The 49810-nt window shown below is 62.8% G+C and carries 44 protein-coding genes and 1 tRNA gene; 15 read left to right on the top strand and 30 right to left on the bottom strand.

Going from position 1 to position 49810, the window contains the following annotated elements:
• Positions 1-232: 232 nt before the first annotated feature.
• Complete coding sequence (locus tag G3N95_RS37490; RefSeq protein WP_012402019.1) at positions 233-838, bottom strand: MarC family protein; 606 nt, start codon at positions 836-838, stop codon at positions 233-235.
• Between the two features lie 12 nt (positions 839-850).
• On the bottom strand, positions 851-2587 hold the full coding sequence (locus tag G3N95_RS37495; protein ID WP_205975129.1) for a proline--tRNA ligase: 1737 nt from the start codon (positions 2585-2587) through the stop codon (positions 851-853).
• Between the two features lie 280 nt (positions 2588-2867).
• Between G3N95_RS37495 and G3N95_RS37500 the strand changes: the two genes are divergently transcribed.
• The gene (locus G3N95_RS37500; protein ID WP_205975130.1) at positions 2868-3563 is read left to right on the top strand and encodes an RNA pyrophosphohydrolase; all 696 of its coding nucleotides are present in this window, start codon (positions 2868-2870) and stop codon (positions 3561-3563) included.
• A 75-nt stretch (positions 3564-3638) separates the two neighbouring features.
• Entirely contained in the window at positions 3639-4223 is a 585-nt protein-coding gene (locus G3N95_RS37505; RefSeq protein ID WP_205975131.1) for a CNP1-like family protein, read from the top strand.
• Between the two features lie 90 nt (positions 4224-4313).
• Here G3N95_RS37505 and proB read toward each other — a convergent pair whose 3' ends face one another.
• The 4 genes from proB to rplU all read right to left on the bottom strand — a co-directional run bounded on the left by proB (position 4314) and on the right by rplU (position 7446).
• Positions 4314-5432 carry a glutamate 5-kinase gene (proB, locus tag G3N95_RS37510; protein ID WP_205975132.1) on the bottom strand — a complete coding sequence of 373 codons (1119 nt, stop codon included), beginning with the start codon at positions 5430-5432 and terminating at the stop codon, positions 4314-4316.
• Positions 5433-5509: 77 nt separating this feature from the next.
• Positions 5510-6625, bottom strand: a complete 1116-nt coding sequence (cgtA, locus tag G3N95_RS37515) for an Obg family GTPase CgtA (RefSeq protein WP_205975133.1) — start codon at positions 6623-6625, stop codon at positions 5510-5512.
• A 224-nt stretch (positions 6626-6849) separates the two neighbouring features.
• A complete protein-coding gene (rpmA, locus tag G3N95_RS37520; protein ID WP_205975134.1) occupies positions 6850-7110 on the bottom strand; it encodes a 50S ribosomal protein L27 in 261 nt (86 codons plus the stop codon).
• 24 nt (positions 7111-7134) lie between these two features.
• Positions 7135-7446 carry a 50S ribosomal protein L21 gene (gene rplU / locus G3N95_RS37525; RefSeq protein WP_007747161.1) on the bottom strand — a complete coding sequence of 104 codons (312 nt, stop codon included), beginning with the start codon at positions 7444-7446 and terminating at the stop codon, positions 7135-7137.
• Positions 7447-7684: 238 nt separating this feature from the next.
• Here rplU and G3N95_RS37530 point away from each other — a divergent pair, with 238 nt between their 5' ends.
• The 9 genes from G3N95_RS37530 to G3N95_RS37570 all read left to right on the top strand — a co-directional run bounded on the left by G3N95_RS37530 (position 7685) and on the right by G3N95_RS37570 (position 15637).
• Entirely contained in the window at positions 7685-8677 is a 993-nt protein-coding gene (locus G3N95_RS37530; RefSeq protein WP_205975135.1) for a polyprenyl synthetase family protein, read from the top strand.
• Positions 8678-8728: 51 nt separating this feature from the next.
• Positions 8729-8805 (top strand) — tRNA-Pro (locus G3N95_RS37535).
• Between the two features lie 189 nt (positions 8806-8994).
• Positions 8995-10299, top strand: a complete 1305-nt coding sequence (locus G3N95_RS37540) for an HlyC/CorC family transporter (protein WP_205975136.1) — start codon at positions 8995-8997, stop codon at positions 10297-10299.
• Positions 10300-10394: 95 nt separating this feature from the next.
• Positions 10395-11648, top strand: coding sequence for an ATPase, T2SS/T4P/T4SS family (locus tag G3N95_RS37545; protein WP_205975137.1), 1254 nt, complete (start codon positions 10395-10397; stop codon positions 11646-11648).
• A complete protein-coding gene (locus G3N95_RS37550) occupies positions 11645-12865 on the top strand; it encodes a type II secretion system F family protein (RefSeq protein WP_205975138.1) in 1221 nt (406 codons plus the stop codon). The genes G3N95_RS37545 and G3N95_RS37550 overlap by 4 nt, the downstream gene beginning before the upstream one ends.
• Before the next feature lie 31 nt (positions 12866-12896).
• On the top strand, positions 12897-13826 hold the full coding sequence (locus G3N95_RS37555) for an A24 family peptidase (protein WP_205975139.1): 930 nt from the start codon (positions 12897-12899) through the stop codon (positions 13824-13826).
• 3 nt (positions 13827-13829) lie between these two features.
• The gene (coaE, locus tag G3N95_RS37560; protein WP_205975140.1) at positions 13830-14432 is read left to right on the top strand and encodes a dephospho-CoA kinase; all 603 of its coding nucleotides are present in this window, start codon (positions 13830-13832) and stop codon (positions 14430-14432) included.
• A gap of 195 nt (positions 14433-14627) precedes the next feature.
• Entirely contained in the window at positions 14628-15383 is a 756-nt protein-coding gene (zapD, locus tag G3N95_RS37565; protein WP_205975141.1) for a cell division protein ZapD, read from the top strand.
• 59 nt (positions 15384-15442) lie between these two features.
• On the top strand, positions 15443-15637 hold the full coding sequence (locus G3N95_RS37570; protein WP_205975142.1) for a DNA gyrase inhibitor YacG: 195 nt from the start codon (positions 15443-15445) through the stop codon (positions 15635-15637).
• 66 nt (positions 15638-15703) lie between these two features.
• Here G3N95_RS37570 and G3N95_RS37575 read toward each other — a convergent pair whose 3' ends face one another.
• The 4 genes from G3N95_RS37575 to secA all read right to left on the bottom strand — a co-directional run bounded on the left by G3N95_RS37575 (position 15704) and on the right by secA (position 21243).
• Positions 15704-16147 (bottom strand): NUDIX domain-containing protein, encoded by a 444-nt coding sequence (locus G3N95_RS37575; protein WP_205975143.1) that lies wholly within the window; start codon positions 16145-16147, stop codon positions 15704-15706.
• Complete coding sequence (locus G3N95_RS37580; protein ID WP_205975144.1) at positions 16144-17013, bottom strand: ATP-binding protein; 870 nt, start codon at positions 17011-17013, stop codon at positions 16144-16146. The genes G3N95_RS37575 and G3N95_RS37580 overlap by 4 nt, the downstream gene beginning before the upstream one ends.
• 28 nt (positions 17014-17041) lie before the next feature.
• Positions 17042-18283 carry a bifunctional glutamate N-acetyltransferase/amino-acid acetyltransferase ArgJ gene (argJ, locus tag G3N95_RS37585; protein ID WP_205975145.1) on the bottom strand — a complete coding sequence of 414 codons (1242 nt, stop codon included), beginning with the start codon at positions 18281-18283 and terminating at the stop codon, positions 17042-17044.
• 149 nt (positions 18284-18432) lie between these two features.
• Positions 18433-21243 carry a preprotein translocase subunit SecA gene (secA, locus tag G3N95_RS37590; RefSeq protein WP_205975146.1) on the bottom strand — a complete coding sequence of 937 codons (2811 nt, stop codon included), beginning with the start codon at positions 21241-21243 and terminating at the stop codon, positions 18433-18435.
• 306 nt (positions 21244-21549) lie between these two features.
• Here secA and G3N95_RS37595 point away from each other — a divergent pair, with 306 nt between their 5' ends.
• Entirely contained in the window at positions 21550-22041 is a 492-nt protein-coding gene (locus tag G3N95_RS37595; RefSeq protein ID WP_205975147.1) for a DciA family protein, read from the top strand.
• A gap of 87 nt (positions 22042-22128) precedes the next feature.
• Here the strand turns inward: G3N95_RS37595 and lpxC are convergent, their stop codons facing one another.
• The 18 genes from lpxC to coq7 form a co-directional block, all read right to left on the bottom strand.
• Positions 22129-23046: a UDP-3-O-acyl-N-acetylglucosamine deacetylase gene (gene lpxC, locus G3N95_RS37600; protein WP_205975148.1), complete on the bottom strand. Its 918-nt coding sequence runs from the start codon at positions 23044-23046 to the stop codon at positions 22129-22131.
• Between the two features lie 270 nt (positions 23047-23316).
• The gene (locus G3N95_RS37605) at positions 23317-23826 is read right to left on the bottom strand and encodes a peroxiredoxin (protein WP_205975149.1); all 510 of its coding nucleotides are present in this window, start codon (positions 23824-23826) and stop codon (positions 23317-23319) included.
• 237 nt (positions 23827-24063) lie between these two features.
• Positions 24064-25257 (bottom strand): cell division protein FtsZ, encoded by a 1194-nt coding sequence (ftsZ, locus tag G3N95_RS37610; RefSeq protein WP_205975150.1) that lies wholly within the window; start codon positions 25255-25257, stop codon positions 24064-24066.
• Between the two features lie 122 nt (positions 25258-25379).
• A complete protein-coding gene (ftsA, locus tag G3N95_RS37615; protein ID WP_007747080.1) occupies positions 25380-26612 on the bottom strand; it encodes a cell division protein FtsA in 1233 nt (410 codons plus the stop codon).
• A gap of 27 nt (positions 26613-26639) precedes the next feature.
• Entirely contained in the window at positions 26640-27392 is a 753-nt protein-coding gene (locus G3N95_RS37620) for a cell division protein FtsQ/DivIB (protein ID WP_205975151.1), read from the bottom strand.
• A 15-nt stretch (positions 27393-27407) separates the two neighbouring features.
• Entirely contained in the window at positions 27408-28349 is a 942-nt protein-coding gene (locus G3N95_RS37625) for a D-alanine--D-alanine ligase (protein WP_205975152.1), read from the bottom strand.
• A complete protein-coding gene (gene murC / locus G3N95_RS37630) occupies positions 28346-29740 on the bottom strand; it encodes a UDP-N-acetylmuramate--L-alanine ligase (RefSeq protein WP_205975153.1) in 1395 nt (464 codons plus the stop codon). Before murC ends, G3N95_RS37625 begins: the two co-directional genes overlap by 4 nt.
• On the bottom strand, positions 29737-30855 hold the full coding sequence (gene murG, locus G3N95_RS37635; RefSeq protein ID WP_205975154.1) for an undecaprenyldiphospho-muramoylpentapeptide beta-N-acetylglucosaminyltransferase: 1119 nt from the start codon (positions 30853-30855) through the stop codon (positions 29737-29739). The genes murC and murG overlap by 4 nt, the downstream gene beginning before the upstream one ends.
• The gene (ftsW, locus tag G3N95_RS37640; RefSeq protein ID WP_205975155.1) at positions 30852-32135 is read right to left on the bottom strand and encodes a putative lipid II flippase FtsW; all 1284 of its coding nucleotides are present in this window, start codon (positions 32133-32135) and stop codon (positions 30852-30854) included. The genes murG and ftsW overlap by 4 nt, the downstream gene beginning before the upstream one ends.
• Entirely contained in the window at positions 32132-33646 is a 1515-nt protein-coding gene (gene murD, locus G3N95_RS37645) for a UDP-N-acetylmuramoyl-L-alanine--D-glutamate ligase (RefSeq protein WP_205975156.1), read from the bottom strand. Before murD ends, ftsW begins: the two co-directional genes overlap by 4 nt.
• 60 nt (positions 33647-33706) lie before the next feature.
• Complete coding sequence (gene mraY, locus G3N95_RS37650; RefSeq protein ID WP_205975157.1) at positions 33707-34876, bottom strand: phospho-N-acetylmuramoyl-pentapeptide-transferase; 1170 nt, start codon at positions 34874-34876, stop codon at positions 33707-33709.
• 17 nt (positions 34877-34893) lie between these two features.
• The gene (gene murF, locus G3N95_RS37655) at positions 34894-36306 is read right to left on the bottom strand and encodes a UDP-N-acetylmuramoyl-tripeptide--D-alanyl-D-alanine ligase (protein ID WP_205975158.1); all 1413 of its coding nucleotides are present in this window, start codon (positions 36304-36306) and stop codon (positions 34894-34896) included.
• The gene (locus tag G3N95_RS37660; protein WP_205975159.1) at positions 36303-37841 is read right to left on the bottom strand and encodes a UDP-N-acetylmuramoyl-L-alanyl-D-glutamate--2,6-diaminopimelate ligase; all 1539 of its coding nucleotides are present in this window, start codon (positions 37839-37841) and stop codon (positions 36303-36305) included. The genes murF and G3N95_RS37660 overlap by 4 nt, the downstream gene beginning before the upstream one ends.
• On the bottom strand, positions 37838-39712 hold the full coding sequence (locus tag G3N95_RS37665) for a penicillin-binding protein 2 (protein ID WP_205975160.1): 1875 nt from the start codon (positions 39710-39712) through the stop codon (positions 37838-37840). The genes G3N95_RS37660 and G3N95_RS37665 overlap by 4 nt, the downstream gene beginning before the upstream one ends.
• Positions 39709-40059, bottom strand: coding sequence for a cell division protein FtsL (gene ftsL, locus G3N95_RS37670; protein ID WP_205975161.1), 351 nt, complete (start codon positions 40057-40059; stop codon positions 39709-39711). Before ftsL ends, G3N95_RS37665 begins: the two co-directional genes overlap by 4 nt.
• Entirely contained in the window at positions 40056-41009 is a 954-nt protein-coding gene (rsmH, locus tag G3N95_RS37675; RefSeq protein WP_205975162.1) for a 16S rRNA (cytosine(1402)-N(4))-methyltransferase RsmH, read from the bottom strand. Before rsmH ends, ftsL begins: the two co-directional genes overlap by 4 nt.
• Before the next feature lie 15 nt (positions 41010-41024).
• Positions 41025-41453 carry a division/cell wall cluster transcriptional repressor MraZ gene (mraZ, locus tag G3N95_RS37680; RefSeq protein ID WP_041763615.1) on the bottom strand — a complete coding sequence of 143 codons (429 nt, stop codon included), beginning with the start codon at positions 41451-41453 and terminating at the stop codon, positions 41025-41027.
• Between the two features lie 399 nt (positions 41454-41852).
• On the bottom strand, positions 41853-42482 hold the full coding sequence (gene coq7, locus G3N95_RS37685) for a 2-polyprenyl-3-methyl-6-methoxy-1,4-benzoquinone monooxygenase (protein ID WP_205975163.1): 630 nt from the start codon (positions 42480-42482) through the stop codon (positions 41853-41855).
• Between coq7 and G3N95_RS37690 the strand changes: the two genes are divergently transcribed.
• Both G3N95_RS37690 and G3N95_RS37695 read left to right on the top strand, forming a co-directional pair.
• A complete protein-coding gene (locus G3N95_RS37690; RefSeq protein ID WP_205975168.1) occupies positions 42415-42600 on the top strand; it encodes a hypothetical protein in 186 nt (61 codons plus the stop codon). The two genes, coq7 and G3N95_RS37690, sit on opposite strands and share 68 nt — an antisense overlap.
• 173 nt (positions 42601-42773) lie before the next feature.
• A complete protein-coding gene (locus G3N95_RS37695) occupies positions 42774-43982 on the top strand; it encodes a porin (RefSeq protein WP_205975164.1) in 1209 nt (402 codons plus the stop codon).
• Positions 43983-44190: 208 nt separating this feature from the next.
• Here G3N95_RS37695 and G3N95_RS37700 read toward each other — a convergent pair whose 3' ends face one another.
• Positions 44191-45864, bottom strand: coding sequence for a long-chain fatty acid--CoA ligase (locus G3N95_RS37700; RefSeq protein WP_205975165.1), 1674 nt, complete (start codon positions 45862-45864; stop codon positions 44191-44193).
• Positions 45865-46033: 169 nt separating this feature from the next.
• A complete protein-coding gene (locus G3N95_RS37705) occupies positions 46034-48112 on the bottom strand; it encodes a molybdopterin oxidoreductase family protein (protein ID WP_205975166.1) in 2079 nt (692 codons plus the stop codon).
• Positions 48113-48283: 171 nt separating this feature from the next.
• Between G3N95_RS37705 and G3N95_RS37710 the strand changes: the two genes are divergently transcribed.
• On the top strand, positions 48284-49477 hold the full coding sequence (locus tag G3N95_RS37710) for a M20 aminoacylase family protein (RefSeq protein WP_205975167.1): 1194 nt from the start codon (positions 48284-48286) through the stop codon (positions 49475-49477).
• Positions 49478-49810 lie beyond the last annotated feature (333 nt).

The raw sequence follows: 49810 nt of genomic DNA on the forward strand, positions 1-49810 counted from the left end.
CACTGCATACTCGATCCATTCGTACGGCAGATGCTGGCCCAGCCGGTCCCATTCGAGCGGCGGCTGTGATTCAACAAGCAGGCGCAGATCATCGACCAGCATGGCGATGAAAGTTAACATCGCCGCGCCCCGTTTACAACCGGTTTGCGCCAAAAACAAAATGCCGTTCAGTCGCTTAACTGAACGGCATTAGACCTGCGGGTCGCTTTTTTATTGGCCGGATAGCAAGGCATCACTTTTCAAGCTGATGCACGAAAGTGCGAATCCCGCCGAGCATCATCTCCACCGAAATCGCGACGAGCACGAGACCCATCAGTCGCTCGAAGGCCATCACCGTGCGCTCGCCGAGCCACTGCTGGATACGCTCCGCCATCACCAGCACGAGCGCGCACACGATCATCGTCACCGTCAGCGCCGCGACCCATTCGAGCATCTTGTTCGGCGCCTGCGACGTCAGCAGCATCACCGTGGCCAGCGCGGACGGACCGGCGAGCGCGGGAATCGCGAGCGGCACGATCAACGGTTCCGCAGCGCGCGTGTCGGCGCCGAACGGGCCGTCGGGATGCGGAAAGATCATCCGCAGCGCGATCAGGAACAGTACGATCCCGCCGCCGATACGCAATGACAGATCGGTCAGGCTCATCATCCGCAGAAAGCGGTCGCCGACGAGCATGAAGATCAGCAGGATCACGAAGGCGATGGCGACTTCGCGCAGAATCACGCGAATGCGCCGGTGAGGTGCAACACCCCGCAAGCAGTTGATGAAGAGCGGGATGTTGCCGAGTGGATCAGTGATGAGGATCAGCAGGATGGTCGCGGACAGGAAGTTGTACTCCACCGTCCGCTCCCATCAGCGCGCGAGCGCTGCGTTGATCTTGTCGATCACAGCTTGCGCCGCGCCTTCGACGGGCAACAGCGTGGCTTCCGTATCGCGGCGGCCCTGATACTCGATCTTGCCGTCCTTCAGACCACGATCGCCGATCACGAGACGATGCGGCACGCCGATCAGTTCCCAATCGGCGAACATCACGCCCGGACGCTCGCCGCGATCGTCGAGGATCACGTCGATGCCCGCCGCCGTCAGCTCGTCGTGCAGCTTGTCAGCCTGCTCGCGCACGGCGTCGCTGCGGTCATAGCCCATCGGACACAGCACGACTTCGAACGGCGCGATCGATTCCGGCCAGATGATGCCTTTCTCGTCGAAGTTCTGCTCGATGGCGGCACCGAGGATACGCGTGATGCCGATGCCGTAGCAGCCCATCTGCATCGGTTGCGGCTTGCCCGACTCGTCGAGGAAGGTCGCGTTCATCGCTTCCGAATACTTGGTGCCGAGCTGGAACACGTGGCCGACTTCGATGCCGCGGCAGATGTCGATCACGCCCTTGCCGTCCGGCGACGGATCGCCTTTCTTCACGTTGCGGATGTCTGCAACGACGGGCTCGGGCAGATCGCGGCCCCAGTTGACGCCGGTGGTGTGGAAGTCGACTTCGTTCGTGCCGACCACGAAGTCGCTCATGTTCGCGACCGTGCGGTCAGCGATCACCTTGATCGGCTTCTTCGTGTTCAGCGGTCCGAGGTAGCCCGGCGGCGTGCCGAACCACTCGACGATTTCCTCTTCCGTCGCGAAACGGAATTCGCCGAGACCCGGCAGCTTGTTGACCTTGATCTCGTTTAGATCGTGGTCGCCGCGCAGCATCAGCAGCCAGATGGTCGGCTCGGCGCCTTCGTTTTCCGTCGCGAGGATGATCGACTTGATCGTCTTTTCGAGCGGGATGTTCAGGTGCTCAGCGACCGCTTCGCACTTCGCCTTGCCCGGCGTCGACGTCTTCTTGAGTTCTTCCTTCGGCGCGGCGCGTTCGGCGATCAGCGGCAGCGCTTCGGCCGCTTCGACGTTCGATGCAAACTCCGACGTCGGGCAGTACGCGATGTCGTCCTCGCCCGTATCGGCGATCACGTGAAACTCGTGCGAGCCGCTGCCGCCGATCGAGCCGTTATCCGCGGCGACCGCGCGGAAGTCGAGGCCGAGGCGCGTGAAAATGCGCACGTACGCGTCGTACATCTTGCGATACGACTCGCGCAGGCCGTCCATGTCCTTATCGAACGAGTACGCGTCCTTCATGATGAACTCGCGGCCGCGCATCACGCCGAAACGCGGACGGATTTCGTCGCGGAACTTGGTCTGCACCTGATAGAAGTTCACGGGCAGCTGGCGGTAGCTCTTGATCTGGCCGCGCGCGATGTCCGTGACGACTTCTTCGTGCGTCGGTCCGATCACGAAGTCGCTTTGCTTGCGATCCTTGAAGCGCAGCAGTTCGGGACCGTATTTTTCCCAGCGGCCCGATTCCTGCCACAGCTCCGCCGGCTGCACTGCCGGCATCAGCAGTTCGATCGCGCCTGCCCGGTTCATTTCCTCGCGCACGATCGCTTCCACCTTGCGGATCGAACGCAGGCCAATTGGCAGGTAGTTGTAGATGCCGCCAGCCACGCGCCGGATCATGCCGGCACGCACCATGAGCTTATGACTGACGATTTCCGCGTCGGCGGGCGCTTCCTTCAGGGTGCCAATAAAGAAACGGGAGGCTTTCATTCAGAATTTTCCAAAAGCGGCGGACCAAAGTGGCCGCCCGAAAGGGTAAGACGATGGGTTCGCGCACCTGAGCGCCCGGCGATGCCGGCGCACATCGAATAGCGATTGTCGCATGCGCGGGACACTTGTCCGACGACGCTCCAAACGCGCCGGAAAGTGGCGTTCGCGGTGACGGACGCGGGTTGTTACGAACAATCGCGCCAATCTGGTGCGGGGCGGTGCGTCAGACCCGTTATCTGTTTATAATCAAAGCAATTTTAAAGGATTCGAAGGTGGTTGTATGCTGGATCGTGAAGGCTTTCGCCCGAACGTCGGCATCATCCTCTTGAACGCTCACAACGAGGTGTTTTGGGGCAAGCGTCTACGTGAACATTCCTGGCAGTTTCCGCAAGGGGGCATCAAGTATGGTGAGACCCCTGTGCAGGCGATGTATCGGGAGTTGCACGAAGAAACCGGCCTGCTTCCGGAGCACGTCAAGGTTATCGGTCGCACGCGCGACTGGTTGCGTTATGAGGTGCCTGACAAGTTCATCAAGCGTGAGGTCCGCGGCCATTACCGCGGCCAGAAGCAGATCTGGTTCCTGCTCCGGATGGTTGGACGCGATTGCGACATATGTCTGCGCGCAACCGATCACCCTGAGTTCGATGCCTGGCGCTGGAACGAGTACTGGGTGCCGCTCGACTGTGTGATCGAGTTCAAGCGGGATGTGTATCAGCTGGCGTTAACGGAGTTGTCCCGCTTCTTGCGGCGGCCTCAGCCGCGTACGGAACGGCCCGGTGGACATCATCACGGGCAGCGCTATCCGCGGATGGCGTCGTCGGTGAATGCGCCGCCTGGGGCGTCGATGACGTCGTCCGTGACGGTGACTACCGTCACGACGACAATTGCAGTCGAGTCGACGCTGCGTGCGACAATCGAGTCGGACTGTTCGTCGACGGAAGACCCGGCCGTTCAGGCTCCGGGGCTGCGCGACTGACGCATAGCGGCTGTCCACGCCGCATCTGCCGGTGCGGCGTGAGACACGCTGCGCCGGCGTTTCGAGGAAATCACATTGAAAGTATCTGCTTTCGCCGTGGCGTGTGTCGCCGCGGGCGTTCTGCTGGCTGGCTGTTCGAGCACCAAGAGTTCGACCAATACGTCCGCACCTGACGGACCCAAGAGCGACTTTCAGTATCTGTTCGACCGGCCGTCGACGTGGACCGAGAAGAAAGTCGATGCGCTCCCGGCGATGCCGCAACCGGCCAATCTGCTGCCGTTCACGGTTTCGCAAAATACGCCGCTTCAGTTCTCCGTCGATGCCAAATCGCTGACCGTCGACAGCGACGGCGTGGTGCGCTACACGGTCGTGATCACGAGCCCGAGCGGCGCGCGCAACGTGAACTACGAAGGTATCCGCTGCGAAGACTACTCGTGGAAGCTGTACGCGGGTCTCAACGCGGACCACGACGGCTGGGACCGCACGGTCGAGAACGAGTGGACGCGCATCGAGAACGGCGATCTGAACGCGTATCACGCGACGCTTTATCAGGATTACTTCTGTACGAGCAAGTTGCCCGTCGGCAAGGCGGATGTCATCCTGAACAACATCAAGTACAAGCGCTCCAGCAGCACGCTGATTCGCGGATCCGGCGGCTGAACCGAAGCACCGCTCGATGCCGATGCAACAAAAAAGCCGTCCTATCGAAAGATGGGACGGCTTTTTGATTCTTGAGAGTGAGAGTTTTCGCTAGACGAGCACCAGGTTGTCCCGGTGGATCAGCTCGGGCTCGAGCATGTAACCTAATACGGATTCGATCTCGCCACTCGGACGACGCTGGATCAACTTCGTCTCTGCACTGCTGTAGTTCGTCAGCCCACGAGCGACCTCGCGCCCCGACGCGTTCAGACACGCGATGACCTCGCCGCGCGCAAACGCGCCCTGCACGCCGACCACACCAATCGGCAGCAGGCTCTTCCCGCCTTCCGTGAGCTTTTCGACGGCGCCGTCGTCGATCACCACATGCCCGCGCACCTGCAGGTGATCCGCCATCCACTGCTTGCGTGCAGCCATGCGTGCGGTGCGCGCGATCAGTTGCGTGCCGATCGCCTCGCCCGATGCAAGCCGCGCCAGCACATCCGCTTCCCTGCCGCTCGCGATCACGGTGTTCGCACCGCTGTGCGCCGCGCGCTTCGCCGCGAGGATTTTCGTGAGCATGCCGCCGCGGCCGATGCTCGAACCTGCCCCGCCCGCCATCGCCTCGAGTTCCGGCGTGCCTGCATCGGCCTGCTGAACGAGCGTCGCGGCCGGATCCTTGCGCGGATCGGCGGTGAACAGACCTTGCTGGTCGGTGAGGATGATCAGCGCATCGCCTTCGATCAGATTCGCGACCAGCGCACCTAACGTATCGTTGTCGCCGAACTTGATTTCATCGGTAACGACGGTGTCGTTCTCGTTGATGATCGGGACGACACCGAGACGCAGCAGCGTCAGCAGCGTGGAACGCGCGTTCAGATAGCGTTCGCGATCGGCCAGATCGGCGTGCGTCAGCAAAATCTGCGCGGTACGGATGGAATACTCGGCGAAGCGGCTCTCGTAGACCTGCGCGAGCCCCATCTGCCCGACGGCCGCGGCCGCCTGCAGTTCGTCGATTTCACGCGGGCGCCTGGTCCAGCCAAGACGCTGCATGCCTTCGGCAATGGCGCCCGAACTGACAAGCACGACTTCCTTGCCCTGCTCGCGCAGCGCGGCGATCTGCGCGGCCCAGCGGCCGATTGCCGTGTGATCGAGTCCTCGCCCGTCGTTGGTGACAAGGCTGGAACCGACTTTCACTACCAATCGCCTGGAATCTGCGATAACGGAACGCATTGTGCGCGGTCTCCAAGATGATTCGTAAGGCCGGCGCATGCTGGGAAGTGCGCCGGCATCCAGGTTACGGCTCTTGCTTACTCCTGCGGCCCGACGGGCGCGTTCGCGTCACCGCCTTGCTGTTGCTCGCGAAAACGCACGTCGGCGGCCAGATCTTCGGCTTCCGCCGCGCGCTGCGCATCCGAGTGCTCCGCGAGGTGGTCGTACACCGCGTAGCACAGGTTCTCGCAGCCCTGACCCGTGAGCGCCGAGATTTCGAACACCGGGCCGTCCCATTCGAAGTTCTTCAGGAACGCGGCCACGCGCGCCTCGCGCTCGTCTTCGGGCACCATGTCGAGCTTGTTCAGCACGAGCCAGCGCGGTTTGCTGAACAGTTCTTCGTCGTACTTGCGCAGTTCGTTGACGATCGCCTTGGCTTCCGCAACGGGATCGACGGTTTCGTCGAACGGCGCGAGGTCGACGATATGCAGCAACAGACCCGTGCGCTGCAGGTGGCGCAGGAACTGATGACCGAGGCCAGCGCCCTCTGCCGCGCCTTCGATCAACCCGGGAATGTCGGCAATCACAAAGCTGCGGCTCGGCCCGACGCGCACCACGCCGAGATTCGGCGCGAGCGTCGTGAACGGATAATCGGCGATCTTCGGCTTCGCGTTCGACACCGACGAAATGAACGTCGACTTGCCGGCGTTCGGCATGCCGAGCAAACCGACATCCGCGAGCACTTTCAACTCGAGGCGCACCATGCGGCGCTCGCCCGGCTTGCCGTCCGTCTTCTGACGCGGCGCGCGATTCGTACTGGATTTGAAATGCAGGTTGCCGAGACCACCCGCACCGCCCTCGGCGATGCGCACGGTTTGATTGTGCTCGGTGAGGTCGGCGATCAGCTCGCCCGTATCCATGTCCGCGATGATGGTGCCGACGGGCATACGCAGCGTGATGTCGTCGCCGCCCTTGCCGTAGCAGTCCGAGCCGCGGCCGTTTTCGCCATTGCGAGCCTGATGCTTTTTCGAGTAGCGGTAATCGATCAGCGTATTGATATTGCGGTCTGCGACTGCGTAGACACTGCCGCCACGACCGCCGTCGCCGCCGTCCGGACCGCCGAACGGGACGAATTTCTCGCGGCGCATCGACGCGCTGCCATCTCCTCCGTCGCCGGCGATGACTTCGATCCTCGCTTCGTCAATGAACTTCATGCGTTACTCCGTCCCGTGTGTATTGCTATTTTGCCGCGCGCAGCGCGCACGCACCATTGGCCGAACGGCCAGATTGAACTGATTCTTGTCGATTCGCGACAACGGCACGCCGCGTCGCTGCGGGGTCGGCAGATAAATCGCCGCGAATGAGACCCGCAAACAAAAAGGCCCCGCAAACTTCGCGGGGCCTTTTTTCCGGTCCTGAAGCCCGTGCCTGATTAATCTCAGACAGCCGGGACGACGTTGACCGTGTGCTTCTTGCCGGCGCCCTTCGTCGTGAACTTGACGTGGCCGTCCGTCAGCGCGAACAAGGTGTGATCCTTGCCGATACCGACGTTATCGCCCGGGTGCATACGCGTGCCGCGTTGACGCACGATGATGCCGCCAGCCAGGATCGCCTGACCGCCGTACACTTTCACGCCAAGTCGCTTCGACTCGGAGTCGCGGCCGTTCCGGGACGATCCGCCTGCCTTTTTGTGTGCCATTTGTTAGCTCCTTAACCGGTGCGCTTACGCGTTGATCGCGTCGATGCGCAGTTCGGTGTAGTTCTGGCGGTGGCCGCCATGCTTCTGGTAGTGCTTCCGGCGACGCATCTTGAAGATGGTCACTTTCTTGTGACGACCTTGCGACACGACGGTAGCCTTGACGGAAGCCCCACTGACCAGCGGCGTACCGAACTTAATCGATTCGCCTTCGCCCACTGCGAGAACCTGGTCGAGCGTGATTTCAGCGTCAATGTCTGCCGGTATCTGTTCTACTTTAAGTTTTTCGCCGACAGCAACTTTGTACTGCTTGCCGCCGGTTTTTATGACCGCGTACATTGAAAACCTCACTCTAAATTCATTTTCCCGACGCACCACGCGCGGAAACCCTCGATTATACATAGAGTTAGCTTCGCGGTCAAAATCAGTTGACAACAGCCGTGCAAGCCCGTCCCACGCGCGACAAACCCCGCGAAACAACGCGGAAACGGACCAAAACGGCCATGATCAAATGGTGTACGGCGCGGAAATACCGCAGTTCGCCTTATAATTCGCGGCACTACCCGAATTCGCCACCATGTCGTCAACCGCCACCCCAACCCCCAACGCAGCCAATCTGCTCGCTCCGATCGCCGAAGACATGCAGCAGGTGAATCGCGTCATCCGGCACCGCCTGGCGTCGGAAGTGATGCTGATCAACCAGATCTCCGAGTACATCATCAGTGCCGGGGGCAAGCGTCTGCGGCCCGCGCTGCTCCTGCTCGTGGCGGGTGCGCTCGGCGACAGGACGGGGTACCGGCACGAACTGGCGGCCGTCGTCGAGTTCATCCATACGGCCACGCTGCTGCACGACGACGTCGTCGACGAGTCGGACCTGCGCCGCGGCCGTCAGACCGCCAACGCGCTGTTCGGCAACGCGGCCAGTGTGCTGGTCGGCGACTTCCTGTATTCGCGATCGTTCCAGATGATGGTCGGCGTGGGCAAGATGCGCGTGATGGAAATCCTTTCGGAAGCGACCAACATCATTTCCGAAGGCGAGGTGCTGCAACTGCTGAACATGCATGACGCCGATGTCGACGAAGCGCGTTACATGCAGGTGATCCGCTACAAGACGGCCAAGCTCTTCGAGGCGGCCGCCCAGCTGGGCGCCGTGCTGTCGGGCGCCGACGCGACCACGGAAGCGGCCGCGGCAGAATTCGGCCGCCGCATCGGCACAGCCTTCCAGATCATGGACGACTGGCTCGACTACACGGGCACGCCGGAATCCATGGGCAAGAACGCCGGCGACGATCTGCGCGAAGGCAAGCCCACGTTGCCGCTCATCTATCTGATCGAACGCGGCACGCCGGAGCAGTCGGCACTCGCGCGCGAAGCTATCGAGCAAGGCGGCACCGACCGTTTCGACGAAATTTTCGACGCGATCACGCGTTCGGGCGCGCTCGATCACACGCTCGAATGCGCGAAACATGAAGCACAGGCAGCCGCAGCAGCAATTTCTTCGTTTCCCAGTTCCATTTACAAAGAAAGCCTGCTAGAATTATGTTCTTACTCGACGACGAGGCAGTCTTAAACGAGACTGAAACGCCGAATTAGTCTGAATCGAGTGACCGCAGTACCAAATCGGGGTGTAGCTTAGCCTGGTAGAGCGCTACGTTCGGGACGTAGAGGCCGGAGGTTCGAATCCTCTCACCCCGACCAGATTCTTAAAAAAACCGCGCATTGCGCGGTTTTTTTTCGCCTGTCGTTCGGTAAGCGGCGAAACGGTGACGCCATCCGGTCGCAATCACGGCTGGCCGCGATAGGACCAAGCCCGCCGTCCGCCCACTGAGGGCTCCCAGACCCTCTGCTATATTCTCCCCATCCCTCCCCTTCTCTTATTCACGTCGCGTGGAACAACTTCCCTTATGGGCGCAAATAGGCGCCGTCGTCCTGCTTCTCATCTGCTCCAGCTTCTTCTCCATTACCGAGACAGCGATGATGGCGATCAACCGCCATCGCCTGAAACATCTCGCGACCAAGGGCGCGCTCGGCGCGAAAACGACTCAAGGCCTGCTCGCGCGCACCGATGAGCTGCTGAGCGCCGTCCTGATCGGCAACAACCTGTTCAACACGATCATCCCTGTTCTCACGACGTCGATCGCGCTGCACACCTTCGGCAGCAATAGCGTCGTGCTGTCGGTTGCCACGGGTATCGTCGCGTTCCTGATCATCGTGTTCGCCGAAATCACGCCGAAGATCGTCGGCGCGACGTTTCCGGAAAAGATCGCGCTGCCCGCCAGTCTGCTGATCGCGCCGCTGATGCGCGTGTCGAAGCCGCTGATCTGGTTCGTCAATCTGATCGCGAACGCCATCTTGCGCGTGCTGCATATCAACACGAAGAGCGCGCACGACCAGCGGCTGTCGACGGAAGAGCTGCGCACCATCGTGCTCGAGTCCGGCAGTTTCATGCCGACCAAGCACCGCAGCATTCTGCTGAACCTGTTCGACCTCGAAAACATCACCGTCGACGATGTGATGATCCCGCGCCGCCGTATCGAAGCACTCGACTTCGACGCGCCGTTCGAACAGATCCTGCATCAGCTCGAAACCTGCTATCACAACAAGCTGGTCGTCTATCAGGGCGATTTCGACCGTGTGCTCGGCGTGCTCCACGTGCGCAAGACGCTGTCCGCGCTGCACAACCAGGAACTGGAGCGCGAGACGCTGCGCGGACTGCTCGCCGAACCCTATTTCGTGCCGACGGGCACGCCCGTTTTCCAGCAGTTGCAATTCTTCCAGGAAAGCCGCCATCGCACCGCGCTCGTCGTCGACGAATACGGCGAACTGCAGGGACTCGTGACGCCCGAGGACATCATCGAGGAACTGATCGGCGAGTTCACGACATCGGTGCCGCGCAGCGCAAGCTCGCGTGGCGGCTGGAACGAAGACGGCGAATGCATCGTCGCGGGCAGCATGCCGCTGCGCGAACTCAACCGCTGGCTGCAACTGAAATTGCCGACGGATGGCCCGAAGACGTTGAACGGCTTGATCCTGGAAATTCTCGAAGAAATTCCCGACGGCGATGTCTGCGTGAAGATCGCCGACGTCAAGCTGGAAGTTTTGCGCAGCGACGACCAGGCGATCAGAACCGTCAAGGTCTTTCGCCCCGGTCCTCCGGCGGGTTCGAAGATCAAGCGTCTCGTGCGCCGCTGACGCGACGCCTGGCCATTCGGCCGAATAGCGGCTACGCGCACGCTCCCGGATGATGAAGCCGTCATGTTCTACAGGCGGCCCTCAGCCGGTTTTCGATGCGCACCACTTCCCACACCGTAACGCCTGCGCCCCGTGTCGCCGCGAACAGGCCACCGCTGCAACCCATCACGCCCGACGCCGATAGCCCGCCTGCCGTCCGCCTGCTCGCCGACACGCTGCAGGAAGCCGCGCGCCGCAACGCATCCGACCTGCACATCGAGCCGATGGAACACGGCTGGCGGATGCGTCTGCGCGTCGATGGCGTGCTGCACGAACTGGTACGCCCGCCCGTCCATCTGCGCGACGCATTCATCACGCGCGTGAAAGTGCTGGCGCGCATGGATATCGCCGAACGGCGGGTGCCGCAGGACGGCCGCTTGCGTCTGCCCGTGACGGCGGGGCGCGTCGAGGACTATCGCGTGAACTCGCTACCCACGCTGTTCGGCGAGAAGCTCGTACTGCGGCGGCTCGAAGCGCTGCCCGCCGATCTCTCGCTCGATTCGCTCGGACTCTCGCCCGGACAGCGCGACGTCGTGGACCGGTCCATCCGCTCGCCGCACGGGCTCGTGCTCGTCACGGGTCCGACGGGCAGCGGCAAAACGATGTCGCTGTACTGCTTCCTGCAACTGCTGAACTGCGGTTCACGCAACCTCTGCTCGGTCGAGGATCCTGCCGAGATCCAGCTCGCTGGCATCAATCAGGTCAGCGTGCGCGAAAAGGCCGGACTGACGTTCGCCGTCGCGCTGCGCGCGTTCCTGCGCCAGGATCCCGACGTCATCATGGTCGGTGAAATCCGCGACGAAGAAACGGCTGACGTCGCCGTCAAAGCGGCGCAAACCGGGCACCTGGTGCTGTCGACGCTGCACACGAACGACGCGCCCGCCGCCATCGCGCGTCTGATCGACATCGGCGTCGAGCCCTATAACCTCGCGGCGGCGCTGCGTCTCGTCACGGCGCAGCGGCTCGTGCGACGTCTGTGCCCCGCGTGCAAACAACATGCGGCAGAAACGCATGCGTCGCTGCGCTCGGCCGGCGTGTCCGACGATCAGCTCGCGCAGTGGCATCCCTACGCTCCGCGCGGATGCGAAGCGTGTCATGGCATCGGCTTTCGCGGACGCGTCGGCGTCCACCAGGTCATGCCGATCTCTGACGCGATGCGCGAACTCATCGTCGCGCGCGCCGGCACGCATGAGATCGCGCGACGGGCGCAGGTCGAACGCGTGCAGACATTGCGCGAAGCCGCGCTCGCCCGTGCATTCGACGGCACGACGAGTCTCGCCGAAGCATCGAGCGCAACGGAGGTTGCATGAACGACACGTCGATCAGGGAACAGCGCTTCGAGTGGCACGCATTCGACACGCATGGTGTACGCCGTCGCGGAACCGTGATCGCGCCGGATCTCTCTGCGGCGCGCGCAATGCTGAAACAGGACGCGCTCTATGCCGTCGAATGGATCGCGCGCGGCGCAGCGCCTCTACCCACCGCGCGCACCGCCGACGTCACGCTGTTCACCCGTCAGTTATCCGGTTTGCTGCGAGCAGGGTTGCCGCTTGCGTCCTCGCTCGAACTACTGGCGCAGGCGTCGAAGGACAACGCGCGAACCAAAGGCATGCCCCGCATCGTAAATGCGCTCGCCCGCGACATCACGGCAGGCGTGAACTTCTCGTCGGCGCTTGCGCGCCATCCTGCGCAGTTCAACGCGCTCTTCTGCCAGCTGGTCGAGGTGGGCGAAGCATCGGGCGCGCTGCCGACAGTCCTCGCAAGGCTCGCCGACGACCGCGAACGCGCCGCCGCCCAGCGTGCCAAAGTGCGCGCCGCGCTCACCTATCCCGTCGCGATTCTTCTGCTCGCGCTTGCGATCACAACGGCGTTGCTCGTGTGGGTCGTGCCGACGTTCAAGCAGATTTTCGACGGCTTCGGCGCGAAGCTGCCCGCGCCGACGCAGTTCGTTCTGGCGATGTCAGCCGCAGCGGCCCGCTGGAGCGTGCCGCTCGCATCCATCGCAGGTGTGCTCGTGTTCGCGATGCGTTACGCGTTACGGCGCTCGGAAGCGGCGCGTTTGCACTTCGCGCGCACGATGCTGCGGCTGCCGTTCGCCGGTCCGCTGCTTGCTACGCTATGCGCCGCACGCTGGAGTCGCGCGCTCGGCACGTTGCTGTCGGCAGGCACACCGCTCGCCGACGCATTCGATTCGCTCACGCACGCTACGGGGAACGCGTGGTTCGATCGCGCCACGGTCGCGATCTCGGCAGAGCTTCGGCGCGGCGTGCGGCTCGCGCCAGCGATGCGGGACGCGCAATGCTTCCCCGAGGAGATCGTGCAACCGGTTGCCGTCGCTGAAGAATCAGGCACGCTTGATACGATGCTGCTCGATGTGGCGTCGCTGAGCGATCGTCAGGTAGACGAAAAAATCGCGGGCCTTGCCAGTCTGTGCGAGCCGCTCGTGATCGTCGTACTGGGCGGGCTGGTCGGCGGTCTTGTCGTTGCGATGTACCTTCCCATCATCCAACTCGGCAACGTGGTGTAGTAGCATCGCAGCCGAATCCAGACAATCGATCATGCCGATCCCGCTCACGTCCGTATCAGAACCCTCCCTCAGCGGCCCGCTCGCCCGTTTCGCGGACAGCCTCGGCGCGGCCTTCGGCATGTTGCCGGCCGGCGCGCAGATCGCGTTCGTGATCGTCTTCGGTCTCGTGATCGGCAGCTTTCTGAACGTCGTCGTGCATCGACTGCCGATCATGCTCGAACGCGCGTGGCGCACCGAGGTCAGCGAAGCGACGGACCACGCATTCGACGAAGACGGCCTGCCCGAACGCTACAACCTGTGGTTGCCGCGCAGCGCATGTCCTCATTGCGGTCACGTGCTGCGCGCATGGGAGAACGTTCCCGTGTTCAGCTATCTGCTGTTGCGCGGCCGTTGCTCGCAATGCAAGAGGCGCGTGAGCTTCCGCTACCCGCTGCTCGAACTGTCGAGCGCTGCGCTGGCGCTGGGCGCGCTCGTCGCGTTCGGTGCGACGGGCACAGCGCTCGCTGCATTCGGCCTGTGTGCGACGCTGCTCGCGATGAGCGCGATCGATATCGATACGCACCTGTTGCCGGATTCGATGACCTTGCCATTGCTGTGGGCGGGTCTCATCGTCAATTTCAACGCGGTGTTCGCGAGCCTGCACGATGCGGTGATCGGCGCGATCGCCGGTTACCTCGCGCTGTGGTGCGTGCATTGGCTGTTCAAGATCGTGCGCGGCGTCGAAGGCATGGGTTATGGCGATTTCAAGCTGCTCGCCGCACTCGGAGCGTGGCTCGGCTGGGCCGCACTGCCGCAGATCATTCTGATCGCCGCGGTGACGGGAGCTGTCGTGGGCCTGTTTGCAACGTGGATCGGCCGCATGCGGTTCGAAGAGCCGCTGCCGTTCGGTCCGTTTCTCGCGGCAGGCGGCGCCGTGACACTCTTTCTCGGCACGCCGCTTTACCTGGCTTTGGGAGGCTGACGAATGTTTGCTGTGGGATTGACGGGCGGCATCGGCAGCGGCAAGTCCACGGTCGCCGACCTTTTCGCGAAGCGCGGCGTGACGCTCGTCGATACCGACGTGATCGCGCATCGCGTCACCGCGCCGAATGGTCTCGCGATGCCCGCTATCGCTGCGGAGTTCGGCGCATCGTTCGTCGCCGAAGACGGCTCGCTCGATCGCGGCCGCATGCGCGCTCTCGTCTTCAGCGACGAGAACGCGCGCAAGCGGCTCGAAGCGATCACGCATCCATTGATCCGTGCGGAGACCGAGCGTCAGCGTCAACAGGCGGCCGGCCCTTATGTGATCGTCGTGGTGCCGCTGCTCGTCGAATCCGGTAGCTGGAAAACGCGTGTGAACCGCGTGCTCACCGTTGATTGCAGCGTCGAGACACAAATTGAACGTGTGATGCGGCGTAATGCGTTCACGCGCGAACAGGTGCTCGCGATCATCGCGCGGCAGGCTACGCGCGAAGCCCGCCTCGCTGCCGCCGACGACGTCATCGTTAACGACGCCCGTTCGCTCGAACAACTCGACGTTGATGTCGATCAGCTTCATCGCACGTATGTTTCGCTCGCTGGCGCGTAAGCCGTGAGCGATTCTGTTCAAGGTCTGTAATGTCGGCGCATGTTGTCGGGAACAGCGTCCCGGCGCAACGAATGGGCGCAAACGTGCGCAAAAATTGTCGGAAGCTAGCTGAAAAAGTGTGTGATTGCGGGGGTAGTCTCACAGCATTAGAATGTCCTGCAATTCCGTCACCGACCACGCCCGAGGCGAGCCCGCTTGATTCTTTACGAGTATCCCTTCAATGAGCGAATCCGGACGCTGCTGCGCCTCGAAGATCTGTTCGAGCGCTTCACGTTCTTTCTGACTCAGGAAGACGCCAGGGAACATCACGTCGCGCTGACTACGCTGTTCGAAATCGCCGAAGTCGCGGGCCGCGCGGATCTCAAGTCCGATCTGATGAAGGAACTGGAGCGGCAGCGTCAAACGCTCGCTCCGTTTCGCGGCAATCCGGGCATCGAGCAAAATGCGCTCGAGGCAGTTCTCGGCGAAATCGAGCAGACGCTCGCCGGGTTGACGCAAATGCAGGGCAAGACTGGCCAGCATCTTGCGGACAACGAGTGGCTCGCCAGCATCCGCAGCCGCGCCATCATTCCTGGCGGCACCTGCAAATTCGATCTTCCGTCGTACTACGCGTGGCAGCAGACGCATCCCGATCAACGTCGCCAGGACATCGCCAAGTGGATCATGCCGCTTCTGCCGCTGCGCGATGCGGCCGCGATCGTGCTGCGACTCGCGCGCGAATCGGGGCAGGCGTCGAAGGTGATGGCGATGCAGGGGAGCTATCAACAGATGCTGTCGGGGCGCACGTATCAGCTGATGCAGGTGCGCGTGGCACCTGAATTGCGCGTGATTCCGGAAGCAAGCGCCAACAAGTACATGCTGTGGGTGCGCTTCACGGTGCAGGACGGCGATCTGCGTCCGCGCGCAGTCGATGTCGACGTGCCGTTCCAGTTGACGCTGTGCAGTCTTTAACCTGACGCAAACAACCTCATATACGTGGTCTTATTGTTTGCAATTGAACGTCTGATCGAATGGTCACTGTAGTCAAATGCCCGAGCTGCGGAAAGGATGTCCGCTGGACTCCCGAAAACCGCTTCCGTCCGTTCTGTTCCGAGCGCTGCAAGCAGATCGATCTTGGCGCGTGGGCTGCCGAAAAGTACAAGATCGGCGGCACCGATGAGGAACCGCCAAGCGACGACACACCTGGCGAACACCGCTCGCACTGAATAGCGAACGCCAGGCCGCACGCAGTAAAAAAGGCGGAAATCGCGCGTAGCGATTCCGCCTTTATTTCATTCCGCAGCCAGCCACTCCAGCACTGGGATAGTCGCGGGCAACAACGGCGACACCTGAGCGGGCAACGTCTGCCACGCAAACGCCTGACCTTCGCGGCCATGCGGCTCGCCGTCCCAGGCAGTCACTTTGCAGAAATAGAGCCGCACGTACGCGTGCGGATAGTCGTGCTCGAGCACGTGCCAGCGATGGCTCGCCTGCACGTCGATGCCGAGTTCTTCGTGCAGCTCGCGCGCGAGCGCCGCTTCGACCGATTCGCCCGGTTCCAGCTTGCCGCCCGGAAACTCCCAGTAGCCTTCATAGGGCTTTCCGGCGGGCCGTTGCGCAAGCAGATAGCGGCCGTCGGGTTGAACGAGCACGCCGACGGCCACTTCCGTCACCGGCCGCCCTGCTTCGTTGACCTCGCCAGACTTTGGTCCGCCGTTTTGCGCTGCGTCGCTCATGCTTGCGCCCGCTTGCCCGACCAGTCGCGCGCGAACTGCCACGCGACGCGTCCCGAGCGCGAACCGCGCTCCAGCGCCCAGATCAGCGCGTCGCCGCGCGCCGCTTCGACATCGGCGTCGTTGCAACCGAAGTGATGCAGCCAATGCGCCACGATCGACAGATAGTCGTCCTGCTTGAACGGATAGAAGCTGACCCACAGACCGAAGCGCTCGGACAGCGAAATCTTCTCTTCGACCACTTCGCCCGGATGGATCTCGCCGTCGGACGTGTGCTTATACGTCTCGTTGTCGCTCATGTATTCCGGCAGCAGATGCCGGCGATTCGACGTCGCGTAGATCAGCACGTTGTCCGATTGCGCAGCCACCGATCCGTCGAGCGCCACCTTCAGCGCCTTGTAGCCCGACTCGCCTTCTTCGAACGACAGGTCGTCGCAGAACACGACGAAGCGCTCGGGACGCGCCGAGATCAGATCGACGATATCGCCTAGATCGTGCAGATCGTCCTTGTCGACTTCGATCAGCCGCAGACCGTCCTTCGAGTACGCATTCAGACAGGCTTTGATCAGCGACGACTTGCCCGTACCGCGTGCGCCCGTCAGCAGCACGTTGTTGGCAGGCTGCTTCTTCACGAACTGCTTCGTGTTCTGCTCGATCAGGTTTTTCTGGCGATCGATGTTTTGCAGATCGTCGAGCGAGATCAATGAGATGGCGGGCACCGGCTGCAGATAGCCGCGCCCCTGGCGCTTGCGCCAGCGGAACGCGACAGCCGCCGACCAGTCGATCTGCGGCGCGGCGGGCGGAAGCATCGCTTCGAGCCGAACCAGTACGGCTTCGGCGCGGGTCAGGAATTGTTCGAGTTTATCCATGTGGTGATAAGAACGAATCGGAGGCGGATCAGGAACGGTAGTCGGCGTTGATGCTCACGTAGTCGTGCGACAGATCGCACGTCCAGATCGTCGCCTGCGCGTTGCCACGACCGAGTACCACGCGAATCAGGATTTCCGCCTTCTTCATCACGCGCTGCCCGTCTTCTTCCTTGTACTCGGGATTACGGCCACCCGCCTTCGCGACGAGCACGTCGTCCAGATACAGATCGATCTTGCCGACGTCCAGGTCGGTCACGCCCGCATAGCCGATCGCAGCCAGAATGCGGCCGAGGTTCGGGTCCGATGCATAGAACGCCGTTTTCACGAGCGGCGAATGGCCGATCGCATACGCGATCTGGCGGCATTCGGCGACGCTCGATCCGCCTTCCACCTGCACTGTCATGAATTTGGTCGCGCCCTCGCCGTCGCGGACGATCAGTTGCGCAAGCGCCTGCGCCGTTTCCGTCACGGCGTCGCGCAGCGCGGCGTAGGCGGGCGAATCCGTCGACGTGATCGCGGGCAGGCTCGACTTGCCCGATGCGATCAGGATGAACGAGTCGTTCGTCGACGTGTCGCCGTCGATCGTGATGCAGTTGAACGAGCGATCGGCGACATGCTTCACCAGTTCGTCGAGCACCGGCTGCGCTACGTTCGCGTCGAACGCGAGGAAGCCGAGCATCGTCGCCATGTTCGGCTTGATCATGCCCGCGCCCTTGCTGATACCCGTCATGGTGACCGTACTGCCGTCGATCTGGACCTGACGCGACACAGCCTTCGGCAGCGTGTCGGTGGTCATGATGGCCTGCGCGGCATCGTACCAGTGCGCAGCCTGCCGGTTCGCCAGCGCGGCCGGCAAGCCGGCCTTCAGACGGTCGATGGGCAGTGGCTCCAGAATCACGCCCGTCGAGAACGGCAGCACCTGTTCCGGTGCAATGCCTGCCAGTCGTGCGAGTTCGTCGCAGGTTTCGCGAGCGTGCTTCATGCCCGGCTCGCCCGTGCCGGCATTCGCGTTACCCGTGTTCACGACCAGCGCGCGGATGCCCTTGCCGCCCGTACGCACGCGCTCGAGGTGCTCGCGGCACACCGTCACGGGCGCCGCGCAGAAGCGGTTCGACGTGAACACGCCCGCCACCGTCGCGCCTTCGTCGACGGAAATGACGAGCACATCCTTGCGGTTCGGCTTGCGGATGTTCGCCTCGGCCCAGCCTAGCGTGACGCCGGCTACGGGATGGAGTTGAGCGGGATCGATCGAGGGAAAATTGACAGCCATGTTTGCGACCTGTCGAGACTGAAATGCCGGCGGACGCCGGCATCGGGGATCAAGGTTGATGGCGCCGGATGGACCCGCGCCACCGCGAAATCACCAGCAATGCACGCTTCAAACGACGCGGCGCGCATGATGCGCGCCGCCTTCGTGTGTCACGCAATCTTGCCGTGGCACTGCTTGTACTTCTTGCCGCTGCCGCATGGGCATGGATCGTTGCGGCCGACCTTCGGTACGGCGTCGCCCGACAGCGGCGCTGCCGCGCTCCCGCCGTGAGCCATGGCGTCGCCGATCATCGCGGCCGCTGCATTTGCGGCGACGGGCGCCGCCGCGACGGCCGCGCCGCCTTCCGAGTAATCGGCGTGACGGAACTCGACGTTCTCCAGATGACTGCCTTGCTCTTCCATCTGTTCGGCGGCCTGCTCCAGCTGCTCCGGCGACTGGATCTGCACGTTCATCACGATACGCGTAACTTCGAGCTTCACCGAGTCGAGCATCGCGGCGAACAGTTCGAACGCTTCGCGCTTGTATTCCTGCTTCGGGTTCTTCTGCGCGTAGCCGCGCAGATGGATGCCTTGACGCAAATGATCGAGCGCGGCGAGGTGTTCGCGCCAGCTACGGTCGAGCGTTTGCAGCATGACCGAGCGCTCGAACGCGCTGAACGATTCGCGGCCGACCTGCTCGACCTTCGACTCGTAGGCTTCGTCGGCGGCGGCGATCACGGCTTCGAGAATCTCGTCCGGGTCGATCGACTGTGACTCGTTGATCATCTCCTGAATGGCGAGATCGAGCTGCCAGTCGTTACGCAGCGCTTCTTCGAGCTCGGGCACGTCCCACTGCTCTTCGATGCTGCCCGCCGGCACGAACTGACGGACGATGTCCGTAATCACGCCATGACGCATTGCGCCGATGGTTTCGGTGATGTCGTGCGCCTCGAGCAGTTCGTTGCGCTGCTGGTAGATGACCTTGCGCTGATCGTTCGACACGTCGTCGTATTCGAGCAGCTGCTTGCGGATATCGAAGTTGCGCGCTTCGACCTTGCGCTGCGCCGATTCGATCGAGCGCGTGACGATACCCGCCTCGATCGCCTCGCCTTCCGGCATCTTCAGGCGGTCCATGATCGCGCGCACGCGGTCGCCCGCGAAAATGCGCAGCAGCGGATCTTCCAGCGACAGATAGAAACGCGACGAACCCGGATCGCCCTGACGGCCCGCGCGGCCGCGCAGCTGGTTGTCGATACGGCGCGATTCGTGACGCTCGGTGCCGATGATGTGCAGACCGCCCGCGGCCTTCACCTGATCGTGCAGCGTCTGCCACTCGTCGTGCAGCTTCTGGATGCGCGGCGCCTTCTCTTCTTCGGGGATCGACAGGTCGGCTTCGATGAACGCGGCCTGTTTTTCGGCATTGCCGCCCAGCACGATGTCGGTACCGCGGCCAGCCATGTTGGTCGCAATCGTAACGCGCTTCGGACGGCCCGCTTCCGCGACGATGGCTGCTTCGCGCGCGTGCTGCTTCGCGTTCAGCACCTCGTGCGGCAAGCCCGCCTTGTTCAGCAGTTGCGACAGCAGTTCGGAGTTTTCAATCGACGTCGTGCCGACCAGCACCGGCTGACCGCGGTCGAAGCATTCGCGGATATCGCGAATGACCGCGTTGTAGCGTTCCAGCGCCGTCTTGTAGATCTGATCCTGCTTGTCGATCCGCTTCGGCGGGCGGTTGGTCGGAATCACGACCGTTTCGAGGCCGTAAATTTCGTTGAATTCGTATGCTTCGGTGTCGGCCGTACCCGTCATGCCCGACAGCTTCGCGTACATGCGGAAGTAGTTCTGGAACGTGATGGATGCGAGCGTCTGGTTCTCGCTCTGGATCTTCACGTGTTCCTTCGCTTCCACCGCCTGATGCAGACCGTCTGACCAGCGGCGGCCCGCCATCAGACGGCCCGTGAATTCGTCGACGATCACGACTTCACCGTTCTGCACGACGTAGTGCTGGTCTTTGTAGAACAGCGTGTGTGCGCGCAGCGCAGCGTACACGTGGTGCATCAGCGTGATGTTCTGCGGCGCGTACAGGCTTTCGCCCTCGCCGATCAGGCCCCACTCGGCGAGCAGACGCTCTGCCTTCTCGTGGCCCGATTCCGTCAGGAACACCTGGCGCGCTTTTTCGTCCAGCGTGTAGTCGCCCGGCTTCTCGACGCCCGTGCCGTCGGCCTTCTCTTCGCCGATCTGGCGGTCGAGCAGCGGCGGCAGCGCGTTCATCCGGACGTAGAGTTCGGTGTGGTCTTCAGCCTGGCCGGAGATGATGAGCGGCGTACGGGCTTCGTCGATCAGGATCGAGTCCACTTCGTCGACGACCGCGAAGTTCAGCGCCCGCTGCACGCGCGCATCGGTCTCGTAGACCATGTTGTCGCGCAGGTAGTCGAAACCGAACTCGTTGTTCGTGCCGTACGTGATGTCCGCGGCGTACGCTTCCTGCTTCAGGCCGTGATCCATCTGCGACAGGTTGATACCCACCGACAGCCCGAGGAAGTTGTACAGACGCGCCATCCATTCGGCGTCGCGCTGCGCGAGGTAGTCGTTCACCGTCACGACGTGCACGCCCCGGCCCGACATTGCGTTCAGATACACCGGGAGCGTCGCGACGAGCGTCTTGCCCTCGCCCGTGCGCATTTCCGCGATCTTGCCGTAGTGCAGAACCATGCCGCCGATCAGCTGCACGTCGAAGTGCCGCATCTTCAGCACGCGCTTGCTCGCCTCGCGGCAGACCGCGAACGCCTCGGGCAGCAGCTTGTCGAGCGACTCGCCGCTGCTCACGCGTTGCCGGAATTCCGTGGTTTTCGCGCGCAGTTGATCATCCGTCAATTGCTCGATCTGCGGTTCGAGCGCATTGATCGCCGCGACGGTCTTTTGATATTGCTTGACGAGCCGCTGGTTGCGGCTGCCAAAAATCTTTTGTAGAAAACCGGTGGTCATCGGATCGTGGTTGCGTCGCGGTTTCGGTCGGGTTGCAAGGCTGGTTTTTACACCTCTTTACCTTGTTGCAACCCTTGGCCGAAGAAGCCTCGGCGGCTTAGGTCCAAGAGAAATTCGAATCACGGATTTTAGCACGCGCCCCCGCGTACGCCTGTGTCAGCGGCAAGACGCCTGGCCATCCGGCCAGCGCCGAAGCGCTGCCGATACCGCCATCCGGCACACCGCAAAACGGCGTTGAGCGCCCGGGCCGCACGGTACAATCGCGGCATGAGGCACGCGGGGCGCGTGCTGCCAACAAAGTCCCAGATGAGCCGTTTTTCACCGTTTTCAAGGCAATCGCTGAAGCCGGGCACCCGGTCGTTCAACGTGCGCCGCCCACAGGCCGTCGCTGAAGTGCTGAATCGCACCGACGCGTTCGCCGCCTTGCGCGCCGGCGTCGAGCAGGTTGCCGCGCTGGAGCGCGACCTCGCCGAGCTGCTGCCCGATTATCTGGCGACGAGCGTCGAGCCTGGCTTCATCAAGGACGGCGTGCTCGCGCTTTTCGCCGCGCACAATGCGCTTGCCGCGCGGTTGCGGCATCTGGAGCCGCGTCTGTTGTCGGATCTGCAGCAGCGCGGCTGGCCTGTCAATTCCCTGCGGATTCGCGTGCGTCCGCAGCCTGCGAAAGAGCCGGCGCGTGCAAAAGAGGCGCGGATGTCGCGCGTCGGCGCCGACGCGCTGCATGCACTCAGCGAAACGCTGGAGCCTTCGCCGCTGCAAGCCGCATTGGCGCGCATGGCGGCTCGCCACCGGAAGTGAACCCGTCGCGTGGAGTTGGGAAATAAAAAAGCGGCCTGTTCAGGCCGCTTTTTCGTTGCTGCTCGACATGGCGCCGAAGCGCCCGCTTCAGGCAAACGCCGTCTGCGTGTCATAGGCAAAACCGCGCGGCGCCTTCAACGGATCGTCGAACGTGACGATTTCGTACGAATCTTCGTGCGCCAGCAGTTCGCGCAGCAGCGCATTGTTCAGGCCGTGGCCCGACTTGTACGCGTCATACGCGGCCAGCAGCGGGTGGCCGACCACGTACAGGTCGCCGATCGCGTCCAGCATCTTGTGCTTCACGAACTCGTCGTCGTAGCGCAAGCCGTCGTTGTTCAGGATGCGGTACTCGTCCAGCACGATCGCGTTGTCCATGCTGCCGCCGCGCGCCAGACCCAACTCGCGCATCATCTCGACCTCATGCGCAAAGCCGAACGTACGGGCACGGGCGATTTCACGCACATACGACGTGTTCGCGAAGTCCACTTCGAGCGCCTGGCCGGTTTTGTCCACAGCCGGATGGCGGAAGTCGATCGTGAATTTCAGCTTGAAGCCGAAGTACGGATCGAGACGTGCAAACTTGTCGCCCTCGCGGATTTCGACAGGCTTCGTGACCTTGATAAATTTCTTCGCCGCGTTCTGCTCTTCGATTCCCGCTGACTGGATCAGGAACACGAAGGACGCCGCGCTGCCGTCCATGATGGGAATTTCTTCAGCCGTCACGTCGACGTAGAGATTGTCGATCCCGAGGCCCGCGCATGCGGACATCAGGTGTTCGATCGTCGACACGCGCGCGCCGTCTTTCTGCAACACCGATGCGAGCCGCGTATCGCCGATCGCCATCGCCGACGCGGGAATGTCCACCGGCGTGGGCAAATCCACGCGGCAAAACACGATGCCCGTGTCCGGCGCCGCCGGGCGGAGCGTCAGGTTGACCTTGCGCCCCGAATGCAGGCCGATGCCAACCGTTTTGACGATCTGTTTGATAGTGCGCTGCTTCAACATGGTGATCTTCTATTCGATTGAAAATCCTAATCAGGATTTTTTAATTCATAGCACGAATTATACTCCAATCGTTTCCGGAGCGTCGTTGCGCTGGCGTTTCAATCTGTTTCTCTACGTTACCTGATCGGGAAGCGTGACGGGCCGATGCCCGGAACGGAGGCGTTTCCGGTCATCGGCCCGCGTTACGGCCTGTCACAACGGCGTCACGAAAAGCGTTGCCGCAGCGCAACAAACAGCGTTTGGCAGCTGCGACGAAGCCTCAAGGGCGCGTCATGCCTGGCTCAACGTCGCGAGAATACTGGCCGCATCGCTCACTTCGAACTTGCCGGGTGCCTCGACGTGCAGCGTCTTGACCACGCCGTCGTCGATCACCATTGCGTAGCGCTGGGAACGGATTCCCATGCCGCGCGCCGACAGATCCTGCTCCAGACCGAGGGCTCGGGTGAAAGCCGCGCTGCCGTCCGCCATCATGCGCACCTTGCCCGAGGTGTGCTGATCGCGTGCCCACGCGCCCATCACGAACGCGTCGTTGACGGATACGCACCAGATTTCGTCGATGCCGGCAGCGTGCAACTTGTCTGCCTGTTCGACGTAGCCCGGCACGTGCTTCGCCGAGCAGGTCGGCGTGAACGCGCCCGGCAATCCGAAGATCACCACGCGCTTGCCGGCCGTCTGCTCGCGCACGTCGAAGCTGTTCGGCCCGATCGTGCAGCCCTCGCGCCCGTCTTCGATCAACTCGTAAACGGTCGCCTGGGGAAGCTTTTCACCTACCTGAATCATGCTCGTTCCTTCGCATCGATGCGGAGCACGCTCGCACGTACTCGTGCCGCAGTGGACGTTTCATCTGGCGACAGTGGCCCGAACCGCTTCGCGCTAACGAAGAGGGCACCTGTCCATGCCGCGCGCGCCAACCAACGCGGCCTGTTTGCCATTCCACCCGCCACGCTCGTGCACTTCTGCTGAGCGCAATCAACGAATCACCGATTACGCCGCAGAAAGCCCGCTCCTGCGTGAGCCTCAGTCTGCCTGCTTGCGCAGGAAGGCCGGGATGTCGTACGTATCGACGCCCTTTTCCTGCAGCGCCTGCACGTGCGAAGCAGCCGTGTCACGCGAGGTGCGCCACACTGCCGGCGTGTCCAGCGAACCGTAGTCCGCCGTCACTGCCTGATGCGGCGTGTACGCGTGCTGCATCGCGCCGACCGGCTGATTGTCCGTGCCCGTGCGCAGCAGCGTCATCGGGGTTTGCTGCTGCTTCTTCGCAGCACGGCCCAGACCCGTTGCCACCACCGTCACGCGCAGCGCATCGCCCATCGCGTCGTCGTACACCGCGCCGAAAATCACGGTCGCGTCATCAGCAGCATAGCTCTTGATCGTGTTCATCACTTCGCGCGTTTCCGACAGACGCAGCGAACGGCTCGACGTGATGTTCACCAGCACGCCACGTGCGCCCGACAGATCGACGCCTTCCAGCAGCGGGCTGGCGACAGCCTGTTCCGCCGCGAGACGCGCGCGATCGACGCCGGCCACCGTCGCCGTGCCCATCATCGCCTTGCCCTGCTCGCCCATCACCGTCTTCACGTCTTCGAAGTCGACGTTCACCAGACCGTCGACATTGATGATTTCGGCGATACCGGCAACTGCGTTGTTGAGCACGTCGTCAGCGCACTGGAAGCACTTGTCCATTTCGGCGTCATCGCCCATCACCTCGAACAGCTTGTCGTTCAGAACGACGATCAGCGAGTCGACGTGATCCTCCAGTTGCTGCGAACCGGCTTCGGCGACGCGCATGCGCTTGCCGCCTTCGAACTCGAACGGCTTGCTGACGACACCCACCGTCAGAATGCCCATTTCCTTGGCGATCTGCGCGACCACGGGTGCTGCGCCCGTGCCCGTGCCGCCGCCCATGCCCGCCGTGATGAACACCATGTGCGCGCCACGCAGTGCGTCAGCGATGCGCTCACGTGCTTCTTCTGCTGCTGCGCGGCCCATTTCCGGCTTGGCGCCTGCGCCCAGACCCGTATTGCCCAACTGGATGACGTTAGGGGCGCGCGAGCGCGACAGCGCCTGAGCGTCCGTATTCATCACGATGAAGTCGACGCCTTGCACGCCGCGATTGATCATGTGCATGACCGCATTGCCGCCCGCACCACCGACGCCCACCACCTTGATGATGGTGCCGTTGGTTTCCGTTTCCAGCATCTGGAATTCCATGTTGCCTCCGTCAAGAAAAAATGTACCCGCTACTCGGCCGTTATTCGGCAGGAGATCGGGCAACCTCCTGTCGCGCGCCAGCCGCCGGCACCAGCGCGAATTTCCTTTTACTTCGAATTCTTTTAGAAATTGCCGAGGAACCAGTCCTTCATCCTCGTGAACACCTGACCCATCGATCCCGACTGCACCGCGACCTTGCGTCCGCGCATACGCTGCGAGCGTCCTTCGACGAGCAGACCCATCGCCGTCGAATAACGCGGATTGCGCACCACGTCCGCGAGACCGCCTGCATATTCCGGCACGCCGATCCGCACCGGTTTCAGGAAAATGTCTTCACCCAGCTCGACCATGCCCGGCATCATCGACGCGCCGCCCGTCAACACGACGCCCGAGCTAAGCAGTTCTTCGTAACCCGACTCGCGCACGACCTGCTGCACGAGCGAAAACAGTTCTTCGACGCGCGGCTCGATCACGGCCGCCAGCGCCTGGCGCGACAGCGTGCGCGGACCGCGTTCGCCGAGACCCGGCACCTCGATCATCTCGTCCGGATCGGCGAGCGCCTGCTTCGCGATGCCGTAGCTGACCTTGATGTCTTCGGCATCCGGCGTCGGCGTGCGCAGCGCCATCGCGATGTCGCTCGTGATCTGGTCGCCGGCGATCGGAATCACGGCCGTATGACGGATCGCGCCTTCGCTGAAGATCGCGATGTCCGTCGTGCCGCCGCCGATATCGACCAGCACCACGCCCAGCTCTTTTTCGTCTTCCGTCAACACCGCCAGCGACGACGCCAGCGGCTGCAGGATCAGATCGTTCACTTCGAGGCCGCAGCGGCGCACGCACTTCACGATGTTCTGCGCCGCGCTCACCGCGCCCGTCACGATGTGCACCTTTACTTCGAGACGGATGCCGCTCATCCCGATCGGCTCGCGCACGTCTTCCTGGCCGTCGATGATGAATTCCTGCGTCAGGATGTGCAGCACCTGCTGATCGGTCGGAATGTTGATCGCCTTGGCCGTTTCGATCACGCGCGCGACGTCCGTCTGCGTCACTTCCTTTTCCTTGATCGCGACCATCCCGCTCGAATTGAAGCTGCGGATGTGACTCCCTGCGATCCCGGTGAACACGTTCGTGATCTTGCAGTCGGCCATCAACTCGGCTTCTTCGAGCGCTCGTTGAATGGACTGCACCGTGGCCTCAATGTTCACCACGACGCCTTTTTTGAGCCCTTTCGATTCGCTCTGGCCGAGTCCGATCACCTCGTAATGACCTTCGCCCTTCAACTCGGCGACGATGGCAACCACTTTCGCCGTGCCGATGTCGAGGGCTACCAGCAGATCTTTATAGTCTTTACTCATAGCGTGCTCATTGCGTGTGATGTCCTGTTACTTCTTGCCCTTGTCGGGTTCCGTAATGAAGCGCATGCCTGCCGCACGAATGGCGAAGCCGTTCGGATAGCGCAAGTCCGCATATTCGATGTCCGTCCCCCAACGTTGCGTCACCGCGCCCCATGCCGCGGTGAGCCGCTTGCAGCGATCGGCGAGCGTGTCCTGATTGCGCTCGCGTCCCAGTTCGACCTGCATGCCGTTCGACAGCTTCACCGTCCACGCGAAGCGCGGTGACAGCGTCACTTCATCCGGCGTCGCGCCGACTGGCGCAAACCACTTCTTGAAGTCCCGATAGCGCGCGACAACTTCCTTCGCGGACCCTTCCGGACCATCGAACGCGGGCAACTCGTCTTCAAGCTCGCCCTGGTTCGCGGTGAACACCTCTCCGTCTGTGCTCACCAGCTGATCGGTACCCCATGTGCCGATCGGCTTGTACTCTTCGAGCGTCACCGCGAGCGCGTTCGGCCACACGCGGCGCACGCTCGCATGACGCACCCACGGCATCTGCTCGAACGCCTGGCGCGCCGTGTCGAGATCGACTGTGAAGAAGTTGCCCTTCAACCGGCCGACCACACCCGCGCGCACCGTCGGCGAGTTGATGTGCTCCACGTCGCCGTCGATACGGATCTCGCGCAGCGTGAAGTTCGGACGCTGGATCAGCCAGTAGCCGCCCGCCGCCACCAGCACGAGCAGCAACAACGCGTGCAACGCGTTGGCGGCGAGATTGAGCTGGCGAACGTTGTTCCACATGTCGAGGCGTGTTCCTTAATCCTTCAGCGTCAGCGCGAGCACCTTCACCACCAGTTCCTGGTAGCTGATGCCGACAGCACGCGCGGCCTTCGGCGGCAACGAGTGATCCGTCATGCCGGGCGCCGTGTTCACTTCGAGGAAGTACGCGTTGCCTTCACCGTCCAGCATGAAATCGGCGCGACCCCAGTCGGTGCAGCCGAGCACGTCGAACGCCTGGCGCGCGAGCTTCTTGAGGCGCGTTTCTTCTTCAGCCGCGATACCGCACGGAATCATGTACTGCGTGTCGTTGGCGATGTACTTCGCGTGATAGTCGTAGAACTCGCCGGCGGGCACGATGCGGATGATGGGCAGATCGAGATCGCCCGCGATGCACGCCGTGTATTCGCCGCCGCCTTCGATGCTCTTCTCGACCACGACGATCTTGTCGAACTTCACCGCTTCTTCCAGTGCGGGCACGAGTGCGTCGGCCGTCTTCACCTTGATGACGGCGACGCTCGAACCTTCGCTGGCCGGCTTCACGAAGAGCGGCAAGCCGAGCTTCGCGACGATGTCCTGCGCGCGCGCGGCATAGTCGTCGCCGCGCAGCACGGCTTCGAACGGCGGCGTCGGAATGCCGAGCTGCTGCCACACGAGCTTCGTGCGGAATTTGTCGAGACCGAGCGCCGAGCCGAGCACGCCGCTGCCCGTGTAACGGATGCCGTAAAAATCGAGCGCGCCCTGAATCTGGCCGTTCTCGCCGTAGCCGCCATGCAGCGCGTTGAACGCGCGCACGAAGCCTTCGTCCTTGAGCGCCGCGAGCGGACGCTCGGCGGGATCGAACGGATGCGCGTCGACGCCCGCATCGCGCAGGCCTTGCAGCACGAGACGGCCGGAGTTCAGCGACACTTCGCGCTCGGCGGACGCGCCGCCCAGCAGCACGGCAACCTTGCCGAAAGATTTAGGATCGATACCGCTCATTTCACACCTTCGTTTCCTGCGAGCCGACCCGGCACGCTGCCGATCGAACCCGCGCCCATCGTGATCACCACATCGCCGTCGCGCACGATTGCACCGAGCGCATCCGGCACTTCATCCACAGTTTCGACAAACACCGGCTCGACCTTGCCCGCGACGCGGATCGCGCGTGTGAGCGAACGACCGTCCGCCGCGACGATGGGCGCTTCGCCCGCCGAATAGACTTCCGTCAGCACGAGCGCGTCGACCGTCGACAGCACCTTCACGAAATCTTCGAAGCAGTCGCGCGTGCGCGTGAACCGGTGCGGCTGGAACGCGAGCACGAGACGCTTGTCGGGGAACGCGCCGCGCGCCGCCGCAATCGTCGCCGCCATTTCGACCGGGTGATGGCCGTAGTCGTCGACGAGCGTGTACGCGCCGCCGCTCGTCACGCTCACTTCGCCGTAACGCTGGAAACGGCGGCCGACGCCGTTGAAATCCGCGAGCGCTCGCTGGATATCGGCATCTTTCACCTCAAGTTCAGTCGCAATTGCAATTGCGGCCAGCGCGTTCTGCACGTTGTGCAGGCCGGGCAGGTTCAGCACGATGTCGATGGGCGGCGCATCTTCGCGCATCGCGGTGAAATGCATCTTGCCTTCGCGCGCTTCGACATTGACGGCGCGCACCTGCGCGTCGGGCGCAAAGCCGTAGCGGATGATCGGCTTCGACACGAACGGCAGGATCTCCTTCACGTTCGGATCGTCGACGCACAGCACCGCAATTCCGTAAAACGGCAGACGATGCGTAAATTCAATGAACGCCTGCTTCAGCCGCGCGAAGTCGTGGCCGTAGGTGTCCATGTGATCGGCGTCGATGTTCGTGATGACTTCGATCACCGGGAACAGGTTCAGGAACGACGCGTCCGATTCGTCCGCTTCGGCGACGATGAAATCGCCCGTGCCGAGACGCGCATTCGCACCCGCGCTGATCAGGCGTCCGCCGATCACGAAGGTCGGATCGAGACCGCCCGCCGCCAGCACGCTTGCCACCAGCGAGGTGGTCGTGGTCTTGCCGTGCGTGCCCGCGATCGCGATGCCCTGCTTCAGGCGCATCAGTTCCGCGAGCATCACGGCGCGCGGCACGATGGGGATACGGCGATGACGCGCGGCCAGCACTTCGGGGTTGTCGCTGCGCACGGCCGTCGACACGACGACAGCGTTCGCGCCTTCGATGTTCTCTGCGTCGTGACCGATCGCGATGCGCGCGCCGAGCGCGGCGAGGCGCTCCGTCACCGCGTTGCGCGACAGGTCCGAACCGCTTACCTGATAGCCGAGATTGACGAGCACTTCGGCGATGCCGCTCATGCCCGCGCCGCCGATCCCGACGAAGTGAATGTGTTTGACGATATGTTTCATTGCTGCTTTCCTTCCGGGCTCAGGCTCGGGGTCACGCCCGCCACCGTTGCGCAGATCTGTGCGACCTGTTCGGTGGCGTCGGGTTTCGCGAGCGAGCGCGAACGCTCCGCCATCTCCGCGAGCGAGGCCCGCGTCTGGCTGCGCAACCAGCCGGCGAGCGCTTCCGCCGACAGATCGCGTTGTTGTACGAGCAGCGCCGCGCCGTTGTCGGCGAGAAACGCTGCGTTGGTTGTCTGGTGATCGTCGACGGCGTACGGGAACGGCACGAAGAATGCCGCTACGCCCACCGCCGCGATCTCGGCGACCGTCATCGCGCCCGAACGGCAGATCACGAGATCCGCGTTCGCATAGGCGCTCGTCATGTCGTCGATGAACGGCACTAGCTGCACGTCGTCGCCCGCCGCGAGGCCCGCCGCCTGGTAGTTCGCGCGCAGTGCGTCGATATGCTTCGCGCCCGCCTGATGCACGATGCGCGGCCGCTCCTGCGGCGCCAGCTTCGCGAGCGCGCGTGGCACCACTTCGTTCAGCGCCGAAGCGCCGAGGCTGCCGCCCACGACCAGCACATTGAGCGGACCGCTGCGCGCCGCGTAGCGTGCCTGGGGTGCCGGCGTGCGCGCCAGTTCCTCGCGAATGGGGTTGCCCGTCCACTCGGCGTGCGGCAGCGCTTTCGGAAACGCGACAAGCACGCGCCTCGCGAGCTTCGCCAGCACCTTGTTCGCGAGACCGGCGATCGAATTCTGTTCATGCAGAACGAGCGGCGTGCCGCTCAGCGCCGTCATCACGCCCGCGGGGAACGTGATGTAGCCGCCCATACCGAGCACGACATCGGGCTTCACGCGACGCAGCACGGACAGGCTCTGCATGCACGCGCGCAGCAGATTCACGGGCAGCATCAGCTTGGTCTTCATGCCCTTGCCGCGCAGGCCGCCGAACTGCACGTACTCCATCGGAATGCCGTGCTTCGGAACGAGCGTCGCTTCCATGCCGTTGGGATTGCCGAGCCACACGACGCGCCAGCCCCACGCCTGCATCAGATGCGCGACGGCAAGCCCCGGGAACACGTGTCCCCCGGTGCCTCCCGCCATCACCATCAGCGTGCGTTGTTGCATCGTCATACCTTGCCCCCGCGCATCAGCACACGATTTTCATAGTCGACCCGCATCAGCACGCCGACGGCAATGCAGTTCAGCAAGATGCCCGAGCCGCCGTAGCTGACGAGCGGCAGCGTGAGACCTTTGGTGGGCAGCAGGCCGAGGTTCACACCCATGTTGATGAAGGTCTGCGCGCCGAACCAGATGCCGACACCCTTCGCGACCAAACCCGCGAATGTGCGGTCGAGCGCGAGCGCCTGACGGCCGATTTCGAACGAGCGGCGCACGATCCAGTAGAACATCAGGATCACGACGAGCACGCCGACAAAACCGAGTTCCTCGCCGATCACGGCCAGGATGAAGTCGGTGTGCGCTTCGGGCAGGTAGTTGAGCTTCTCGACGCTGCCGCCGAGACCGACGCCGAACCATTCGCCACGGCCGAAGGCGATCAGCGAGTGCGTCAACTGATAAGCCTTGCCCTGTGCATAGCGGTCGTCCCACGGATCGAGGTACGCGAAGATCCGCTCGCGGCGCCACGGCGACGCCCACACAAGCAGCGTGAACGTACCGATGGCCGTCGCCACCAGTCCGCCGAAAATCTTCCCGTTCACGCCGCCGAGGAACAGCACGCCCATCGCGATCGCCGCGATCACCATGAACGCGCCCATGTCGGGTTCCAGCAGCAGCAGCATGCCGACCACGCCGACGGCGAAACCCATCGGCAGGAAGCCCTTTGCGAAGCTGTGCATGTACTCCTGCTTGCGCACGGTGTAGTTCGCCGCGTAGATCGTCACGGCGAGCTTCATGATTTCCGACGGCTGCATGTTCGTGATGCCGAGGGGAATCCAGCGGCGCGCGCCGTTCACGCCCTTGCCGATGTGCGGTATCAGCACGATCACGAGCGCGACGAGCGCGATCAGGAAGAGCTTCGGCGCGTACTTGTCCCACGTCGTAATCGGCACACGGAACGCGACCACGCCCGCCACCGACCCCATCACGACGAAGATGACCTGGCGCACGAGGAATGCGTAGTCGCGATACGACGCGTATTTCGGCGAATCGGGCATCGCGATCGACGCCGAGTACACCATCACGATGCCGAGACCCAGCAGCGCGACGACGACCCACAGCAGCGAGTGGTCGTAGTCGAGCATCCGCGAGCGCAACGGACGCACGCCGTTGACTGCGCTCGACAGCCCGCCCGTGCGCGACGTGCGCTCGGAAGCCGCCGCACCGCCGGTGTGTCCAGCGACAGAACCGCGTTGCTTGCCGAGTTGCGAACCGAAGCGTTCCGTCCAGCTCATATCATCGTCCCCCGTTCGGCAGCGATGTCTTCGACCGCGCTGCGGAAAATCGCTGCGCGATGTGCGTATCCCTTGAACATGTCGAAGCTCGCGCACGCAGGCGACAGCAGCACGGCATCGCCCGGTTGCGCGACGGCGCTCGCTGCGCGCGTCGCTTCTTCGAGCGTAGCGTGATCGGTCATCGCGATGCCCGTGTGCTCGAGCGCGGCGCGAATCTGCGGGGCGTCGCGGCCGATCAGCATCACGGCACGGCACCAGCGCGTGACGGGTTCGGCGAGCGGATCGAATTCCTGACCCTTGCCGTCGCCGCCCGCGATCAGCACGACGCGCTGCGCGAGCCCGTCGAGCGCCGCGACGGTCGCGCCGACATTGGTGCCCTTGCTGTCGTCGACGTAATCGACGCCTTCGATCGACGCGATCAGTTCGACCCGATGCGGCTCGCCGCGATACTCGCGCAAGCCGTGCAGCAGCGGCGCGCCCGGCAGACCGACCGCGCGTGCCAGCGCGAACGCGGCAAGCGCGTTCGTCGCGTTGTGCAAACCGCGAATGCGCAACGCGTCAGCGGGCATCAGGCGCTTCAGACCGATATCCGGCGGCGTCGTGGATTCGCTCTTGCGGCGGCGCGTGGGCACGGGTTCGTCAGTGGCGTCACGGTCTTGCGCCTGCACGAGCCAGATCATGCCGTTGTCGCGCAGCAAGCCGTAGTCCCCGTCGCGCACCGGCTCGTTGACGCCGAACGTCACCAGTTGAGCGCCGCTCTGCTCCGCAGGCGCGAGTGTCATCACGCGCGCGTCGTCGCGGTTGAGCACGCGCACCGTGTTCTTGCCGAAAATCTTGCCCTTCGCGGCCGCGTACGCATCGAGGCCGCCGTGCCAGTCCAGATGATCCTGCGTGATATTGAGGATCACGGCAGCGTCGGGCTCGAACGTATGCGCCGTTTCCAGCTGGAAGCTCGACAGTTCGAGCACCCAAACGTCGGGCAGCGCGGTGTTGTCGATCGCTTCCGTGAGCTTGTCGAGCGCGGCGGGACTGATGTTGCCCGCAACCGCGACCTTCTTGCCCGCGCGTTCGCACAGCAAGCCCGTGAGACTCGTCGTGGTCGTCTTGCCGTTCGTGCCCGTGATCGCGATCACCTTCGGCGCGTAACCGCTTTCGCCGAGCGTCTTCAGCGCCTGCGCGAAGAATTCGAGTTCGCCCCACACGGGGATGCCGCGCTCGCGCGCGGCGGAGATCAGCGGCACGAGGTCGGCGGCGAGCGGCGACAGGCCCGGACTGATCGCGACCAGTTCGACGCCTTCCAGCAGCACCTCCGAAAACGGCCCGCCGACAAAATTGCCTTCGATACCGTGCGCTTCGAGCGCCGACAGGTTCGGCGGCACTTCGCGCGTGTCGGCGATACGCAGGCGGCAACCATGCCGCGCGCACCAGCGCGCCATCGCGAGGCCCGATTCACCGAGCCCCAGCACGAGCACCATCGGCTTTTGCCGATCCCGAAACTTCTCGCCAAACATCGACTGCTTCCCCTTGCTTGCGACTTGGATTACGAATTTGCTTGCGGCTCGAACCGCGGCTTAACGCAGCTTGAGCGTGGACAACCCGAACAGACACAACATCAGCGTGATGATCCAGAAGCGCACGACAACCTGCGTTTCCTTCCAGCCAGACAATTCGAAGTGGTGATGCAACGGCGCCATCTTGAAGATGCGGCGGCCTTCACCGAAACGAGCCTTCGTGAACTTGAACCACGTGACCTGCAACATCACCGACACCGTCTCGGCAACGAAAATCCCACCCATGATGAACAGCACGATTTCCTGACGCACGATCACCGCGACCGTGCCGAGCGCGCCGCCGAGCGCGAGCGCACCGACGTCGCCCATGAACACCTGCGCCGGGTGCGTGTTGAACCAGAGGAACGCGAGACCTGCCCCGCCCATCGCCGAGCAGAAGATCAGCATTTCGCCGGCGCCCGCGATGTGCGGGAACAGCAGATATTTCGAATAGACCGCGCTGCCCATCACGTACGCGAACACGCCGAGCGACGAGCCGACCAGCACGACGGGCATGATCACGAGGCCGTCGAGGCCATCGGTGAGATTCACCGCATTGCTCGAACCGACGATCACGAGGTACGTGAGTGCGATGAAGCCCCACACGCCGAGCGGATAGGTCATCGACTTGAGGAAGGGCAGCAACAGGTCGGCGCGCGCGGGCAGGCCCATCGACAGACCGCTTCGCACCCATGCCATGAACAGGTCGAACACGCGCACGTTGCTCGCTTCCGACACGCTGAACGCGAGATACACGGCTGCAAACAGGCCGATCACCGACTGCCAGAAATACTTTTCGCGCGACGACATGCCGCGCGGATCCTTGTAGACCACCTTGCGGTAGTCATCGACCCAGCCGATCACGCCGAAGCCGAACGTGACCAGCATCACGATCCAGATGAAGCGGTTGGTCAGGTCGGCCCACAGCAGCGTGGACACGGCGATGCCGATCAGAATCAGCACGCCGCCCATTGTCGGCGTACCCGATTTCACGAGGTGCGTTTGCGGGCCGTCCTTGCGCACCGCCTGGCCGACCTTCATCTGCGTCAGCTTGCGGATCACCCACGGGCCGCAGACGAGACCGATCAGCAGCGCGGTGATCGTCGCCGCGACAGCACGAAACGTCAGATAACTGAACACGCGCAAAAAGCCTACGTCGTTCTGCAGCCATTGCGCCAGCGCCAGTAACATACTTCTGTCCTTCTCTTTCAGTGTGCACCGGGCGCCGTGCCCGATGCAGCGGGTTGTGGACTCGTAACGGCGTCCACCACGCGCTCCATTTTCATGAAGCGCGAGCCTTTCACGAGATACGTCGCAGCCGCGCCGTAACCGGCCTGCTGCAATTGCGCGACGAGTGTATTCACGTCGTCGCAGTGGTGTGCTTCGTCGCCGTAGGCGGCACATGCGTCGCGCGACGCATCGCCGAGCGCGTACAGCGCATCGATGCCGCGCGCCTTCGCATACGCACCGACTTCGCGGTGAAACTCAGGACCGTTGTCGCCGACTTCGCCCATATCGCCCATCACCAGCACACGCGGCGAAGGACGTGCGGCGAGCACGTCGATCGCGGCGAGCATCGAATCGGGATTCGCGTTGTAGGTGTCGTCGATCACGGTCGCACCCGCCATCGCGCCGAGCAGCGCGCGCTTCACCTGCAAGCGGCCTTTGACTGCACCGAATGCTTCGAGACCGCGCTTGATCGCGTCGAGCGGCACGCCCGCTGCCAGCGCGGCTGCCGTCGCTGCCAATGCGTTGTGCGCGTTGTGCGCGCCGAGCACTTGCAGCGTGATGTCGACGTGGCCTTCGGGTGTATCGATGCTCAACTCGTTGCCGTCAAGCGAGCCTTGGACAGCAGCTTCCGTCGTGCGTTCAGCCGTATTCAGCGCGAAATCGATGATGCGGTTGCCCGTTGCCGCGACGCGCCAGATGCCCGCGTATGCGTCGTTGGCCGGAAACACGGCGACGCCTTCGGGCTTCAGCGTGTGAATCACGGCTGCATGTTCGAGCGCGACGGCTTCCACCGTCGCCATAAATTCCTGATGCTCGCGCTGCGCATTGTTGACGACCGCGACGGTCGGCTCGGCGATCTTGCCCAGCAGCGCGGTTTCACCCGGATGGTTCATGCCGAGTTCGACGACAGCGAGCTTGTGCGTTTCGGTCAGGCGAAACAGCGTCAGCGGCAGGCCGACGTCGTTGTTGAAATTTCCCGCTGTCGCAAGACGCTCCGCTTCACCGACAGCCGCCGCGAAGATCGACGAGATCATTTCCTTGACCGTCGTCTTGCCGTTGCTGCCCGTCACGGCCACCAGCGGCATCGAAAAGCGCTGCCGCCAACCGTTCGCCAACGTGCCCAGGGCCACGCGCGTGTCGCCTGTTACGTGCAGCGCCGGCACGTTGAAGTTGTCGGGCGTGCGCGTCGCAAGCACTGCGCTGACGTTGCGTGCGGCGACGTCGGTGAGAAAATCGTGCGCGTCGAAACGGTCGCCTTTCAGCGCGACGAACAGATCGCCGGGACCACACGTGCGGCTGTCCGTCGACACGCGATCGAATGCGACCGAATCGTCGCCGCTTACCGTTGCGCCCGGAATCACCGCGGCGGCTTCACGTAGCGTGAACATCATTCGCCACCTCCGCGTGCATGCGTCGCGCGGGCCGCGAGTGCGAGCCGTGCATGATCCTGATCCGAGAACGCGCGCTTCTTGCCCATGATTTCCTGCGTCGATTCGTGACCCTTTCCTGCCAGCACGACGACGTCTTCGCGCGCCGCGCATCGCACCGCCTGCAGGATCGCGCTGGCGCGATCTTCGATACGGCGCGCCTTCGTCGCGTCTTTCATGCCCGCTGCGATCTGGTCGATAATTTTTTGCGGATCTTCGCTGCGCGGGTTGTCGCTCGTCACGACGACACCGTCGGCGCAACGTTCGGCGATTTCGCCCATCAGCGGGCGCTTGGTCGCGTCGCGATCGCCGCCGCAACCGAACATGCAGACCAGCTTGCCGCCACGCGCATCGGCGATCGGGCGCAACGCGGTCAGCGTTTGTTCGAGCGCGTCGGGCGTGTGCGCGTAGTCGATCACGACAAGCGGTTCGTCGCTCTGCAAACGGCCGCCGAGACGCTCCATCCGGCCATTCACCGATTCGAGTTTTGCGATCTGTGCGACAGCGGCGTCGAACGGCACGTCGGACGCGAGCAGCGCGCCGAGCACACCGAGCAGATTGCTCACGTTGAACGCGCCGAGCGTGTTCACTTCGATGTCCGTGTTGCCCCAGTCCGACGCAATGTGGAACGCGGTGCCCGTCGTCGTCGCGCGCACGTTCGACGCAACGATCGACGCGTCCGCCTGCACGTCGACGTGTGGCTGCAGCGAGTAGGCGATCGTCTTCGCGTGACCGTTCGTGCTCGCGATCATGCGCCGGCCGGCTTCGTCGTCGGCGTTGATGACGGCCGCCTTCAATTCCGGCCACGCGAACAGGCGAGCTTTCGCAGCTTCGTAGGCAGCGAACGTGCCGTGATAGTCGAGGTGGTCTTGCGTGAGATTCGTGAACACGCCGACGCTGAACGCCGTGCCGTTCACGCGGCCCTGATGCAGCGCGTGCGACGACACTTCCATCGCGACGGCCTTCGCGCCCGCTGCGCGGAGTTGCGTCAGGCTGCGTTGCAATTGCGGCGCGTCGGGCGTCGTGAAACCGGTGTGCACCAGTTGACCCGGCATGCCGCTGCCGAGCGTGCCGATGATCGCGCACGGCTGGCCGAGCGCCGTCAGTGCCGCTGAAATCCAGTTCGTGCACGACGTCTTGCCGTTCGTACCCGTCACGCCGATCACGCGCATCGCGTCGCTCGGATCGCCGTACCACGCGCTCGCGATCGTGCCCGCCAGTTCGTTCAGGCGCGGCACTGCGAGCATCGTGGCGGGATCGAGATCGCCCGCGAAACCATCCGCTTGCACGAGCACGGCAGCCGCGCCGCGCTCGATCGCATTGGCGATGAACGGACGATTGTCGGCGCCGTCGACGGCGTACGCGAGAAACACGTCGCCTGCCGCGATCTTGCGGGTGTCGGCATGCAAATGTGCACCTGGCTGCGCATGCGCACGCAGCCAGGCGAGCGCGTCAGCAATCTGCTGTTGCGCCGGATGAGAAGAACGCAGCGCACTCATCTAACTACTCCGGGGCGGTTCTTCGTGTTGTCTGAAATCTGCAGCTTTTTCGGCGCGGCGTGCGTCGCCAGTTTCTTCGCGCCGTTCGCGGCCGGCTGCGACGCAGCGGCGGGCGTCGCGGGATTCATCTCGTCCGACACGACCATCTGCTTGACGGGCTGGTCGGGCGGCACGTTCAGCGAGCGCAGCGTATCGCCGGCGATCGACGAGAACACGGGACCCGACACCTGGCCGCCGAAGTGGCTGCCCGCCGTCGGTTCGTCGACGGACACGGCCACCACGATGCGCGGATTCGGCATCGGCGCCATGCCGACGAACGACGCGCGGTACTTGCTGTGGTCGTAGCCGCGGCCCACGTGCTTGTACGCCGTACCCGACTTGCCGCCCACGCGATAACCCGGCACCGCCGCATCCGGCGACGTGCCGTCCTTCGACACGACTGACTCGAGCATCGCGCGCACTTCACGCGCCGTGGTCGGCGAGAACACCTGTGGGCCCGTCACGGGCTGATCCTTCTGCGTGCGGAAAATCGACACGGGCATGACCTGGCCGTCGTGCGCGATCGCCGTATAGGCGCGGCCCAGCTGGAACAACGACACGGACAGACCGTAGCCGTACGACATCGTCGCCTGCTCGATGCGGCGCCAGCTCTTCCACGGACGCAGACGGCCCGCCGCCGCCCCCGGGAAACCGACCTTCGGCGCCTGGCCGAGACCGATGCTGGTGTACATGTTCCACATCTCTTCCGGCCGAAGCTGCATCGCGATCTTGGTCGCGCCGATGTTGCTCGACTTCTGGATCACGCCGCCGACGGTCAGCACGCCGAAACCGGCGTCGTCGGTAATGGGGGCGCCGTCCAGCACGAAACGGCCGCCACCCGTATCAACCAGTGTAGTCGGCGTGACGCGGTGCAGGTCGAGCGCGAGCGACACCGTGAACGGCTTCATGATCGAGCCGGGCTCGAAGGTGTCCGTGAGAATGCGGTTGCGCAGCTGCTCGCCCGTCAGGTGCGAGCGGTCGTTCGGGTTGTACGTCGGGTAATTGACCAGCGCGAGCACTTCACCCGTGCGCACGTCGATCACCATCGCCGCGCCTGCTTTGGCCTTGAACTTCTGCACGGCCGCTTTCAGGTTCGTGTACGCGATGTACTGGATCTTGCTGTCGATCGACAGATCGACGTCCTGCCCGTTATGCGGCACGACCTGCTCGTCGACGTCTTCGATGATGTGGCCGAGACGGTCCTTGATCACGCGGCGGCTACCCGCCATGCCCGCGAGCAGCTTCTGGTCGCCGAGTTCGACGCCTTCCTGGCCTTCGTCCTCGACGTTCGTGAAGCCGATCAGGTGAGCCGTGATCTCGCCTTCCGGATAGAAACGCTTGTACTCGTTACGCTGATAGACACCGGGGATGTTCAGCGCCTCCACTTTCGCGGCGACGTCGACGGGCACCTGGCGCTTCACATAGACGAACGTCTTGTCTTCCGAGAGCTTCTTGCGCAGTTCCGGCTGCGTCATGTCGAGCAGCTTGGCGAGATCGGCGAGTTTGTCCGCGCCTAGATCGTCCGGCACGGATTCGGGAATCGCCCAGATTGCGCGCACGGGCAGGCTCGTCGCGAGCACCAGGCCGTTACGGTCGAGAATCTTGCCGCGCGTGGCGGGCAGTTCCAGGCGACGCTGATAGCGGCTTTCGCCCTGCTTCTGGTAGAAAGCGTTGCCCGGGCCCTGAATCCAGAACGCGCGAGCCGTCAGCGCCACGAACGCCATGAAGAGCAGAAACACGACGAGCTTCGAGCGCCACATCGGCAGGCGCACCGAGAGAATCGGATTCGCCGAGAACGCGACGCTCTTGTTCTTGTTCGACGATTTCTTCATCGCGTGCCTCCACGCGCTTTCGTGGCAGACGCCGGGTTCGGCGCGGACGTCGGGATGGGCGCGTCCTCAGCCTTCGCGGAGCCGGCGTCGAGCGTCAGATATTGCGTGCGGCCCGTGGTGGCGCCCTGCATCTTCAGCGAGTCGGTCGCGATCTGCTCGATGCGAGAGGTCTTGGACAGCGCGCTCTGCTGATATTGAAGCTGCGAATAGTCCTGCTGCAGCTGGCGCTCCTGCGATTGAGCCCGCTGCAACTGGATGAAGAACTGGCGCTGCTGATTGGTCGCGTTGACGACGGAAAGCGCACAACCCATGACGACGATCAGCAGGAAGATATTCAGACGGTTCATGGGGCGATCCGCTCCGCAACGCGCATCACGGCGGAACGAGCGCGGGGGTTCGCGGCGACTTCTTCGTCACTCGCGAATACACGGCCTAGCAGTTTGAGCGGCGGGCTCGGCAGGTCGACGGCGCGGATCGGCAGACGGCGATCGACAGCAGGCGCACTGGAGTGCGTCTGCATGAACCGTTTGACGATCCGGTCTTCGAGCGAATGAAAGCTGATCACGACCAGCCGCCCCCCTTGCTCCAGCAACGACAATGCTGCTTCTAGTACGACTTGCAGCTCCGCAAGCTCTTGATTGATGTGAATCCGTATAGCCTGAAAGGTGCGGGTTGCCGGGTCCTTACCCTTCTCACGGGTTTTGACGACGTTAGCCACGATTTGGGCAAGCTCGCCCGTGCTGACGAGAGGCCCAAGACGGTCGGACTCTGCCCGGCGAGCAACAAGCGCCTTTGCAATCTGAAAAGCAAACCGTTCTTCCCCATAATCCCGTATCACCTCCGTCATTTCCTGCACCGTCGCCCGCGCCAGCCAGTCCGCAGCGGATTCGCCGCGCGTCGGGTCCATCCGCATGTCGAGCGGACCGTCGGCGCGGAAACTGAAACCCCGCTCCGGGTCGTCGAACTGCGGCGACGACACGCCCAGATCCAGCAGCACACCCGACACACGCCCTACCCCGCGCTCGCTCATCGCGTCGCGCAGTGATGCGAAACTTTCATGCACGATCTCGAAGCGCGGATCGCCGACCTGCTGCGCGGTGGCGATGGCGAGCGGGTCTTTATCGAAAGCGATCAGACGACCCGCCTCACCCAGCTTTGCCAATACCGCGCGGCTGTGACCGCCGCGCCCGAACGTGCCATCTATATAGATACCGTCCGCGCGCGTGACGAGCGCATTCACCGCTTCTTCGAGCAGCACCGTGCGATGCTGCAATTCGTTACCCATCGCAGGCGCCATATGTATTACCTGCGGTCAGAATGTGAAGTTCTTAAGGGACTCGGGCATGCCTTGCGACATCGCTTCCTGCTCCTGCGCGTCGTAGGTTTCCTTGTCCCAGATCTCGAACCGGCTGCCCATTCCCAGCAACATCACTTCTTTTTCCAGCTTCGCCGCCTGACGCAATTCCGGCGCGATCAGCACGCGGCCGGCCGTATCCAGTTCGACATCCGCCGCGCTGCCGAGGAAGATGCGCTGAAACCACTTGGCATCCATTGGCAGGTTGACGATCTTGGCGCGGAAGACTTCCCACTCGGGGCGCGGAAACAGCAACAGGCAGCCGTCCGGATGACGCGTAATGGTCATTCGGCCTTCTGCCTGTCCTTGCAGCGCGTCACGATAGCGAGACGGGACGGACATCCGCCCCTTCGCATCGAGTGTCAGCGCTGACGCCCCTTGGAACACTTCACTCCCCTTTTGTCAGGGCGCTGAAAGATGTCGCCCGATTCTGGAAATTTACTGGAGAAAGCGCGGCAGATCACACAAAAATACACTTTCTCACACTGTCTCCCACTTTAGAGTAACCCCCAACACCGGTCAAGGGAGCGGCGTGGTTTTTTCACGGATTTTGTTTGCTAGAACAAGGACTTAGCGCTGCTTGCTCACGCCGCATCTAAAACGGAAAATCGTTATAAATGAATGAGCTAGTGAATCTTGTGAAGGTGATACGTGAAAAGTCTGGGGGAAGAGCGTGGAATAAAAGCGTTCGGGGAGGACGAAAAGCGCGGAGTACGGTAGATTTGGAGCGATTTTCAGGACGGCGCGGAGAACGCCGTCCCACTTCAAACGGACTGGGTAATCGGGTTAAACGTGGTACGCGGTGCGGGTCATGATTTTCGACGCCGCCCGCATCAGCGCGCGCGCCGGGAACGGCAACTCGACGCCGCCGGCATCCGTCGCCGCCTTGCCATGCGCGGCTTCGTCGACACGCATCTGCTCGACGATCGCACGCGACTCGTGATCGCCTTCGGGCAGCGTAGTCAGATGGCCGTCGAGATGAAGTTCCACCTGGCGCTCCGTTTCCGCCATGAAGCCGAGGCTCACACGGTCGCCGAGCCGGCCGGCTGCGAAGCCGATCGCGAGGGCGCCAGCATACCAGAGCGGATTGAGCAGGCTGGGACGCGATTCGAGCGCTTCGAGGCGCTTGTAAGTCCACGCGAGGTGATCTTCCTCTTCGCGCGCGGCGTGTTCGAAGGCCTGCTTGAGCGCGGGCGAACGCGTCGCCATCTTTTGCGCCTGATAAAGCGCCTGCGCACAAACCTCGCCTACATGATTAACACGCATCAATCCCGCGGCGTGCGCGCGCTCTTCGTCGGTCAGTTCGACATGCTCTGTCGATGCCGGCGGGACGGGCAGCGGACGCGACATGCGCGACACCCCGGTCATTGAGCGTAAACCCCGATCGAACTCAGTAATCAATTCATCAAGCAGCATTCTGGCCTCCACAACCCGGCGCGCGGACCGCTTCTCGCAAACCCTTATCCAGCAACGATTTGCGGGCGATGACAGAAAAAATTCCGAAGCGTTTCCGATGGCCGATTTTGGATTTTAGACCATGTTGCGTAAACGAAACAGCGGTCCGATCGGCGCCCTGCTTTTTCTTTGTGCGCTTAGGTGTCTTTGTTACATTACGTGGCAACTTCCTGACGAAGTTATGCAAGGCTGCAACACAGATAACTATTTGCCTTGCTTGAAAATAATTTGCAAATCCTTGGAGATCTTTCGATGAAAAAGTCGCTTCTCGCTCTTGCAGCATTGGGCGCATTTGCCGGCGTCGCTCATGCTCAGAGCAGCGTGACGTTGTACGGCATTATTGACGAAGGGTTCAATTACACGAGCAACGTGCAGACGGCAGCTGGCGCGGGTCGTACGGGCAACCATCAATACAACCTGTCGAGCGGCGTGCTGCAGGGCAGCCGTTGGGGCATGCGCGGTACTGAAGATCTGGGCGGCGGCCTGAAGGCAGTCTTCGTGCTGGAAAGCGGCTTCGACGTGAACACCGGCAAGTCGGGTCAAGGTGGCGCGCTGTTCGGCCGTCAGGCTTATGTCGGTCTGTCGAGCCAGTTCGGTACGGTCACGCTCGGTCGCCAATATGACTCCGTGGTCGACTACGTCGGTCCGCTGGAAGCCGGCGATCAGTGGGGCGGCTACATCGCGGCTCACCCGGACGATCTGGACAACTTCAACAACGCGAACCGCGTGAACAACGCGATCAAGTACACGAGCGCAAACTACGCCGGCCTGACGTTCGGCGGTATGTATAGCCTCGGTGGCGTTGCAGGCGCAACGGGCCGCAACCAGATCTGGTCGTTGGGCGCTGGCTATAACAACGGCCCGCTCGTGTTGGGCGCAGGCTATTTGAACGTTCGCGATCCGAACCAATCGTTCTGGGGCAACACGCCGAGCGGCTTGGCTAACCCGAACAACAACATCGGCAAGACGACGGTGGCGGGTGTCCAGGGTAACCCGGTCATCTCGGGCTTCGCTTCGGCCAGTTCGTACCAGGTTGGTGGCGCAGGCGGCGCATACACGTTCGGCGCTGCAACGCTCGGCCTGACGTATTCGTTCATCCAGTTCGGTAATCTGGGTGCAGCGAACGTCACGGCTCCGGCGTACAAGGGCACGGCGACGTTCAACAACGGCGAAATCAACTTCAAGTATCAGTTGACGCCGGCTCTCGTGCTGGGCGCTGCGTACGACTACACGCGCCTTGCTGACTTCAACGGTCACGGGGGTGCGCACTACAACCAGGGCGCACTGGGCGCGGACTACTTCCTGTCGAAGCGCACGGACGTCTACCTGATCGGCGTGTACCAGCACGCTTCGGGTACGGACTCGACGGGCCAGTCGGCAGTTGCTTCGATCAACGGCCTGACGCCGTCGAACTCGAACAACCAGACGACGGTTCGCGTTGGTATCCGTCACAAGTTCTAATAAGTTGTGAAAGCGTAGTACCCTCGAGGGCGTCTTCGGACGCCCTTTTTTATTGGTGCTTCCGTTGCGATCCATTGGGGTTCGCACAAACAGAAACGGCCCAACGGGTTTGAACCGTTGGGCCGTATTTTTTATGCCGGCTTATCGTTCCGGTCTGTTCACGGCTGGTCTCGCTCGCCTGAAGCCTTGCCTTAACTGATCGCCACTGTCACGCGCGGCCGTCACGCAGCTCGCGACGCAAGATCTTGCCGACATTGCTCTTCGGCAGCTCCTTGCGGAACTCGACGGTGCGCGGCCGTTTGTAGCCCGTCAGTTGGTTCTTGCAGTAGGCGAAGATGTCGGCGTCGGTAATCGCCTCGTCCTTCTTCACGATGTACAGCTTCACCGCCTCGCCCGAATGCTCGTCCGGAACGCCGACGGCAGCGACTTCGAATACGCCCGGGTGCTTCGCGACGACATCCTCGATTTCGTTCGGATAGACGTTGAAGCCCGACACCAGAATCATGTCCTTCTTGCGGTCGACGATCTTCACGAAGCCGTTTTCGCCGATGGTCGCGATATCGCCCGAACGGAAGAAACCGTCGGCCGTCATCACCTTGGCCGTCTCGTCGGGTCGATTCCAGTAACCCGCCATCACCTGCGGACCCCGGATGCACAGTTCGCCGGCTTGACCCTGCGGCAGTTCGTTGCCGTCGTCGTCGCGGATCGAAACTTCCGTCGACGGTAGCGGCAGACCGATCGTTCCACTGTATTCGGTGACTGTCGTCGGATTGCACGTCACGCATGGCGAGGTCTCCGAGAGACCGTAGCCCTCGACGATGGGCGCATGCGTGCGCTCATACCAGCGGTTCGCGACCGCTTCCTGAACAGCCATCCCGCCCGCGTTCGCAACCAGCAGGTTCGAAAAGTCGAGCTTGGAGAAATCCGGATGATTGAGCATCGCGTTGTACAGCGTGTTCACGGCCGGAAACGTCGTGATCTTGTAGCCGTGCAGCGACTTGATCATGCCCGCGATATCGCGCGGATTCGGGATCAGCACGCCAAGACCGCCCGTACGGATCGTCAGCAGCCCGCAGACTGTCAGCGCGAACACGTGATAAAGCGGCAATGCAACGACCGTCACAAACTGATCGATGTCGCCGCGCTTGTTGCGCGCGGGCTCGACCCACGCATGCGACTGCAGCACGTTCGCGACCAGATTGCGATGCAACAGGGTCGCCCCCTTCGCGACACCCGTCGTGCCACCCGTGTATTGAAGGAAGGCGACGTCATCGGGAGTCTGCTTGACCGGTTTGAACTGACGGCGTGCGCCTTCGGAAATGGCGTCGTTGAAAGCGACATGACCCGGCAGTTGCCATGCTGGCACCATCTTCTTGACGCGCCGCACGACGAAATTGACCATCAAGCCCTTCGCGCCCATCAGATCGCCCATCGACGCCACGACGATATGCTTGATCGACGTATTCCCGACGATCGCCTGCAACGTCACTGCGAAGTTCTCGAGCAGGATGATCGCTTCAGCGCCACTGTCTTTCAGCTGGTGTTCCAGTTCGCGCGGCGTGTAGAGCGGATTCACGTTCACGACGACATAGCCCGCGCGCAAGATCGCCGCGAGCGCGACGGGATACTGCAGCACGTTGGGCATCATGATGGCTACACGCGCGCCGCGCGCAATGCCCTTCACCTGGAACCAGGCGGCCAGCCGCGTCGACAGGTTGTCGAGTTCGCCATACGTGATCTGCTTGCCCATACACGCAAACGCGGGCTTCGCGCGATTCTCGCGGAAGCTCTCCTCGAGCATCGCGGTAACCGACTCATACTGCGTCGGATCGATCTCCTTCGGCACGCCGGGCGGATACGACTTCAGCCAGAGTTTTTCCATACGGCGTCTCCTCCGTGATTTTCGAATGGTCGTGCTAAAAGGCGCATCGTAGCATGCGCGCACGCGTCCATATTCGGGATAAGCCCCCAGTTAGACGACGCACTCGAAAGCGCGAACCAGGGGTGCGATGGCGCAGCGGCGGGTCCGCAGCGTGCGCTCGAGAAATGACTCAGGCTCGTTCGACTTCGACGAGGCAGTCGTAGAACGTGGCTGAGCCGCCGAGGTCGGTCAGCGCTTGGCTCGTGACCTCGTTGGCATTGCGGCCGTCGGGTGCGAGCTTCTTCCACCAGATCGACAGACCGACGACGAGCCCGTCGCGCGACTTGTCGGTGACACGGACCCGAGCCTGCATCGAGCCGCGATCGTTGAAGATGCGGACCTGATCGCCGTCGTTGATGCCACGGTCGTGCGCGTCTACGGGATGCATGTCAAGGTGCGGCTCACCTTCCGTCGCGCGCAGACTTTCGACGTTGACGAAGGTGCTGTTGAGGAAATTGCGTGCGGGCGGGGAGATCATTGCCAGTGGATAACGCGTGGCGAGTTCCGGCGAGCCGTCCGCCGATTCGTACGGCGGCAGATAGTCCGGCACGGGCTCGAGGCCTGCCTGCGCGAGACGTTCGCTGAAAAATTCGCACTTGCCGGACGGGGTGCGGAATCCGCCGTTCGCAAACGGCGTATCCGACACGTTCAGTTTCGCCCAGCCGTCGCGCTTGAGCGTGTCCCACGTGACGCCTTCCAGCGATGAATCGTTCCAGCGAAAGGCCGACGACGCTACGGCTTCGTCGCTGTCGTACAGCGCCGGTTCGTCGAGGCCCATCGACCGCGCGATGCCGCGGAAGATTTCGGTATTAGGACGCGCTTCCCCGACGGGAGCGATCGCCGGCAGATTCACCATCACATGCGTATGTCCGTACGACTTATGGACATCGAGGTGCTCCAGCTGAGTCGTCGCCGGCAGCAGCAAGTCAGCGTAGTCGGCGGTATCCGTCTGGAAGTGTTCGAGAACGATCGTGAACAGGTCGTCTCGCGCGAAACCTGCGGCAACTCGCGCTGAGTCGGGCGCCACGGCCACGGGGTTCGAGTTGTACACGACAATTGCCTCGACCTTCGGGCCAAAAGTCTCATCGCCCGGATGGCACAGCGCATCTCCGATTGCGTTCATGTTGATGACACGGGCTTGCTTCGACGGCCAACCCGGCATCAGGTCAGGACGGGAAAGCGCATGTGAATCGACAGGCGCCCAGCCCGACGACGACAGCAGCATGCCGCCCGCGCGCTCGCGCCAGGCGCCCGTCAGCGAGGGCAGACAAGCGATCGCACGCACGGCATTGCCGCCGCCGCGCACCCGTTGCATGCCGTAGTTCAAGCGGATCGCCGCCTTTTTCGTGCAGCCGTAAAGACGCGCGAGATCGACGATCACCTGTTCTTCGATTCCGCAAATCTGAGCGACGCGCGAAGGTGGATACGCGAGCGCACGCGCCTTGAGTTGCTCGAAACCGAGCGTGTGATCCGCGATGTATGCGCGATCGAGCATGTCTTCGGTGATCAGGACGTGCATCATGCCGAGCGCGAGCGCGCCGTCCGTGCCGGGCTTCAGCGCGATGTGCTGGTGACACTTTTCAGCCGTGAGCGAGCGGTATGGATCGATCGCGATCAGGCGCGCGCCGTTGCGCTTCGCTTCCTGCGCCCGAGTCCAGAAGTGCAGATTCGACGCGATCGGGTTTGCGCCCCAGATCAGGATCAGCTCGCTTTCGGAGAAAAACTCCGTGTGCATGCCGAGACTCGCGCCGTATGTGTATTTGAGACCGGCTGCGCCGGCCGCCGCGCAGATCGTCCGGTCGAGTTGCGATGCACCGAGCTTATGGAAAAACCGTTGCGCGATGCTGTCGCCCTGCACGAAACCCATCGTGCCAGCGTAGCTGTAAGGCAGTATCGCTTCGGGTGCGCGGGCGGCAATTTCCGACAGACGCTCCCCCGCCAGGCGCAGCGCTTCGTCCCAGCTGATGGGCTCGAAACGCCCCTCGCCCTTGGACCCGACGCGCCGCATCGGCGTCGTCAGCCGACGAGGATGGTGAACCCGGTCCGCATAACGGCTGACCTTCATGCAGAGCACGCCTTGGGTCGGCGGATGATCCGGATCGCCGACGACCTTGATCGCGCGACCATCTTCGACCGTCACGCGCATTGCGCAGGTATCGGGGCAATCGTGCGGGCAGACGGCGCGGGCGAATTCAGCGGGAGCGTTCATGTGTTTGTATCGACAGGGACTGCGCGGATGAAGGTGTTGATTTTATTACGTTCTGACGATCTGATTTGACACATGGCAGTCAAAAATGGGGATCGGCGTAGAATCGATTTTGACTATCTCCGGAATCGACTGTCCGGATCACACTGCCCACAGCCAGACACTCATTTCATCATGAAACTACTCCCTGAAATCCAAGCCGCTCGCGGCGAAATTCAGACTCTCCGACGAACGATCCACGCCAATCCGGAATTGCGATACGAAGAGACGCAGACGGCGTCTTTGGTCGCCAAAACGCTGGCCGGATGGGGCATCGAGGTGCATGAGGGGATCGGTAAAACCGGCGTGGTCGGCATACTCAAGCGTGGCGCAGGTGCCAAATCGATCGGGTTGCGCGCTGACATGGACGCGCTGCCCATACAGGAACTGAATACCTTCGATCATCGCTCGAAAAACGAAGGGAAAATGCACGCGTGCGGCCACGACGGACATACGGCGATGCTGCTCGGCGCGGCCCGGCATCTCGCGAAACACGGAGACTTCGACGGCACTATCGTGTTTATATTTCAGCCCGCCGAGGAAGGAGGAGCCGGCGCGCAGGCGATGATCGACGACGGTCTGTTCACGCGTTTTCCTGTCGATGCCGTATTCGGAATCCACAACTGGCCGGGCATGCCGGCGGGGCATTTTGGCGTGACGGAAGGCCCGATCATGGCGTCCAGCAACGAATTTCGTATTGAAATCAAAGGAGTTGGATCGCACGCGGCTTTGCCTCATAACGGACGCGACCCGGTATTCACCGCCGTGCAGATCGCCAATGGGCTGCAAAGCGTGATCACGCGCAACAAGAAGCCGCTCGATACAGCCGTACTTTCGATTACGCAAATTCATGCCGGGGACGCCGTGAACGTGGTGCCCGATCACGCCTGGCTCGCGGGTACGGTGCGGACTTTCACTACGGAAACGCTCGATCTGATCGAGTCGCGGATGCGCAAGATCGTGCAAAGCACGGCAGAGGCGTACGAGTGTTCCGTCGAGATGACCTTTCACCGCAACTATCCGCCGACGATCAATAGCAGCAAGGAGGCACAGTTTGCTGCGGCCGTGATGAGGGAAGTGGTAGGAGACGAGAACGTTGACGATTCCGTGGAGCCGACGATGGGCGCCGAGGATTTTTCCTTCATGCTGCTGGCAAAGCCCGGGTGCTATGCCTTTCTGGGAAACGGCGAGGGCGGCCACCGAGAAGCCGGACACGGCGCTGGTCCCTGCATGCTGCACAACGCGAGTTACGATTTCAACGACGAATTGCTGCCGGTTGGTGCGACGTACTGGGTTCGGTTGGCGCAGAGATTTTTGGCGACGGAGTAGGCAGGCGGTACGTGGGTCGGACAGTGGTTTTGAGATGACGGTGGGCGCGCGTCGATTCGCATGGCATGGATCGTGGCCGCTTTGTCGTTTTTGGATCCACGCTGTCGCGCGGCTACTGCCGGTTCCCGAGCATACGCCTGCGCGCGTGCGTCGCGCTAACTGGTGCCTCGACGGCCGGAGGCTAGATTCGGGTGCGCGATAGCCCGTTGAGCCGTTCGACAGCGGATGCGGTTGGCGTGTGAAACTTCACGCCCAGAAACGCCAAGACCCCGCTTTTGAGGGCGGGGTCTTGGACTGGGTAAGGAGCCTGACGATTACCTACTTTCACACGGG

It is taken from the genome of Paraburkholderia sp. Tr-20389 (genome assembly GCF_017104565.1).
GTDB lineage: Bacteria > Pseudomonadota > Gammaproteobacteria > Burkholderiales > Burkholderiaceae > Paraburkholderia.

What these genes read in the sequence shown, in the direction of transcription:
- G3N95_RS37495 (WP_205975129.1), bottom strand. Translation starts at nt 2,587, where the DNA reads ATGAAAGCCTCCCGTTTCTTTATTGGCACCCTGAAGGAAGCGCCCGCC.
- G3N95_RS37500 (WP_205975130.1), top strand. Translation starts at nt 2,868, where the DNA reads ATGCTGGATCGTGAAGGCTTTCGCCCGAACGTCGGCATCATCCTCTTG.
- proB (WP_205975132.1), bottom strand. Translation starts at nt 5,432, where the DNA reads ATGCGTTCCGTTATCGCAGATTCCAGGCGATTGGTAGTGAAAGTCGGT.
- cgtA (WP_205975133.1), bottom strand. Translation starts at nt 6,625, where the DNA reads ATGAAGTTCATTGACGAAGCGAGGATCGAAGTCATCGCCGGCGACGGA.
- rpmA (WP_205975134.1), bottom strand. Translation starts at nt 7,110, where the DNA reads ATGGCACACAAAAAGGCAGGCGGATCGTCCCGGAACGGCCGCGACTCC.
- rplU (WP_007747161.1), bottom strand. Translation starts at nt 7,446, where the DNA reads ATGTACGCGGTCATAAAAACCGGCGGCAAGCAGTACAAAGTTGCTGTC.
- G3N95_RS37530 (WP_205975135.1), top strand. Translation starts at nt 7,685, where the DNA reads ATGTCGTCAACCGCCACCCCAACCCCCAACGCAGCCAATCTGCTCGCT.
- G3N95_RS37545 (WP_205975137.1), top strand. Translation starts at nt 10,395, where the DNA reads ATGCGCACCACTTCCCACACCGTAACGCCTGCGCCCCGTGTCGCCGCG.
- G3N95_RS37550 (WP_205975138.1), top strand. Translation starts at nt 11,645, where the DNA reads ATGAACGACACGTCGATCAGGGAACAGCGCTTCGAGTGGCACGCATTC.
- G3N95_RS37555 (WP_205975139.1), top strand. Translation starts at nt 12,897, where the DNA reads ATGCCGATCCCGCTCACGTCCGTATCAGAACCCTCCCTCAGCGGCCCG.
- coaE (WP_205975140.1), top strand. Translation starts at nt 13,830, where the DNA reads ATGTTTGCTGTGGGATTGACGGGCGGCATCGGCAGCGGCAAGTCCACG.
- G3N95_RS37570 (WP_205975142.1), top strand. Translation starts at nt 15,443, where the DNA reads ATGGTCACTGTAGTCAAATGCCCGAGCTGCGGAAAGGATGTCCGCTGG.
- G3N95_RS37575 (WP_205975143.1), bottom strand. Translation starts at nt 16,147, where the DNA reads ATGAGCGACGCAGCGCAAAACGGCGGACCAAAGTCTGGCGAGGTCAAC.
- G3N95_RS37580 (WP_205975144.1), bottom strand. Translation starts at nt 17,013, where the DNA reads ATGGATAAACTCGAACAATTCCTGACCCGCGCCGAAGCCGTACTGGTT.
- argJ (WP_205975145.1), bottom strand. Translation starts at nt 18,283, where the DNA reads ATGGCTGTCAATTTTCCCTCGATCGATCCCGCTCAACTCCATCCCGTA.
- secA (WP_205975146.1), bottom strand. Translation starts at nt 21,243, where the DNA reads ATGACCACCGGTTTTCTACAAAAGATTTTTGGCAGCCGCAACCAGCGG.
- G3N95_RS37595 (WP_205975147.1), top strand. Translation starts at nt 21,550, where the DNA reads ATGAGCCGTTTTTCACCGTTTTCAAGGCAATCGCTGAAGCCGGGCACC.
- lpxC (WP_205975148.1), bottom strand. Translation starts at nt 23,046, where the DNA reads ATGTTGAAGCAGCGCACTATCAAACAGATCGTCAAAACGGTTGGCATC.
- G3N95_RS37605 (WP_205975149.1), bottom strand. Translation starts at nt 23,826, where the DNA reads ATGATTCAGGTAGGTGAAAAGCTTCCCCAGGCGACCGTTTACGAGTTG.
- ftsZ (WP_205975150.1), bottom strand. Translation starts at nt 25,257, where the DNA reads ATGGAATTCCAGATGCTGGAAACGGAAACCAACGGCACCATCATCAAG.
- ftsA (WP_007747080.1), bottom strand. Translation starts at nt 26,612, where the DNA reads ATGAGTAAAGACTATAAAGATCTGCTGGTAGCCCTCGACATCGGCACG.
- G3N95_RS37620 (WP_205975151.1), bottom strand. Translation starts at nt 27,392, where the DNA reads ATGTGGAACAACGTTCGCCAGCTCAATCTCGCCGCCAACGCGTTGCAC.
- G3N95_RS37625 (WP_205975152.1), bottom strand. Translation starts at nt 28,349, where the DNA reads ATGAGCGGTATCGATCCTAAATCTTTCGGCAAGGTTGCCGTGCTGCTG.
- murC (WP_205975153.1), bottom strand. Translation starts at nt 29,740, where the DNA reads ATGAAACATATCGTCAAACACATTCACTTCGTCGGGATCGGCGGCGCG.
- murG (WP_205975154.1), bottom strand. Translation starts at nt 30,855, where the DNA reads ATGACGATGCAACAACGCACGCTGATGGTGATGGCGGGAGGCACCGGG.
- ftsW (WP_205975155.1), bottom strand. Translation starts at nt 32,135, where the DNA reads ATGAGCTGGACGGAACGCTTCGGTTCGCAACTCGGCAAGCAACGCGGT.
- murD (WP_205975156.1), bottom strand. Translation starts at nt 33,646, where the DNA reads ATGTTTGGCGAGAAGTTTCGGGATCGGCAAAAGCCGATGGTGCTCGTG.
- mraY (WP_205975157.1), bottom strand. Translation starts at nt 34,876, where the DNA reads ATGTTACTGGCGCTGGCGCAATGGCTGCAGAACGACGTAGGCTTTTTG.
- murF (WP_205975158.1), bottom strand. Translation starts at nt 36,306, where the DNA reads ATGATGTTCACGCTACGTGAAGCCGCCGCGGTGATTCCGGGCGCAACG.
- G3N95_RS37660 (WP_205975159.1), bottom strand. Translation starts at nt 37,841, where the DNA reads ATGAGTGCGCTGCGTTCTTCTCATCCGGCGCAACAGCAGATTGCTGAC.
- G3N95_RS37665 (WP_205975160.1), bottom strand. Translation starts at nt 39,712, where the DNA reads ATGAAGAAATCGTCGAACAAGAACAAGAGCGTCGCGTTCTCGGCGAAT.
- ftsL (WP_205975161.1), bottom strand. Translation starts at nt 40,059, where the DNA reads ATGAACCGTCTGAATATCTTCCTGCTGATCGTCGTCATGGGTTGTGCG.
- rsmH (WP_205975162.1), bottom strand. Translation starts at nt 41,009, where the DNA reads ATGGCGCCTGCGATGGGTAACGAATTGCAGCATCGCACGGTGCTGCTC.
- G3N95_RS37690 (WP_205975168.1), top strand. Translation starts at nt 42,415, where the DNA reads ATGCGCGACACCCCGGTCATTGAGCGTAAACCCCGATCGAACTCAGTA.
- coq7 (WP_205975163.1), bottom strand. Translation starts at nt 42,482, where the DNA reads ATGCTGCTTGATGAATTGATTACTGAGTTCGATCGGGGTTTACGCTCA.
- G3N95_RS37695 (WP_205975164.1), top strand. Translation starts at nt 42,774, where the DNA reads ATGAAAAAGTCGCTTCTCGCTCTTGCAGCATTGGGCGCATTTGCCGGC.
- G3N95_RS37700 (WP_205975165.1), bottom strand. Translation starts at nt 45,864, where the DNA reads ATGGAAAAACTCTGGCTGAAGTCGTATCCGCCCGGCGTGCCGAAGGAG.
- G3N95_RS37705 (WP_205975166.1), bottom strand. Translation starts at nt 48,112, where the DNA reads ATGAACGCTCCCGCTGAATTCGCCCGCGCCGTCTGCCCGCACGATTGC.
- G3N95_RS37710 (WP_205975167.1), top strand. Translation starts at nt 48,284, where the DNA reads ATGAAACTACTCCCTGAAATCCAAGCCGCTCGCGGCGAAATTCAGACT.